Raw genomic sequence first — 57,075 nt, 5'->3', positions numbered from 1 at the left:
TGCTGCTGTCGGGCGCGCTGATCGGCGCGTTGAACGCGGCGCTGATCGTCTTCGCCCGCATCCCCGATCTGCTGGCGACCCTCGCGACGATGTTCACCGTGGTCGGGCTGAAGCTCATCATCGTCGACGGGAAGTCGATCTCGTCGCAGATGACCCTCGCCGACGGCTCCACCGCACCCGGCCGCTTCACCGCCGACTTCCTCTGGTTCGACCGCGGCTCGTTCGGCCCCGTCTCGGTGCCGGTCGTGCTCTTCCTGGTGCTGACGGCCCTCCTGTGGTTCGTGCTCGACCGCACCCGCTGGGGCCGCGCGCTCGCCGCGGTCGGATCGAACCCGGAGGCCGCTCGGCTCGCCGGCGTGCGGGTGCGCGCCTACCGCGCCGCAGCGTACATCGGCTGCGGTGTGCTCGCCTCGATCGCGGGGCTCGTGCTCGCCGCCCGCATCGGTCAGGGTGACGTCTCGGCGGGCAACTCGCTGCTGCTCGACGCGGTGGCCGTCGCGCTCGTCGGTGTCTCGGTGCTCGGCATCGGCCGGCCGAACGCCTGGGGCACGGCGCTGGGGGCCGTGCTGATCGCGGTCATGGTGACGGGCTTCTCCATGATGGGATTGCCCTACTACATCCAGGACTTCGGCAAGGGCGTCGTGCTGCTCGTGGCACTGCTGTTCAGCTTCACGTTCCGCCGCCGCAAGACCACGATCATCGCCGGGAGCACCACCGCATGAGCGACCTCGAAGCCGACCTCCTGACCGTCGACACGGTCGGTGCGTACCTCCTCGCCCGCCCGCAGCTGGCCGGCCCCGTCGATCCCGCGTCGATCGTCTCCGTGGTCGAGGTCGGCGACGGCAACCTCAATCTCGTCTTCATCGTCACCGACGCCGCCGGCCGCGGCGTCGTCGTCAAGCAGTCGCTGCCGCACGTGCGCGTCGACCCCACCTGGCCGCTCACCCGCGAGCGGGCCAAGCGCGAGGCTGTCGTGCTCGCCGCCCACGAGGCGGTGGATGCGGCGCACGTCCCCGCGTTCTACGGCTTCGACGAGGCATCCCTCGCCCTCTCGATCGAAGACCTCAGCGATCACGCCGTGTGGCGCAATGAGCTGAACGCGGGGCGCCTGCACACCTACGCCGCCGCAGAGCTCGGCACCTACGTCGGCGCGATCGGCTTCGCCACGAGCGTCTTCGGCACCCCCGGGCCCGAGCGGCGCCGACGGATCGCCGAGGCCGCGAACCCCGAACTGTCGGAGATCACCGAAGACCTCGTCTTCACCGAGCCCTACGTCGACCACGAGCACAACGGGTGGCTGCCCGCGAACGAGGACGACGTGCGCGAGCTGCGGGCCGACCGCGTGTTCGTGCGCGAGATCGGCCTGGCCAAGCAGCGGTTCCAGGAAGACCACCAGAGCCTTGTGCACGGCGATCTGCACACCGGGTCGGTGTTCGTGCGTGCCGACGGCGGCTCGGTCCGCGCGTTCGACTCGGAGTTCGGCACCTACGCGCCCACGGGCTTCGACCTGGGCGCGGTGTGGGCGAACCTCATCATCGCCGCGGCGCGGGCGTCGGTGCTCGGCCGCGAGGCCGACGCCGAGGCGCTGCTCGCGCTGCCGGTCGAGCTGATCGCCGCTTTCGAGGAAGAGTTCACCCGCCGCTGGCCCGACCGCGTCGACCCCCGGGTCTACGGCGACGACGTGCTCGCGGTGACGTTGCGCCGCATCCGCTCGGATGCCGCGATCTACGCCGCGGCGAAGGCCGTGCGCCGCATCGTCGGGTTCTCGAAGGTCGCCGATATCCAGACCCTGCCCGAGCACGAGCGCGCGATCGCGGCTCGCCGGGTGCTGCTCACGGCCCGCACGCTGGGCGTCGCGCGCCTGATCGATCCCGATCCGCGCCGCCTGACGCAGCTGACGCGCGAGCCGCTCCTGACGTAGCGCGGCGAGAGTCAGCCCGAGCGCACGGGTTGCGCTCGAGAGCACGGGGTGGGTGCGTGCGTAGCCCGTGCGCTGGGGCCGGAGCCGTGTGCCGGAGGGCGTCAGAGGGCGGATGCTGCGCGGTCAGCGCGTGGCGACGGTGAAGCGCAGGAGCCACTCGGCGATCTCGAGGTGGCGGCGGGCGGCCGCCGCATCCTCGCCCCAGGCGTACATGCCGTGGGTTGCCACGATCATGACCGGCACCTCGGGGACGTCGGCGGTCGCGGGCACGTAGGCCTCGTCGAAGCGGGCGGCCTCGACCGCCATGTCCTGGTCGTTCGCGATCACGGGGATGACGACGGTCTCGTCGTGGGCGCGGTGTCCGATGCCCTTGAGCATCTCCATGCCGCTGATCTCGACGCCGTCGGGCCAGCGGTGCGCGGCGATGACCGCGTCGAGGGCGTGCACGTGGAACACCGCGCCGGCACCGGTGCGCGCGGCGATGTGGGCGTGGAGGCCGGCCTCGGCCGACGGCGGGCGCGGATCGTCGGCGTCGAGGCCCCCACCGTCGGGTCCGACGAGCACGACATCGGCCTCGGTGAGTTCCGACTTGTCCAGACCCGAGGCGGTGACCGCCAGCACGAGCGGATCGCGGTCGATCACGAGCGAGAGGTTTCCGGAGGTGCCGCGCATCCAGCCGTAGCCGGAGAAGCGGGCGGCCTCGGCGGCGAGGATCGCGCCGGCTTCGAGCGTGCGCGCGGTCGACAGGGCGCTCACCGGGCGATCTCGATCTCGTCGAAGGTGTGCGCCACGGGGCCGTCGAACGCGGCGCCGGCCCACGGCTCGCCGGCGCGGTCGAGCGCCACGGTCTGCCAGCCGGCGGCGCGGGCGGCGGCGACTTCTTCGGGGTGGTCGGTGAGGAACAGGGCGCGGGCCGGGGCGACGCCCAGCGCCTCGGCGATCGTGGCGTACGACGACGCGTCCTTCTTGCCGCCCGCGTTGACGGTGTCGAACCAGGCCTCGACGAGGGTCGACAGATCGCCCTGCGGAGCGTGGCGGAACCACGGCTGCTGCGAGGCGACCGAGCCCGACGAGTACACGGCGATCCGCAGACCCTGGTCGGCCCACGCGCGCACGCGCGGCGGTACGTCGTCGAAGAACTGCGACGTGATCTCCCCGGCGGCGAAGCCCTCGGCCCAGATGACGCCCTGGATCGTCTTCAGCGGAGTGGACTTCACGTCGGTCGCCATCAGGGCGCGCAACGCATCGGCGATCTCGCTGTCGCTCGCTCCGGCAGGCAGTCCCGTCTCCGCGATCGCGTCGGCTCGCGCCGCCCGCAGCGATTCGCGTCCGAGAGTCTCTTCGAGTCGGGGGCGCGCGTAGTCGTACAGGTCGCCGAGGATGAAGCCGGCCTCGCTCGTGGTGCCCTCGATGTCGAGCACGACGACGTCGGCGGAGGGGGTGACGGTCATTCGGGTCCTCCGGAGGAGTCGTTCGGGAAGGGATGGAAGGCGACGGTGTCGGGCTGCGTCGAGGCGTTCACGGGCACGGGCACGGCCGGCATCCGCCGTCGCCGGAGCGGCGGGGCGCCCGGGATCCCGGCCAGCGCCTCGGGGTCGGCGGCGAAGTGGTCGGCGACACGCGCGGGCTCGAACGTGCCCCGGCTCGTGGCGATGCGGGTCACCAGGCGTGCCGGTGTGACGTCGAACGCCGGATACCACGCGTCGGTCACGAGCGGGCTGGCCGACCGGTGCCCGAGCACGTCGAGCACCTCGGCGGGGTCGCGGTCTTCGATCACCACGTCGGCGCCGGTCGGGGCGGCGCGGTCGGGCGCCTCCACCATGGCGTAATACGGAATGTCGAAGGCGGATGCTGCGGCCGCGAGGGCGAGCGTGCCCACCTTGTTCACGACCGAGCCGTCGAGCGAGACCCGGTCGGCGGCGGTGACGACGGCGTCGATCGGGCCGGTGCCCACGCCGCGGGGCGACGACAGGGCGGCGGCCCCCATGCCATCGGTGATGAGCGTGACCTGCTGGCCGAGTTCGCGCAGCGAGTGCGCGGTCAGTCGCGCGCCCTGCAGGTAGGGGCGGGTCTCCGTCGCGATCCATTCGATCTCCCGGCCGGCCTCGCCGGCGGCGGCGACCAGGCCGAACAGGTAGGCGTCGGCCCAGCAGTGCGTGAGGATGCGCGGCGCCGCGGGCAGCAGCGACAGGGTGGCGCGGCCGAGACGGAGGGCGGCTTCCCGGTAGTCGCGGTCGACCGTCCGGGCGGAGTCGAGGGTGGCGGTCACGAGCTCGGTCGTCGAGTCGGCGTCGCGCCCCGCGGCGAGGATCGTCGCGACCGCGTCACGCGGGTGCGCATTGGTGGGACGAGCGGTGGCCAGAGCGCGCCCGGCGTGCCCGAGGGCGGTGCGCGCATCGCGCAGCGCCAGCTCGCGCGCCTGCAACGCGGCGAGGGCCATGCCGGCGGTGGCGGCGTAGAGCGGCCCCGAGCTCTGGGTCACCATGTCGCGGATCGCGGCGGCGACAGCATCCGGTGTCTCGGCCGTCACCCACTCGACACGAGCCGGGAAGACCCGGCGGTCGAGGATGCGGACGACGCCCGCGTTTTCGTCCAGGATGACGGAGTTCTCCAGGGTCGCGGTCACCCGCCCATCCTTCCACGACAGATCGCGCGGACCGGTGTCCGGACGGCACGCGAAGGGGCGCCGCCTCCGAAGAGACGGCGCCCCGGGGAGCGATCAGGACTCGGAGTCGACCGCCCGCCTCCGTCGGATCGCCAGCACCAGACCCACACCCAGCGCACCTGCGGCGAGGAGTGCGAGCGAGCCGATGCCCGCGACGCCCGTAGCTGCCAGGGCGCCGGTCTGTCCGCCCGTCGTGCCCGTGCCGGCCGGGAGCGGCGTCGTGGTCGAGCCGGGTGTCGGCGTCGACGTCGGGGTCGACGTCGGGGTCGGGGTCGGAGTCGGGGTCGGAGTCGGCTCGCCCCCGCCGTCGACCGGTGCCGCGGCGATCGTCACCACGAGCGCCGCCGAACTCGACGCCGACGCCACGTCGGTGCGACCGAAGGTCGCGACGATCGCGTGGTCGCCCTCGGGCAGCCCACTCTCGATGGTCAGCGTCGCGACCCCGTCCACGACCTCGGCGGTGCCGAGCACGGTGCCCGCGGCGACATCCGCGCGAGCCGTGGGAGCGGCCCCTTCCGTGAAGGTGACGACGCCCTCGGTCTCGGCCCCCGTCACGGTGGCCACCAGCGTGAGCGGCGCACCGGCGACGAGCTCGCTGCCGGCATCGACGGCGAGCGTCGTCTCGGTGGGTGCGAGAACCGCCACCGAGGTCTCCTGCACGCGACCCGATCCTGCACCGACCGCGAACGCGTCCTGCGGCCCGAGCTCGGACTCCGCGTCGACCTCGATCGTCGCGACCGCGACCCCGTCGGCGTTCGCGACGATCGGGTCGAGGGCGAGGTCGCCGAAGCCGAACTCCACCGATTCGCCCGAACGGTACCCGGTCGCGGTGAGCGTCAGGCTGTCGCCCGGAGCCACCTCGGTGCTCGATGCGGTCAGCTCTCCGGGCTCTCCCGCGGCGGCGAGTTCGGCGCACGCGTCGCCCTGCACGCCGACCGTCGGCACCTCGGCGCCGGCGCTGATCGCCCCGACGGGGAGCGTCTCCCGGTCGGCGAGCGGGCGCAGACCGTCGTCCTCCCGGACGACGAGCCGGCCGAAGGCGTCCGACCCCATCACGGCGTTCGTGGTGTTCGTGACGCTCACCGTGATGCCCATCGCGCCGGCGGGGTAGGGGGAGGTGTCACCGTTCACCGGAACGGTGATGGCCTGGCAGATCTCGCCCGGCGCGAACGACACCTTCTGCACCGCGGAGGCGACCGTGCTCGCACCCACCACGCTGACCCAGCCCGAGACGGACGTCTCGGCGGGTGCGTCGAGGTACACCGCCACGTCGGCGGTGCTCGGGCCATTGCCCTCCTCGACACTGGTCGAGGCGACGTTCACCGTGGTCCTCTGCTGCGCGACGGCGTTCCCCGGGGTCGGGGTGTCGAACGCGAGATCGGAGAGATAGACCCCGCCCGCGCCCGTTCCGTCGGCGCCGACACCCGCCGTGAAGCGGATCTCGCGGACGTCGGTGAGGTCGATGCCGGTCATCTCCGCCGTCGGGATCGTCAGCTGCTGCAGCACGAACTTGTTGAGGGTCGTGTTGGTGCCGCCGGGCATGCGGTTGATCGCGAGAGGGTCGATGGCGGATGCTGCGCGCGAGAAGGTGTTGCCGGCGCCGTCGATCACCGAGATCGTGAAGTCGGTGCCGGTGGGAACCGTCCGATCGGGGGCCGTCTTCACCGTCAGCTGCGACCGGTTCGAGACATCGCGCTGGGCGGCGGGAACCGATACGCGCAGCTCGCCCGTGCTGGCGGCTGCGGGGTCGGTCGCCGATCCGGTCCAGGTGACCCGGGTCACCGGGGTCGCCGGCACGTTCAGCCCGAAGCGCACGGGAGTCCAGTGCGGAACCCGAGCCGTTCCGATCTCGCGGGTGGTGCAGTAGGGAACCGTCGGGGCGATCGAGGTGGCCGTCTCCGCGTTCGCGCACACCTGCGCGGAAGCGCTCCCCGCCGTACGTACGAGCGTGCTCCTCTCGGCGAAGTCGGTCACGAGGGTCGTGGCCGTCGTGGGCTGGCTGGCCATCACCCGTACGTCGGCGAACGTCGTCGCCGTGGTGGTGGGCTTCGTCGATCCGTCGAAGAGTGTCTGGAACTGCGTCTCGCCGCCCATCGTGAGGCGGAAGAAGCCCGTCATGTACGACACGCCGACCTGGTACTGCTGTGCGGGGGTGAGGCGCGACGCGTCACGGGTGGAGCAGCTCGAGGTGGTGTCGTTGCGGTTCCAGTCGTCGCTCGTCGAGTACGGGTAGAGCCCGGGCGTCCACACCGTGTTGAAGAAGTTGTGGTTGGCGCCCATGACCCACACGGCCGACCGCATCACGTCGTCGCCGAAGGCGTGGCGGGAGTCGTCGATCATGTGCTGCCCCTGCTGGTTCGACACGTCGCCGTCGCAGTAGGGGAGGAAGACGCCCAGAGACACGTCGGGAACGGTCATGCGGCCGAAGTCGACGGGTGCCAACGGCAGAACGGAGATGATGCCGTAGGGGTCTTCGAGGCCCTGGTTGAGCGTCGCCGCCGACGTCGCCCCTTCGCCGCCTCGGGAGTGGCCCATGACCCCGACGCGGTCGAGGTCGAAGCGACCCGCGAGGGACGCTGCGGTGACGCCCGCGGCCGTGGCCGGCGCGTCGGTCCGGGTGGTGGCGTAGGTCAGCGCCTGGTCGAGCGTGCGGGTGGTCTTCGTGGAAGAACCCTCGGCGTTGGGCCAGCTGATGTCGTCGAACACGACCGGCTTCCCGTCGTTCGCCTTCTCCAGCATCCCGAGCGTGTCGAGGATGAGCTGTCCGCGGGCCTGCGCGCCGTAGTCGAGTGCCAGCTGGTTGTCATTGGAGTTGACCGCGTTCGCCGCGATCGACAGCACGTTGTAGCCGTGCGAGGCGAGGGCGCGGCCGGTGCCCTCGTAGCCCTGGTACGAGCGGACGTTGACCTGATCCGGCCCGCAGGGCCACCGCAGGGGGTTGGCGGTGCCGGTCGCGCACGAACCGTGGCGCCCATGCAGGAGGATCACGGTCGGCCGTTCGCCCGGCGCATCCGTGAGGTACATCTTGCCGGTCATCTCGCCGCGGATCCCGCTGATGCCGGCGAGCGCGACGGAGCGGTCGCCGAAGTCGTACTCCGCCTCGGTGACGGCGTAGGAGCCGAGATCGCTCGGATCTTCGGTGGCTTCCGGAGCGGCCAACCGTCGCAGCTGGCTCTCCAGCGCGTCGTTGACCTCCTCGTCGGTCACCTCGGTGAGGCCTCCTTCGGCGGCCTTGTCGCCGTCACTCGACGCCCAGCCCTTCTCCACGGTGCGCGCGGAGCGCACGGCGGGGTCGGTGGTCAGAGCCGACAGCGACAGGCCGTCGGCGGACTCGATCGCGAGACCGACGGTCTTGCCGTCGACGACGAGAGTGGGGGCGTCGCTGACGATCGGCAGTGCCTCGTCGAGTTCGTACGTGACGAGGTAGCCGCCCGGGGCGGTCGTGATCGACCACTCGTCGCCGGAAGCGACGATTCCGTTCTGGGGTGCGGCGAATGCGGGGGTGGGGCTCAGGACGAGTGCGGGCAGCACGATGGCCGTTGCGACGACGATCGGACGTGCGCGCGAGGACAGGCGAGTTCTCACGGTTCTCCGGGTGCGGCAGGGCACGACGAACAACGGCCAGGTGCCCATCCTCGAGGAACGAAGACGGCGCCGTCCGTGCACGGGTGCGGGTGGGCGGGTGCCGGGAGTCGGCCCCGATCAGAGGCTATGGATCCACGACGCGCGACCGGCGCCGATTAACAGGTTGGTAACACGCTTTTAATGACCCGCGAACACGGCCCGTACGGCGCGAGGGGCGGTGCTCGCGCGCGGAGAGTGCGGGGTGCAGAATGGATGCGGCGTGCCCGGGTCTGTCTGTCCCCTTCGCTCTCGTCGAGAGCAGAGGTGGGGAGCCGCCGGGCCCCAGGACAGCGTCCGCCGCCCCTTGCTATACGCACAGTCGAGGAGCCCCATGTCCACGAACGAAACCGCCGCCCCCTCCGTTCCGGCGGAGCGCATCGCGCAGCACCGTCGCTACCTCATGTGCCGGCCCCAGCACTTCACCGTCAGCTACAGCATCAACCCGTGGATGGAGCCGAGCCGGCCCACCGACACCGACGTGGCGCTGCGCCAGTGGCAGACGCTCTACGACACCTACCTCGCGCTCGGTCACGAGGTCGAGCTCATCGACCCGCTCGAGGGCCTGCCCGACATGGTCTACACCGCCAACGGGGGCTTCCTCATCGACGGCATCGCCTACGGCGCGAAGTTCCGCTTCCCCGAGCGCGCGGCCGAGGGGCCGGCGTTCATGGAATGGTTCCGCGACAACGGCTACACCGTCGCCGAGCCCGCCGAGGTCAACGAGGGCGAGGGCGACTTCCTGCTCGTCGGCGACACGATCCTCGCCGGCACCGGGTTCCGCTCGACCGGAGACAGCCACCGCGAGGTGGGAGAGGTCTTCGGCAAGGAGGTCGTGTCGTTGACGCTGACCGACCCGCGCTTCTACCACCTCGACACGGCGATCTCGGTGCTCGACCCCGTTCAGGGCCCTTCGACAGGCTCAGGGGCCGGAGGGGTGGAGCGGGCGAACATCGCCTACCTGCCGAGCGCGTTCGATGAGGAAGGCCGCGGCATCCTCGCCGAGCGCTACCCCGACGCGATCCAGGTCGACGACGCCGACGGCGCGGTCTTCGGGCTCAACTCCGCGAGCGACGGCCGGAACGTGCTGATCTCGCCCCGGGCCAAGGGCTTCGAGGCGCAGCTGCGCGAGCGCGGCTACAACCCGGTGCTGATCGATCTGTCGGAGCTGCTGCTCGGCGGCGGCGGCATCAAGTGCTGCACCCTCGAACTGCGCGGCGGCTCGCGATGAGCACCTCGACCGACACCGGAACCCTGCGGATCATCACGGCGGAGGACGACCACCTCGCCCACAACTACCACCCCCTGCCGGTGGTCATCTCGCGCGGCGAGGGCGCCTGGGTCACCGATGTCGAGGGCAAGCGCTACCTCGACCTGCTCTCCGCCTACTCCGCGCTCAACTTCGGGCACGGACACCCCGCGATCCTCGCGGCGGCTCGCGAGCAGCTCGATCGGCTCACGTTGACCAGCCGGGCCTACCACAACGACCGACTCGGGCCGTTCGCCGCGGCGCTCGCCGAGCTGTGCGGCAAAGACCTCGTTCTGCCGATGAACACCGGGGCCGAGGCGGTCGAGACGGGCATCAAGGTCGCCCGCGCATGGGCGTATCGCGTCAAGGGCGTGGCACCGGATGCGGCGAAGATCGTCGTCGCGAACGGCAACTTCCACGGCCGTACGACGACGATCGTCGGCTTCAGCGACGACCCCGTCGCGTACGAGGGCTTCGGCCCCTACGCTCCGGGCTTCGTGCACGTGCCGTTCGGCGATGCCGCGGCGATCGAGGCTGCGATCGACGAGAGCACCGCCGCCGTGCTGATCGAGCCGATCCAGGGTGAGGCGGGCGTGGTCATTCCGCCCGAGGGGTATCTCCGGGCCGTGCGCGAGCTCTGCACGGCGCGCGGCGTGCTGTTCATCGCCGACGAGATCCAGTCGGGGCTCGGCCGGGTCGGCACGACCTTCGCCTGCGATCGCGAGGGTGTCGTGCCCGACGTCTACCTCCTGGGCAAGGCGCTGGGCGGCGGCATCCTGCCGGTGTCTGCCGTCGTCGCGAACCGTGACGTGCTGGGGGTCATCCGCCCGGGCGAGCACGGCTCGACCTTCGGCGGCAACCCGCTCGCCGCGGCCGTCGGCCTGCAGGTGGTCGAGATGCTGGCGTCGGGGGAGTTCCAGACGCGCGCGGCGGCCCTCGGTGAGCACCTCGCCGCCAGGCTCGACGCGCTCGTCGGTCACGGCGTGACCGCGGTGCGCGTGGCCGGTCTCTGGGCGGGCGTCGACATCGATCCCGCCGTCGGCACCGGGCGCGAGGTGGCCGAGCGGATGCTGGCACGCGGCGTCCTCGTCAAAGACACCCACGGGCAGACGATCCGCCTCGCCCCGCCGCTGGTCGTTCGGGGCACCGAGCTCGACTGGGCCGTCGAGCAGCTGCGCCACGTGCTCACGGTCTGACGCGCAGCATCCGCCTCGTCCCGGCCGCCGAGACCGCTCGACGAAGGCGTGCGGTTTCGCCGGTGCAGTCAGCGCACGGTGACCTCGACCGAGTGCCAGCCCGTCGCGCCATCGGGCACGACGTCGGCGCGGTCGGGGGTCTGGGTCTCGCCGTCCGCGTTCGTCGCGCGCACGGTCAGCCGGTGGGTGCCGGATGCTGCCTGCCACGGCAGGCTCCACTGCACCCAGGTGTCGTCGCTGATGGCCGAGGCCAGGGTGGCCTGCTGCCACTCGCCCTCGTCGATCTGCACCTCGACGCCGGCGACCCCCACGTGCTGCTGCCAGGCGACTCCGGCGATGACCGTCTCGCCGGCGGTGAGAGAGGTGCTGCGGCGCGGCACGTCGATGCGCGACTCGAGCTTGATCGGTCCGCGCTCCGACCAGCCGCGGTCGGTCCAGTACGACGTCGCCGCGTCGAAACGGGTGACCTCCAACTCGGTCACCCACTTCGTGGCCGAGACGTAGCCGTAGAGACCGGGCACGACCATTCGCACGGGGAAGCCGTGCTCGGTCGGCAGGGGTTCGCCGTTCATGCCCACGGCGAGGATCGCATCGCGCTCGTCGGTGAGGGCCTCGATCGGCGAGGAGGCCGTGAACCCGTCGATCGAGCGGGAGAGCACCATGTCGGCGTCGGCGCTCGGTCGGGCGCGAGCGAGCAGTTCGCGGATCGGGTAGCCCAGCCACACGGCGTTGCCGATGAGGTCGCCGCCGACCTCGTTCGACACGCAGGTGAGTGTGGTGATGCTCTCCTCCAGCGGAAGGGCGAGGAGCTCGTCCCAGGTGATGGTGACCTCCTGCTCGACCATGCCGTGGATACGCAGCGACCAGTCGGAGGTCGACACCTGGGGAACGACCAGGGCGGTGTCGATGCGGTAGAAGTCCGCGTTCGGGGTGATGACCGGCGCGAGCCCGTCGATCCCGAGCTCGGCCCCCGCGGCCACCGCGGGTGCGCGCGAGGCGGGCGTCGGCAGGCGGATCGCGTCGCGGGCCGCGGTCACGACCTGTGCGCCCGCCCGCACCGCGCTGCCGGCGATCGCGAGCACGACGCCGGTCGCCGTGACGGCTCCCGCCCAGACGAAGAATCCGCGGCGGCCGGGATCGGCGGGACCGTCGTCGGTGCGCCCGGCGGCCTCCTGCGACCGCACCGCCGAACGGGCCAGGTACCGGATCGCGATCGCGCCGATCGCGCCGGCCAGTGCCGCGGGGAACCAGGAGGCGACGGAGGCGTCGGGGCGGGTGGCAGCCACGACCGCGCCGCCGATGCCGATGGCGAGCACGAGCAAGCGGCCCCAGGGCGGGCGGCGTGCCTCCAGAACCCCGGCGCCGGCGGCCAGGACCGCGGCCACGAGGCCGATGCCGACGAGGAGCGCGATCTTGTCGCTCGTACCGAAGAGCGCGATGGCGGTGTCTTTCGCCCACGAGGGCGCGAGGTCGATCATCGCGCCGCCGACGGCGGCGAACGGGCTCGATGCGGGGGCGACGAGCCCCGCGACGAGTTCTCCCGCGCCCGCCGCGAGCGCCACCGAGCCCACGCCGGCGATGGCGGGTAGGAGCGGTGAAGGTCGGGAGGCGACGGGCATGCGCTCAGCGTACGTCCGCCCGAGGGGCGGGCGGATGCTGCGACGAGAGCCCCCGGCGGCTTCTCAGGCGGGCGCAGCGCAGCTGATCTCCGCGGCCGCGGCGCGCCCCCGCAGCATCCGCCCTCCTGGGCCGTCGAGACCGCACGGTCTGGACGAAGCCGCATCCTCCCGCGAGGAGGGGAGCGAAGAAGAGGGAGACGGATGCTGCGGGGCGAAACAATGCCGCAACACGGGCGGGGATAGGCTCAGGGGATGGGCGACCTGTTCGACGGATACGGCTCCACGCTGGCGCCGCGCAAGACGGCGTCGGGGGTACCCGCCTTCGACGAGATGTTCGGTCACCCCGCTCATCCCGGTGAGGCGGCGGAGTCGCGCACCGCGTATCGAGAGCTCTACCAGGCGCTCGCGAAGATGACGCAGGAAGAGCTGCGCGGGCGCACCGACTCGCTCGCGAGCTCGTACCTCGCGCAGGGCGTCACGTTCGACTTCGCCGGCGAAGAGCGGCCCTTCCCGCTCGACGCGGTGCCGCGCGTGATCACCTACGACGAGTGGTCGAAGGTCGAAGCCGGGGTCAAGCAGCGCGTCAAGGCGCTCGAGGCGTTCCTCGACGATGCCTACGGCCACCAGCACGCGGTGCGCGACGGTGTCATCCCCGCGCGTCTGATCTCGTCGTCGCAGTACTTCTACCGCCAGGCCGCGGGCATCCGCAGCGCCAACGGCGTACGCATCCAGGTCTCGGGCATCGACCTCATCCGAGACGAGAACGGTGAGATGCGGGTGCTCGAAGACAACGTGCGCGTGCCCTCGGGCGTGAGCTACGTGATCTCGAACCGCCGCGTGATGGCGCAGACGCTTCCCGAGCTCTTCGTCTCGATGCGCGTGCGCCCCGTCGGCGACTACCCGAACAAGCTCCTCGCCGCCCTCCGCGCCTCGGCCCCGCCGGGGATCGAAGACCCGAACGTCGTGGTGCTGACCCCCGGCGTCTACAACTCCGCGTACTTCGAGCACACCCTGCTCGCCCGCCTCATGGGCGTGGAGCTCGTCGAGGGGCGCGACCTGCTCACCGCCGGCGGCAAGGTCTTCATGCGCACCACCCGCGGTCCGCAGCGCGTCGACGTCATCTACCGTCGTGTCGACGACGAGTTCCTCGACCCGCTGCAGTTCCGCGCCGACTCGATGCTGGGCGCCCCCGGACTGATGCTGGCCGCGCGGCTGGGCAACGTCACGATCGCCAACGCGGTCGGCAACGGCGTCGCCGATGACAAGCTCGTCTACACCTACGTGCCCGACCTCATCCGGTACTACCTGGCCGAGGAGCCGATCCTCAAGAACGTCGACACCTGGCGCCTCGAAGACCCGAACGCGCTCGAGGAAGTACTCGACCGCCTCGACGAGCTCGTGGTCAAGCCCGTCGACGGGTCGGGCGGCAAGGGATTGGTCGTCGGGCCGGACGCATCGCCCTCCGAACTCGAGAAGCTGCGCACGCGCCTGCTCGCCGATCCGCGCGGCTGGATCGCGCAGCCGGTGGTCATGCTGTCGACGATCCCCACCCTCGTCGAGGACGGCATGCGTCCGCGTCACGCCGACCTGCGGCCGTTCGCGGTCAACGACGGAGAGGACGTCTGGGTGCTGCCGGGCGGGCTCACTCGCGTCGCGCTCCCCGAGGGGCAGCTCGTGGTGAACTCGAGCCAGGGCGGCGGATCGAAAGACACCTGGATCGTCGGCGGCTCGGCCCCCGGCCACGTCGAGTACGGGCAGGGCGTCGGACTCGCCGGCCTCGTCGCCGATCAGGCGGCGACGGTGACCGAGGCGATCCCGATCATCTACGACGGGCAGCCGGCGCCGGTCGTGTCGCCCCACGACCGTCCCCTCTCGCGCAGCGAGCAGCAGGAGCAGCAGCAGCAGTCCGACCCCGAGCACGGGCCGCAGGCCGAACAACAGCAGCAGCAGGCCCAGGACGGTGCCGGATGCTGAGCCGCATCGCAGACCCTTCGACACGCTCAGGGACCAGGAAGGACGGCTCATGCTGAGCCGCATCGCAGAGAGTCTGTTCTGGATCGGGCGCTACATCGAGCGCAGCGACGGAACGGCGCGCATCCTCGACGTGCACCTGCAGCTGCTTCTCGAAGACCCCTGGATCGATGAAGACACCGCCTGCCGGTCGCTGCTGAGCGTGATGGGCTCGGCCCAGCCCGAGGGCCTCGAGCACGTGCGGCGCGAGGACGTGCTGCAGCGCCTGGCGATCGACCGCATGAATCCGGCGAGCATCTCGTACGCCCTCACGGCCGCGCGCGAGAACGCCCGGCGGGCGCGCGAGATCGTCTCCACCGAGCTGTGGGAGACCCTGAACACCTCGAACTCGCGCATGCCCCGGCGCCTGCAGACCGAGAAGGTGTCGGAGTTCTTCGGCTGGGTGCGCGAACGCGCCGCCCTCGCGGTCGGCATCGTCGATTCCTCGACCAGCCGTGACGAGGCCTGGCAGTTCTTCACCCTCGGTCGCAGCATCGAGCGGGCCGACATGACGGCGCGGCTCCTGGCGACGCGATCGCTCACCGAAGCATCCGGGCCGTCGTGGACGACCATCCTGCGCTCGTGCGGGGCGTACGAGCCGTACCTGCGCACCTACCGCGGCATGCCCAGCGCCCACAACGCCGCCGAGTTCTTGCTGCTCGACCGGCTCTTCCCCCGCTCGATCATCTACTCGATCCAGCGCGCGGAGGAGTGCATGAGCCTCATCGACCCGCGCGCCGATCGTGTCGGGCATTCGAACACGGTGCTGCGGGCGCTCGGGCAGATCCGCAACGACCTCGAGTACAGCCCCATCAGCGACGTGCTCTCGGAGTTGCCGCACCACATGAAGCGAGTGCAGAAGGTGACGCGCGAAGCATCCGAGGCCATTCGCCAGCGGTTCTTCCCGACGCAGGCGGAGCCGAGCTGGATCGGAGAGATCTCGTGATGGTTCGACAGGCTCACCAACCGGGGCTGCGCCCCCGCGGGCGGGGGCAGGCATGAAGAGATTGCGCATCGAGCACTCGACCGGCTTCTCGTACCAGGGCGACGTGTCGGCCTCGTACAACGAGGCGAGGATGCTGCCGGTCTCGACCGACAGCCAGTTCGTGCTGAGTTCGTCGCTCGACATCGACCCCTCGACGTCGGTGAACCAGTACATCGACTACTTCGGCACCCGCGTCAGCGCGTTCGACGTGCTCTCGCCCCACGACGATCTGAGCATCACCGCTCGCTCGCTCGTCGAGGTGCGACCGCGGCCGATCCAGCACCTCGACGTGTCGTGGGAGTCGCTGGCGGCCGAGGCCGAACGCTCCATCGCGACGGTGGAGCAGCTCACGCAGACGGCGCGCACGCGGCCCCACCCCGAGGTCGCCGAGATCGCCCGATCCATCGCCGGTCAGCACGACCACCCGGGTGCCGCGGCGCACGCGATCGCCGAGGCCCTCGGTGACGCGGTCGAATACATGCACGGCGTGACCAGTGTGCTCTCCACGGCTCACGAGGCGTGGGTCGCGCGCAAGGGCGTGTGCCAGGACATCGCGCACATCACCCTCGGTGCCCTCCGCGAGGTGGGGATCCCCGCCCGGTACGTCTCGGGCTATCTGCACCCGCGTCCGAACGCCGAGGTGGGCGTGGCCGTCACGGGCGAGTCGCACGCGTGGGTGGAATGGTTCGCCGGTGACTGGCAGGGCTTCGACCCCACGAACAACATCGAGATCGGCGACCGTCATGTGCTCGTCGGTCGAGGGCGCGACTACAACGACGTTCCGCCGCTGCGCGGCGTGTACGCCGGTCCGTTCAAGTCGGCGCTGAACGTGAAGGTGACGATCACCCGCGAGATGTGAGCGTGCGGAGGCGGTCGCTCATTGCCCGCGTTCGGGCGCGGTGGTCTCCGGCCCGTCGGCGCGCGGGTCAGGCCTGCGCGTTCGCGGGAGGTGCCGGGCGGATGCTGCCACGGAGGAACGGCAGCCACGGAGCCCGGTACACGAGCGAGCGGTCGTCCGGCGAGAGCGTGAGCTCCGCCTGCCCGAACCGCCAGACGCGGGTGAAGAGGAAGATCGCGACGGTCGCGTCGTCGCTCGGCACCTGCCACGTGCCGAGGCCCCACTGGGTGGGCTGGCCGCGCCCGTCGAGCACGAGGGTCGGGCGCACGCCGGCGTAGAGCGCGAACCAGGGCTTACGCAGGGTCAGCTCGATGCGACGGCTCGTCGGGACGGTCATCCCGCCGACGTTACGGGCCCTACCGCGCAAGTGCCAGTGCGAGCATGCACCCCGAGGGCACGACGTCCGCCCGAGAACACGGCGTGCGTGCGTGCTCAACCCGTGCGCTCGGGTGCATGCCGTGCGCTCGGGCGAAGGGATCGGCAGGGGGGATCGGCAGGCCTGGGCGCAAGGGGTTCCCTGGAGAGGCTCATCGGGTGAGAGTGGAGCATCCAGTCGCTGCCCGCGGGCGGCGGCGAGTTCGCGACGAAGCGAGAGGTGCTCCGCATGTTCACCAGCCCTTACGAGGCCCTCGACATCCCCGATGTCGGCGTCTACGAGTACCTCTTCGCATCACTCGAAGACTCCGACCTCGACCGCATGGCGCTGATCGACCCGCAGACCGGCTCCGAGACGACCTACGGAGCACTGCGCAGCCAGATCGAGGCGTTCGCGGGTGCTCTCGCCCACCGCGGTGTCGAGGTCGGCACCGTCGTGGCGATGCTGTGCCCGAACGTGCCGGCGTTCGCGACGGTGTTCCACGGGGTGCTGCGCCTGGGAGCCGTCGCCACGACCGTCAACTCGCTCTACACGGCGCACGAGATCGAGGAGCAGCTGCGAGACTCCGCTGCCACCTGGGTCGTCACGATCTCGCCCCTCCTCGAGCACGCGGCCGAGGCGGCACGGGCGGTGGGCATCCCCGACGAGCGGATCATCGTGCTCGACGGCGCCGACGGGCATCCCCATCTGCGTGCGCTGCTGGCCGAGGGGCGGGCAGCGCCGGCCGTGTCGTTCGATCCGGCGACCCACGTCGCCGTTCTCCCGTACTCCTCGGGGACGACCGGGATGGCCAAGGGTGTCATGCTCTCGCACCGCAATCTCGTCGCGAACGTCGAGCAGTGCCGCATCGCGATCAACCTCGGGCGCGACGATCGCGTGCTGGCGGTTCTGCCCTTCTTCCACATCTACGGCATGACGGTTCTGCTGAACCTCGCGTTGCGCCAGCGGGCGAGCCTGGTGACGATGCCCCGGTTCGACCTCGTCGAGTTTCTCCGCAGCATCCAGGACCACCGCTGCACGTTCCTCTTCATCGCTCCGCCCGTGGCCGTCGCGCTCGCCAAGCTCCCGGTCGTCGACGACTTCGACACCTCGAGCGTGCACACCGTCTTCTCGGGCGCCGCCCCGCTCGACGGCGAGACGGCGCGTGCCACCGCGCGGCGCCTGAACGCCCACGTGCTGCAGGGGTACGGCATGAGCGAGCTGAGCCCCGTCTCGCACGCCACGCCGTTCGACCGCGACGACGTGCCCGAGAGCGCGGTCGGGGTGCTGCTGCCGAACGTCGAGGCGAAGCTCGTCGACGTCGACTCGGGCGCCGAGATCGACGAGCACGGCGCCGACGGACTCACCTCTCCCGGCGAGATCTGGGTGCGGGGGCCGAACGTCATGCTCGGATACCTGAACCGCCCCGACGCCACGGCCGAGACGATCGACGCCGACGGTTTCCTCCACACCGGTGACATCGGCGTGCACCACGTCGACGGCTACTTCGCGATCGTCGACCGGCTGAAGGAGCTGATCAAGTACAAGGGCTACCAGATCGCACCCGCGGAGCTCGAGGCGCTGCTGCTGTCGCATCCGAAGGTCGCGGATGCCGCGGTGATCGGTGTCTCTGACGACGACGGCCAGGAGGTGCCGAAGGCCTTCGTCGTCGCGGTCGCGGGCACCGGCCTCACCGAGGAAGACGTGGCAGGCTTCGTCGCCGAGCAGGTCGCGCCGCACAAGAAGGTGCGTCGCGTGGAGTTCATCGACGCGATCCCGAAGTCGGCCTCGGGCAAGATCCTCCGGAAAGACCTGCGCGCCCGCGAGAAGGCGGCTGCGGCCGGCTGACGACGCCCCCGATCGGCAGAAGGTCGACGGCGGGCGTGACGGCGTAGCCTCGACGGGTCGATCGAACCTCGGAGGAATCATGGATCTGGCCCTGAACGGACACGTCGCCCTCGTCGTGGGCGGCACCGGCTACATCGGCAGCGCGGTGGTCGAGCGCCTCCGCGCCGAGGGCGCGACCGTGCTGAGCGCGGGGCGCAGCTCCGGAGACGTGGTGATGGATGCTGCGGACGACGGCTCGGTCGCCTCCGCGATCGCCGGCGTGCTCGCCGAGCACGGCCGCCTCGATGCGCTGGTCGTCACGGCGGCGCCGGCAGCGCAGACCCTCGACCCGGCCCTCTCCGCCGATCCCGCCGATGTGCTGGCCGCCGTCGACGGCAAGGCGATGACGTTCCTCCGCGCGGCGAACGCCGTGCTCCCGCTCATGCGCGAGGCCGGCTACGGCCGCATCATCGGGGTCGCCGGGCAGAACGCTCTCGTCACGGGCGACGTGCGCGGATCGATCCGCAACGCGGCGCTGATCATCGCCGCCGAGAACCTCGCCGACGCGTGCGCGGGAACCGGGGTGACGGTGAACGTCGTGAACCCGGGCCGCGTGACCGACGAGCCCAGCGCAGACGTGCAGCCGGGTCGGGGCGGCGAGTCGTCGCCCGCGCAGATCGCCGACCTCATCGCCTTCCTCGCCTCGCCTCTCGCCGCCGCCGTCTCGGGCGAGTCGATCGCGGTCGGGCATCGCGTGCGCGGGGTCACCCACCTCTGACCGCGCGCCACCCTCGGTCGCGGCATCCGACCCCGGCATCGCCCGGTAGCCTCGGGCGAAGGCGCGCCCTCTTGCGCGCCGGAGATCGAGACACCCATGAGCGCGCGATTCGAAGAGCTCGACTGGCAGGACACCCGGATGGGTGAGCTGACGCTCCGGCGGCGGGTCGATCCATCGACGGGCGAGCAGATCTACGAGGTCAAGCTCAACGACGAGTACCTCATGTCGAGTCTGTTCACCGTGGCCGAGGAGGAGCTCGCCACCCTCGGTCTGGCCGCCGCGACGGGGGACGACCTGCGCGTGCTCGTCGGCGGCCTCGGCCTCGGATACACCGCCGCGACCGCGCTGGCCGACGAGCGGGTCGGCAGTCTCACCGTCATCGACGCTCTGGCCGCCGTGATCGGCTGGCACGAGCGGGAGCTGCTGCCCGTGTCGGCGCAGCTGGTGCGCGACGAGCGGGTCTCGCTGGTGAACGACGACTTCTTCGCGGTCGTGCGGCGGGCGCCGGGTGCCGGGGACGAGCTCTACGACGCGATCTTCCTCGACGTCGACCATTCGCCGCGTCACACGCTCGATCCGACCCACGCCGATCTCTACACGGCCGCGGGGCTCGCCTCACTGGCTCGCCACCTCGCCGACGGCGGCATCTTCGCCCTCTGGTCGGACGACCCGCCCGACGCCGACTTCCTGTCGACGCTGTCGTCGGTCTTCGACGACGCCACCGCGCACGTCGTGGACTTCGCCAACCGGCTCACCGGCGGCACGTCGTCGAACACCGTGTACGTCGCCGCCCGGCGGCCTGGTGCGGGCGGACATACGCTGGACGGATCGTCGAACGAAGGGGTCACCGTGTCAACAGGTGCCGAGCACGTCGAACCGCACCGCATCCCCGAGCCGGGCGAGCCGAGCGTTCCCGAGATCGAGGTCGACGAGACGGTCGCGCCCCGCCCGGAGGAAGAGATCGCCGACGTGGCTCGCGCCGAACCCGACGTCGACGACCACTCTCCGTCGGCAGGCTGAGGCCGCTAGTCGGCCTGTTCGTCCTCTTCCGGTTCGAAAGTCGAGGCCGTGCCGGTGTGTCCGGCCGCCACGCCGCCGAGCTCGTTCGGAATGGTGCCGTCCGTGCCCAGGCCGTCGGGCTTGACGTCGCCGTCGGGGTCGTTCTTCGAGTGGTCGTTGTCGCTCATGTCGAACTCCTTCGTTGGGACTGCCCAGCGTGCGCCATTCCTCGTGGCGCGTCGACCCTTCTTCCGGATCGGACGGCGCCTCGTAGAATGACGCCGCCTCGAGGTGCGGGCGGGGCTCCGATGCGGCAGATCACGGGCGTTCGGAGACCTCGGTGGGCTCGTCCTCGCGGCGGCGGGCGGGGGCGGATGCTGCGGACCCGAGCGAGATCGTCGCCAGCAGTCCGAGCGTGAGGAAGCCGGCTGCCGTGAACGCGGCGGCCCGCGTTCCGTCGGAGAAGGCCTCCTTCGCCGCATCCGCGACGGCGGCGCTCTGGCCCGACGCCTCGAGCCCGGCGATGGCGGCGCCGGCGCTGTCGACCACCGACGAGACGATCTGGTCGCTCTGGGTCTGGGGGATCCCCTGGTCGGCGAGGGAAGCGCCGAGGATCCCGGCCGTGCTGGAGTACAGCACCGTTCCGAGCACAGCGACCCCGAGCGCCGCGCCGAGCTGCCGCGAGGTCGACTGCGTGCCCGACGCCTGGCCGCCCTCGGAGGCGGGCACGTCGGCGAGAACGACGCCGGTCAACTGGGCGGTGGCGAGCCCGACGCCGAGGCCGTAGACGAAGAGGAACGGCAGCAGCGGAACCCACGACGCGTCCGGGCCGATGACGAGGGCGATCCCGGCGACGCCGACGATCTCGGCGGCGAGGCCCGCCCGCACCACCCACACGGGGGCGACGCGACCCGAGAGCGCCCCGGCGATGCCGCTCGCCACGAACGAGCCGATCGCGAGGGCGAGCAGGATGAGGCCGGTCTGGAGCGCGTCGAACCCGATGACGAACTGCAGCCACAGGGGAAGGGCGAGGATGATGCCGAACTCGCCGAGCGAGACGACCATCGCCGCGATGTTGCCGTTGCGGAACGAGGTGATGCCGAACAACCCGAAGGCGAGAAGCGTCGAACGGCCGCGGCGCCTGCGGTGAAGGCCCCAGGCGATGAACGACGCGAGCCCGAGCAGCGCGACGGCGAACGCGATCGGCACCGGGGAGAGCTCCCACGGCCAGGTCGCGTCGCCGAGGGTCGGCACGGTGTCGACGAGCCACCAGCCGTAGGTGCGCCCCTCGATGAGGCCGAACACCAGGGTGCTCATCGTGACGACCGACAGCACCGCGCCGACACCGTCGATCCGCTCGGCGCGGTCGCTGCGCGATTCCGCGACAGTGAGCAGCACGCCGACCACGATGATGATGCCGAGCGGGATGTTGATGCCGAAGGCCCACCGCCACGAGAAGGCGGTCGTCAGCCATCCGCCCAGGAGCGGGCCCACGGCGGCCATGCCGCCGATGGTCGAACCCCAGACCGCGAACGCGATACCCCTTTCGCGGCCGCGGAAGGTCGCGTTGATCAGCGACAGCGTCGTCGGGAGGATCATCGACCCGCCCACGCCCTGCACGAGGCGGGAGAGGATGAGCAGCCCGCCGGTGGAGGCCAGGGCGGCGGCCACGGAGGCGATCACGAAGATCACGACGCCGATCAGCAGCATCCGTCGTCGTCCGAAGCGGTCGGCGAGGCTGCCGAAGACGAGGAGGAGCGAAGCGAAGACGAGGGTGTAGGCCTCCTGCACCCACTGCACCTCGGTCGACGAGATGCCGAGGTCGTCGACGATCGACGGGATGGCGACGTTGACGATCGTGGAGTCCACGATGATCAGGGAGACGGCGATGCTGATGAAGACGAGCCCCACCCAGCGGAGCTTCGACGAATGCGACATGTCGCTAGATTATCTAGCTATATCGCCGGAGGCGAGTGGCGACCGCCGCGAGATCATTCTGCTCGGGGCGACCTCGGCTCCCGCGTCGCGCGGATAGGTTGTTCGCATGGACAAAGGCACGCACGACCAGGCCGAACCCGCGAAGAACTGGGCCGGCACCTACGCGTACCGCGCCGCGAACCGGGCGCGACCCCGCGACCTCGACGAACTGGTGGCGCTCGTGCGCGGTCGGGGCGACCGCATCCATGCCCTCGGCACGAGGCACTCGTTCACCGATCTGCCCGACACCGGCGGCACGCTGATCGATCTGACTTCGCTCGACGGCGGCATCGAGATCGACGGTGCCGCGCACGTGGTGCGGGTGCCCGGAGGTACGCGTTACGGCGTGCTGGCGCAGGCGCTCGAGGCCGAGGGATGGGCGCTGCGCAACCTGGGCTCGCTCCCTCACATCAGCGTCGCCGGTGCCACGGCGACCGGCACCCACGGATCGGGCAACGGCAACGCGGTTCTGTCGACCGGCGTGCGCGCGCTGCGCTACGTCGGCGCCGACGGCGAGGTCCGCGACGTGCGCCGCGGCGACCCCGACTTCGAGGCGCTGGTCGTGGGCCTCGGCGCGTACGGCATCGTGACGCAGGTCGAGCTCGACATCGTTCCGACATACCGGGTGCGCCAAGACATCTACGGCGGTGTCACGTGGGAGGCCGCGCTCGCCGACCTCGACGCGGTCACGGGCGCCGGCTACAGCGTGTCGGTCTTCACGCACTGGGACGACGACGAGATCGGTTACGTCTGGGTGAAGACGCGCCTGGTCTCCGACGACGACGATGTTCCCGCCGCTCTCCTCGACGGGGCCATCGTCCACAACGACTCGCCGCTCGGCAGCCACGACAACGTGACGGAGCTCGGCGGGGTTCCGGGGCCCTGGATGCTGCGACTGCCGCACTTCCGCCTCGACCGCGAGCCGTCGTTCGGCGCCGAGATCCAGACGGAGTACTTCGTCGACCGATCGGTCGCACCCGACGCCCTGCGCGCGGTGCGCGCCCTCGCCCCGATGATCCGCCCGCACCTCGCCGTGAGCGAGCTGCGCACCGCGGCGCGCGACGGGCTCTGGCTGAGCCCGGCGTACGAGCGCGACGTGCTCGCCATCCACTTCACGTGGCACGATCGTGCCGCCGAGGTCGCCGAGGTCATCCCGCACATCGAGGCCGCGCTCGCTCCCTTCGCCGCGCGCCCGCACTGGGGCAAGCAGCACGCCTTCGATGCCGAGCGGATTGCGGCGGTGCACCCCCGCATCGCCGACGCCCGCGCGGTCTTCGAGCGCCTCGACCCCGAGGGTCGTTTCGTCAACGCGCATCTCGAGCGGGTCGGAGCGCGCCTGCCGCGCTGATCGCGCCGAGAGTGCCCGTTCCCGCCGAGGGTGGCCGCTTTTTCGGGCACGGATGGCGAGAACGGGCACTTTCGCTGTACGGAAAGCCGCGCGCCGCCATACTGGGAGGGTGACGACGGAGCACGCGGGGCCTCAGGACGCATCGGCGCGTTCGGTCATCGACCGGGCCTTCACGATCCTCGGAACCTTCCAGGGCGGCCGGGTGCGTCAGACGCTCTCGGAGATCAGCCGCCGCACGGAGCTGCCGATCGCGACCTGCCATCGCATCGTCCAGCGCCTCACCGAGTGGGGGGCCCTGGAGCGCGAGACGGAGGGGCGCTACCGCATCGGCCTGCGCCTGTGGGAGGTCGCCTCGCTCGCGCCGCGTGCCGTGGGCCTGCAGCGCCTGGCGCGCCCGTACATGCAGGACCTGTACGAGACGACGGGCTACGCCACCCATCTCGCCATCCGCGAGGGCAGGGAGCTCATCTCGATCGAGCGCTTCCAGAGCCCGCGCCGCCCGGCACGCCGTCCGCTGGTGGGCAACCGCTACCCGATGCACGCGACGGCGATCGGGCAGGTGCTGCTCGCCCACGCGCCCGAGGAGATCAGGGCCGAGGTCGTCGAGGGCGACCTCGAGCAGTTCACGCCGCGCACCTACACCGACCGCGAGACGCTCACCCGCGTCCTCGACGACATCCGCCGCAGCGGCTACGCCGTGAGCGACCGCCAGGTGGACAACATCCACGTGAGCGTCGCCGCCCCGGTCTTCGGCGCCGACGCAACGGTGATCGCCGCGGTCTCGCTCGCGCTCACCGAGCAAGACGTCGACGGCAAGAACATGATCCACCTGGTGCGTCTGACGGCGACGTCGATCTCTCGCGCGCTCGGGGCGGCGGGCTTCGGCGAGACCCCCTGACCCGCGCCGACCCGCGCCGCACCGCTGAGAGTCCAGAACACCCGGACACTTCGCCCCCGGCGTCCGGGTGTCCTGGACTCTCAGCGGGTGAATGCGCTGAGACCCGTCACCGCCCGGCCCACGATGAGGGCGTTGATCTCGCGGGTGCCCTCGAACGTGTAGAGCGCCTCGGCGTCGGCGAACATCCGCGCCACGTCAGTGTCGACGCGAATGCCCTCCGCCCCGCACACCTCCCGCGCGAGTGCGACGGTCTCGCGCGCGCGATCCGCCGTCCACATCTTCACCAGCGCCGCGTGCTCCTCACCCAGGCGTCCCGCCTCTCGCAGGTCGGTGAGGCCCACCGCCATCGCGAGCGAGGCGGTGGCGTTTCCCAGCATCCGTGCCAGCTTCTCCTGCACGAGTTGGAAGCCGGCGATCGGCCGGCCGAACTGCTCGCGCCGGAGGGCGTAGGCGAGCGCCGCCTCGTAGGCGCCCACCTGGAGGCCGGCCGCGTTCCAGGCGACCACGTGCCGGAGCTTCGCGAGGATCGCCGACAGGTCGCCGAAGTCGTCGATGCGCTGCAGGCGGTCCGACTCCGGAACCACGACGTCTGTCAGCTCGATGTCGGCGTTGCGCACCATCCGCAGGCTGATCTTCCCCGAGATGTCGGTGAGCGAGACCCCCGGAGCGTCGCGAGGCACGAGGAAGACCTTCGCCCGCCCGTCGGACGCATCGCGGGCGACGACGAGGATGACGTCCGAGATGGCCGCGTTCCCGATCCATCGCTTGCGACCGCTGATACGCCACCCCTCGCCGTCGCGGGTCGCCGTGGTCTGCATGCCGCCGGCGACATCCGAGCCGTGCTCCGGCTCGGTCAGGGCGAAGCATCCGGTCACCGAGAACGAGGCGATCCCCGGGTCCCACCGGGCGACCTGCTCCGGCGAGCCGCCTTCGCGTACCACGGTGCGGAACATGCCCACCTGGCCGCCGTAGACCGTGCCGATCGACATGTCGCACCGGGCGAACTCGAAGTGCTTGAAACCGACGTAGAGGGGGTCGGGGGTTCCGTCGGGTCCTGCGACGGCCGGGTCGTCCTCCAGGTCGAGCGCGGCGAGCTCCCGGCGCAGATGCGCGGGGCAGTGGGCGTCTTCCCACCACTGCGCGAGGTGAGGCCGTGCCCGCTCGTCCAGGAGCGCCCGCAGCGCCGCGAGCTTGGCCCGCGCGGCGGGGGAGAGCCGGTCGGCGAAGCCGAACAGGTCGGTCGCCGGGTCACTCACCCGCGAGTCCCAGGAGTCGCACCGCGTTGTCCTTCAGGATCATCGCGCGCACGTCGTCGGGGTACTCCAGCAGCGCGAAGTCGGTCAGCCACCGCTCGGGGGTGAGCGCGGGCATGTCGGATCCGAAGAGCACCTTGTGCTTCAGGTACGTGCGCGCCGCGCGCACCAGGGCGGGTGGGAAGTACTTCGGCGACCATCCCGACAGATCGATCCACGCGTTCGCTTTGTGCGTCGCGATCGAGATCGCCTCGTCCTGCCAGGGGACGCTCGGGTGCGCCATGATCACGGGGAGGTGAGGATGCCGCGCCGCGACGTCGTCGAGCAGCATCGGGTTCGACAGGCTGAGCCGGAAGCCCCATCCGCCCGGGAGCCCCGCTCCCGCGCCGGTCTGGCCCGTGTGGACGAGGATCGGCAGCCCGAGCTCTTCGATCGCGGCGAAGAGCGGGATGTAGGCGGGGTCGGACGGGTCGAACGCCTGCACCGACGGGTGGAACTTGAACCCGCGCACGCCGAGTTCTATCGCCTGGCGTCTCGCCTCTTCGACGGCGGCTTCGCCCTGCAGCGGATCGACGCTTCCGAAGGGGATCAGCACGTCGGAGTTCCTTCGCGCACCCGCGACCAGGTCGTCGACGCTGTTCGGGCGATGATCGAGGTTGGTGGTCGCATCGACGGTGAACACGACGGCGCCGGTGTTGCGGGCGCGGTAGTACTCCGCGGTCTGATCGACGGTGCGCGGCTTCTCGCTGCTCTTGAAGTAGGCCGCCATCGCCTCGGTGAGCGCGGGCGGCGAGGCCGTGCGTCCCGACTCGTCGATCGACACGTGCACGTGCACGTCGATCATCGATACCTTCGCGGGGTCGAACCCCGGCCAGCCCGCGCTCATCGCACCGCCTCCGCCAGCTCGCGCTCCGCGTCCTGTTTGACGCGGGCGAGCTCGACCTTCCCGGTCATCGACCGTTCGAGGCTCGCCCGCACGAAGACGTGCCGGGGCTTCTTGTAGCCGGCGAGACGTTCGTCGAGGTAGGTCCGCAGCTCCTCGACGTCGATCTCGCGTCCCGGCACCGGGGAGACCATCGCGCTCACGACTTCGCCGAAGCGGCGATCGGGCAGGCCGAAGACCACGGCGTCGTCGACGGTCGGGTGCGACAGGAGGGCCTCCTCGACCTCAGCGGGGAAGACCTTCTCGCCGCCGGTGTTCACGACCGCGCTGAGGCGCCCGAGCAGCTCGACCGAGCCGTCGCCCCTCGCGCGTGCCCAGTCTCCGGGCATGATGTAGCGGTTGCCGCGGATGGTGGGGAACGTCTCGGCCGTCTTCGCGGGATCGCGGTAGTAGCCCTTCGGAAGGATGCCGCGGAAGGCCAGGATGCCGAGAGCCCCCGCATCGGCCTGGATCTCGGCGAGGTCGTCGTCGAGGAGCACCGCGCCGGGGGTGAGTACGAGCCGGGCGGGCAGTTCGTCCTCCCCGCGCGTCACTCCGAACGCGAACGGGCCGCCCTCGCTCGAGGCGAGCATGTCGACGATGGCCAGGTCGCCCAGGGCGTGCAGTCGCCGTTTCACGTCGTCGCTGAAGCGCATCCCCGAGCTCAGGATCCACCGCACTCCGGGCAGGCCCGTGCCGCGACGTTCGACGGTCTCGGCCAGGGGCAGGGCGAGGGCGTCTCCGGCCACGATGAGGCGCGAGACGTCGAACTCCGCGATGAGGTCGGCGGCTTCCTCCATGTCCATGCGCGCAGCGGCATGCAGCACCACGGTGCCGCCCAGCGCCATCGTTCCCATCGTCGTCGACTGCGCCGTGCCGTGCAGGAGCGGCGTCAGGGGGAGGGTCACGATGCGGGGAGTGGCGGGGTCGACCGCGATCTGAACCGCCTCGGCGAGACCTTCCGGAGGGGTGATTCCGAGCAGGCCCCACGTCGACTGCCGTCGCGCGACGAGCAGCGTATCGAGATCCCACACGACGGCCTTCGGCGACCCCGTCGTGCCGCCCGTGTAGAGCCGCAACTCGGCCCCCCGCGGTGCGCTCTCGGGGAGCGCCCCGCCCGTGGCGACGACATCGGCGTACTCGAGCGCGCCGGCCGTGGCGGGCGAGCCGTCGTCGACCTCGATGATCTCGACGTCGAGGCCCGTGACGGCCTCGCGGGCCAGCTCGCCCAGGCTGCGTGCGGTGAGCAGAACCCGCGCCTCCGAGTCGAGCACGAGCTCGCGCACCTCGCCGGCACGGTAGCGGTAGTTGATCGCCACGGGCGAGACCCCGACGGCGAGGCACGCCCAGGTGAAGGCGAGGTACTCGGCGCGGTTGTACAGCAGGAGCGCTGCCGCGTCTCCGACCTTCAGACCGCGATCGACCAGATGCGTCGCGAGCGCGCCCGCTTCGGCGGCGAGCTGCGACCACGTCACCGTGCCGTCGCGGCTGATGACGGCGGGTCGGTCGGGGGCGGCGCGGGCGATTCCCTGCCAGAGGTCGCTGTAGTGCGGAGCCGACGTCATGCGCCTACCGCCTTCCGCACGGGCGGGCCGGAGTGCTGCGCCCGCGAGGCGAAGGTCGACCGCCAGGCGTCGGCGATCCCCGCCGCATCCCATCCGCCGTCGGAGTAGGCGGCGTCGAGCTCGGCGGGGTGCGAGTACAGGGTGAGCTTGTCGCCGCCGATGCCGATCGCCTGACCGGTGACGTCGCCGGCGTCGGCCGAGGCCAGCCAGACGATCAGCGGAGCGACGTCCTCCGGAGTCCCGAGCGCGTTGTCGTGCCGGAACGAGGCCGGGATGGGCTCGCCCGCGAGATAGCGCTCGTAGAGCTCCGCGTACGCCGGGATGGTCGCCGTCATCGGCGAGAGCGCCGTCGGCACCACGGCGTTGGCCGTGATCCCGGCGCGAGCGAGCTCGAGCGACCAGGTGCGGGCCATCGCGACCAGTCCGGCTTTCACCGCCGCGTAGTTCGTCTGGCCGAAGCTGCCGAACTGGCCGGCGGGCGACCCGATGAGCACGAGCCGGCCGCCCTCGCCCTGCTCGCGCAGGTACGTCGCGGCGGCCCTCCCGCAGGTGAAGGTTCCGCGCAAGTGGCTCGAGACCACCGCGTCGAACTCCGCATCCGACATCTTCCACAGCACGCGGTCGCGGAGCACTCCGGCGTTGGCGACGAGCGCGTCGAGACGTCCGTAGGTGTCGACGGCCGCGCCGACGAGGGCGTCGGCGGTCTCGGCGGGTCCGACCGCTCCGATCGAGCTGACCGCGCGACCGCCCCGCTCCACGATCTGCGCGACGGTCGACTCGGCGCTCTCGGCGTCGACGTCGTTCACGACCACGGCCGATCCGGCGTCGGCGAGGGCGATCGCGTAGGCGCGGCCGAGGCTGCGTCCCGCGCCGGTGACGATGGTGACGCGCCCGTCCAGGCGGACGGCGCTCACCGGTAGTGCCTCAGGACGAGTTCGGCGACGCAGACGGGTTTCGTCTCGCCCTCCGTCTCGAAGACCAGCTCGAGGGTCACCTGGTATCCGCCCGTGATCTCCTCCACCTGCGACACGGTGCCGCCGACGCGGATGCGGGCGCCCGAGCGCACCGCGTTCGGGAAGCGGATGCGGTTGAACCCGTACACGATGCCCATGCCGGCGTCGGTGACGCGGTAGATCTCGCGGAGGTGGAGGACGACCATGCTGAGCGTCAGCATCCCGTGAGCGATCCGACCGCCGTAGGGAGAGGATGCGGCGCGCACCTCGTCGACGTGGATCGGGTTGTCGTCTCCGGTCAGCACCGCATAGGTGTCGATGTCGGCCTGCGGCACCTCCCGCCACGATGACGGGCCGAGCTCTGCTCCGGCCAGCGCGGGCAACTCCGCCATCGTCGTGGGGGTCGCCGTGCGTGTCTCTGTCATGCCAGCTCCTTCGCTGCGTGTCGCGCGCCGTCGCGGCGGCTCGTCCCTGGCGATCCTCTCGGTAGTCCGCGTGCGGACGACAGCGGTTTTTCACCTGGTGGAAGTGCCCCGCGGGGTCGATCAGGCGCCGTGTCATAGTCGGGTCGCCGACGACCGATGACGACGAAGGGCGAGCCGCGATGGCGAACATGGAACTTCTGCTGGACCCCACGGGAACGGCCGAGAACACGCAGGACGACACCCTGTCGCCCAGACCGGTGAGCCTCAAAGGCCTGACGATCGGCCTGCTCGACAACACCAAGCCGAACTCCACCATGCTGCTGGAGAACATCGTCGCCGAGCTCCGCGAGCACTACGGTGCGGGGGAATCCCGGCTGTACACGAAGGACTACTTCGGCACCCCCGTGAAGAAGGAGCTCCTCGACCGGATCGTGGCCGAGTGCGACGTCGTGATCACCGCTGTGGGCGACTGCGGTTCGTGCAGCGCCGCGACCGTCGCCGACGGCATCCTCTTCGAGCGGGCCGGCATCCCCACCGTGGCGATCACCTCCGACTCGTTCCTGATGTCGGGGCGGGCGATGGCCTCCGTCCAGGGGTTCCCCGGGTTCGACTTCCACGCGGTGCAGCATCCGATGGCCAGCCTGTCGGCGCCGGAGGTGCGCGAGCGCGCTCTCGTCGCCGTGCCCGAGGTCGTCCGCATCCTCGGTCTGGAGGGGTGAGATGACCGCGCAGATCCTCGGGAACATCCCCGACGTCGACATCGACCGCATCCACGAGATCCTCGACTACTACTGGGACCAGGAGTGGACCGACGGGCTGCCGGTGGTTCCGGTGACCGAGTCGTCGTTGGCTCCCTTCCTCGCGGCGGTCGACCGCGATCCCGCCGAGGTGATCTTCACGATCACCCACCTGAACCGGCACCTCACCATCAAGCTGGCCGCCATCAACGCCGCGCTCGCCGGGTGCAAGCCCGAGTACTTCCCGGTCGTCGTCGCCGCGTGGGAGGCGATCGCGAAGGAGCCGCACCCGGCGCGCGGAATCTGGCAGTCGACGACGGGTACCGCCCCCTTCCTCGTGGTCAACGGACCGATCCGTCACGAGATCGGGTTGAACAGCGAGGGGAACATCTTCGGATCGGGAACCCGCTCGAACGCCACGATCGGTCGTGCGATCCGGCTCGGCTGCATCAACGTCTTCGGGTTGCACCCGCACAAGCTCGACCAGGCCACGCAGGGCAACCCGTCGAAGTACTCCTCGTGCATCGGTGAGAACGAGGAGCAGAGCCCCTGGCCCCCGCTGCACACCGAGTACGGTTTCGACGCGTCCGACAGCGTCGTCACGGCCTACGTGATCCGCTCGGTCGTGCACATCGAGGCGCGGCACACGATGGTTCCCGAGCAGCTCGCCCTGGACTACGTCGACACCATCCGGCGCACGGGTGCGCTCATCCACGAGTACACCAGCGCCCTTCTCGTGCTCACTCCCGAGCACGCCGAGGTGTTCGCCTCGGCCGGCTGGAGCAAGGACGACCTGCGCGACTTCATCTTCGACAACGCGCACCGCACCCGCGACGAGCTCGTCGCGGTGGGCAAGGACGCCCTGTCGCACAAGACCCGGTGGCGCCTCGCATCCGATCATCCCGACTCGATGCCCGACTCGGCCAGCTCCACCGACGAGCCCGATGTCGTGCCCTCGCTCAGCCATCGCACCTCGGTGCAGATCATGGTCGCCGGCGCGAACAACGCGGGCGTCTCGGCGATCGTCGAGGTGTTCACGCTCAACCCGCCCCGGGAGTTCCCGTACTCGTACAGCAGGATCGGAGAGTGACATGACAGACCCGACCGAAGCGGCATCGGTGGATGCTGCGCTGAAGCAGTTCACCGACATGATGGCGACCGACGGCTACGTGCTGTCGTGGACGCCGGCCGACGACGAGAAGATCGTCGTCCGCATCGACGCCACGGAGGGCGCGTGCGCCGACTGCCTCGTGCCGCAGCCGGTGATGGAGGCGATCATGGCCGCGGCCCTCGAGCCGACGCCCTACAGCCTCGACCACGTCGTGCTGCCCGCCGACGCCCACTGAGGTCGCGCGAACAGTGACCCTCGGCCAGACGGCCGGGGGTCATCGTTCGTGGAGGGCTTTCACAGCCAGCAACTATCCTTTCGCTGAGTGAAAACTCGGGTTGGAGTCGGCGAGAGCGGTCGGCAGACTCGGGCAGGCCGACCGCAACGCTGCGGGCGGATCGTTCCGACACAGGAGTCAGACATGATCACCGCACAGACCTCGACGGCCCCCTCGCGCGCACGGCGCGGCATCCGTGCCACGGCGGCCCTGATCGCTGCCGGAGCCCTCGCCCTCGCCGGTTGCTCGGGCGGAGGAGGGCAGAGCCCCTCCGGTTCCGACGGCGAGCTCAAAGAGATGACGGTCGTCACCTTCCTGCCGCTGGAGTCGTTCAGCTTCACGCCCGAGATGTTCGCCTCCTCGGGCGGCTACTTCGAGAAGAACGGGCTCGACGTCGACCTTCAGCCCGTGCAGGGCACGGCCGCCGCGATCCAGTCGCTCGTGGGCGGGGCGACGACCATCACCCGCGCCAGCACGGTCGACGTCTTCCCCGCCATGGAGAGCGGGCAGCCGATCACCGCGGTGGGCACGATGGCCTATCGGTCGAATCTGCGGGTCGTCTCGACGACGGAGGACCCGATCGTCGATCCCGCAGACATGTCGGGGAAGACCATCGGTATGGGCTCGATCGGCGGGACGAGCGAGAAGATGCTGAACCTCGCCCTCGACGAGGCGGGCGTGGACCAGGACTCGGTCACCCGCCAGGCCGTCCCCGTCACGGCCGCCACCCTCGAGGTCGTGCGCCAGAAGCAGCTCGCGGGCTACATCGTCAGCCTCGACACCTCGCTCGCGATCGAGCAGCAGAACGACGACGCGGTCATCGAGCAGGTCGGACTCGTCGACCAGCCCGACATCCAGACGTGGATCACCACGCAGTCCAACCTCGACAACCCGGAACGGGTCGAGGAGATCGAGCTGTTCCTCACCGCGATCAAGGAAGCCACCCAGTTCGTCATCGACGACGCGGAGAACAACTTCGACAACGTGCTGCAGATCATGCGCGACAGCGGCGACTGGAACTTCCCCGCGCTTCAGGACGACACCGTCGCGCGGGCGGCGCTCGCCGAGTACGTGACCGGCACCTGGGTCGACCCCGACGGAAGCGTCTCGCTGCTCGAGAACGACATGGACGCCTGGTCGGACACCTACGAGGTCTACACGAAGGCCGGTTTCGTCGAGGGCGGGCAGGACCCGCTCCAGTGGATCACGAACGACTACCTCCCCGCCGGCTGATCCGCCCGCAGTCCACGCCGACCCCCGCGGCACTCGACGAATGAGAGGCATGCCGATGAGAAACGACACGCTCGACACCACCACGGCCGCCACCGGCGGAGCCACCGCCGTCCCCAGCCTGCACATCCAGGGCGTCGGACGCGACTTCCACACCAAGAACGGCACGACCCACGCCGTGTCGGGGGTCGACCTGTCGATCCAGAGAGGGGAGTTCGTCGCCCTCATCGGGCGTTCCGGATGCGGCAAGACCACGCTGCTGCGAATGATCGGGGGGCTCCTGCCGCCGACGGCGGGCACCATCGCCGTCGACGGGAAGGAGCTGTGGCGCGACGGTCGCGTCGACAGCTCCGCGGTGACGAAGCTGGGTTTCGTCTTCCAGGAGAGCAACCTCTTCCCGTGGTTCTCGGTGCTCGACAACATCGCGCTGCCGCTGAAGATCCGCGGCGTCGGCAAGACGGAGCGGCGGCGCCGCGCGAGCGAGCTGGCCGAGCTGGTCGGTCTCGCCGGGTTCGAGAAGTCGTACCCGCGCGAGCTCTCCGGAGGCATGCGCCAGCGCGCGGCCATCGCGCGAGCGTTGAGCACGAAGCCCGACCTGCTGTTGATGGACGAGCCGTTCGGGGCACTCGACGCGCTGACGCGCGAGCGCATGAACCTCGAGCTGCAGCGCATCGTCTTGGAGACGAACTCGACGGTGGTGTTCGTCACCCACGACATCCCGGAGGCGGTCTTCCTCGCCGACCGGGTCGTGCACATGACGCCGCGCCCCGGACGCATCCGTCAGATCCTTCCCGCGGACTTCCCCAAGCCCCGTTCGGTGGATCTGCAGACCATGCCCGAGTTCAACGACATCGTGCGGGCCCTCCGCCACGACCTCGACGAGGAGCACTGACATGCCCAAGCCCCGGATCATGAAGCTGCTGCCGTGGATCGTCACGCCCGCCCTCATCATCGTCATCATCGCCGTCTGGCAGATCCTCGTGACCTCGCTCGAGGTGAATCCGCTGGTCTTCCCGCCGCCGCTCGCCGTCGGCGAGGCCCTCGTCGTGCTCCTCGGTGACGGCGGCACCTGGGAAGAGGTCGGGGTGACCGTCCTCGAGATCATCGTCGGGTTCGCGATCGCCGTCGTCAGCGGGATCGTCGTCGGTGTGGTGCTGGGCAAGCTCCCGTGGCTCGAGGTCAGCATCCGTCCCCTGATCGTCGCGGCCCAGGTCGCACCGAAGGTCGCCTTCATCCCGCTCTTCGTGATCTGGTTCGGCTTCGGCATCACGTCGAAGGTGCTGCTCGCCGCGCTCCTGGCCTTCTTCCCCGTCATGCTCAACGTGTTGCTCGGCGTCCGCTCGGTGGAGCAGGGGCAGCGCGAGGTGATGCGCAGCATCAGCGCGAGCCGCGCGCAGACCTTCCTCCAGCTCGAGATGCGGAGCCTTCAGCCCTACCTCTTCGCCGGGATGGAGGTCGCGATCGTGCTCGCGACGATCGGCGCGATCGTCGGAGAGTACCTCGGCGGCAGCGTGGGGCTCGGGGCGATGGTGGTGAGGGCGATGAGTTCTCTGGATGCCGCGAGGACGTTCGCACTCATCATCCTGCTCTCGCTCATCGGGCTCGTGCTCTACCTGATCGTCAACGAGGCCAAGCGCTTCGTGATCCCCTGGCACGAGTCGGTCTACGGCCTGCGCGAAGCGACGGCCTGACGCCCGTGTTGCTCACCGACGAGGAGAAGGGCATGCGCGACGGCGCCGAGGGCGGAGCGGTGGCCGCCGCGATGGATCTGCTGATCCGCTACGGCGAGGCCCTCGGTGCGGAGCGGCTGTGCGAGACGCGCAACGTCGCGGGCACCATGACCCAGCCCTCGCCGGCCAAGGCGAAACTCGTCGAGGAGGGCGGCTGGGCGAAGTCGTTCGCGGTCATCAACCTCGACTGCGACGACGACATCGAGATTCCTCGCATGAAGGTGCCGACGTGCCAACTGCAGCACGGCTTCGGCAAGGACGCGTCGGGACTCACGTCCTATCCCGAGCAGTCGATCGTGCTGCAGGGCGATGCCGAGTCGTATTTCAGCGAACGCGGCGTGAACATCCTCGCCACCTGCACCCCCTACCAGGTGGGCAACATCCCGGTGCGGGGCGAGCACTGCGCGTGGATGGAGTCGTCGGCGGTCGTCTACTGCAACTCCGTGCTCGGGGCGCGGACGAACTGCGAAGGGGGCGCCTCCACCGGGGCCGCCGGGCTGACCGGCCGCATCCCCTACTGGGGAAACCACCTCCCCGAGAACCGCTTCGGCACCCACCATCTCGTCGCGGGCGTACCCGTCGACGACTTCCAGGAGTGGGGGATGCTGGGGTACTTCGTGGGCGACGCCGTCCAGGAGGGGCGGCCCGTGATCACGGGCGAGCTCGTGAACCCCGATCTGGCCGACCTCAAGCACTTCGGTGCCGCGACAGCCACCGCCGGCGGCGTCGAGATCTACCACATCCCGGGCGTGACGCCCGAGGCGGCGTCGCTCGAGGCCGCGTTCGGCGGTGCCGCCGTCCCGGAGCCGCTCGTGTACGGCGAGGCCGAACGCCGCCTCGTCTACGAGACCCTCAACGACCAGGGCGAGTCGACGGACGTCGACTTCATCCTCCTCGGTTGTCCGCACGCCTCGCTCGACCAGCTCGAGCGCGTCGCCCGACGCCTCGAGGGACGCCGCATCCATTCCGACACCGAGCTCTGGGTGATGACGCCGGCGGCGATCCGCACCATGGCCGATCGCAGCGGCTACACCCGCGCGATCGAACGGGCCGGCGGGCGCGTTCTGACCGACTCGTGTCCCGCGATGTCGAAGGCCGCCCCCGACGGGACCCGCGTGATGGCGACCGACTCGGCCAAGCAGGTGCACTACCTGCCGGCCATCCTGGGCATCGAGGGCTGGTTCGGCACTCTCGAGGAGTGCGTGGATGCTGCGGTCACGGGCACCTGGCGCGGCGAGCTCTCGCGATGACCACCGTCGTGGAGACGTTCACCGGTCGACCGATCGTCGCCGGCGTCGTCGAGGGTGAGGCCCTCGTCTCGACGGAGACGATCTCGGGGTTCGGGGGTATCGACCCGTCGAAGGGCACGGTGATCGAGCCGCGACACGAGCTGTTCGGCGTGTGCTTCACCGACAAGATCCTCGTCTTCCCCGGCGCGAAGGGTTCGTCGGGCTGGTCGGGCTTCTTCCAGAGCACTCGCCTCATGGGCACGGCCCCGCGCGCGATGGTGTTCAACGTCATGACGACGAAGGCCGTGCTCGGAGCCATCGTCACCCGCGTTCCCAGCGTGGTCGAGTGCAGCCCTGACCCCGTGGCCGCGATCCGCACCGGCGACTGGGTGCGCGTGGACGGCGACCACGGCGTGGTGACGATCCTGCGTCGAGCCGCGTAGACCCGCGCGGCCGTCCTGCGCGCAGGACGCACGGAGGAGTTCTCACGAGCGGAGGACGCCCCGGGTGTTCAGGGTCCTCCCTTCGTGAGATCTCCTCCCGTCATCACGGGGGAGGGAGCTTGATGCTGCGGCGCGCCCCTTGACCCCGCTCTTTCTCGCGTGGCGACGGGCGGAGATCTCACGAGCGGACGGCGCTCCGCGCCTGCCGGGTCCTCCCGCCGTGAGATCTCCTCCCGCCATGACGGGCTCAACGCGAGGTCCGGGCGCAGACAGCACGCGTGGCGCGCGGATCTCGAGGCGTGTGACGCACTCGGTCTCCGGATGCTGCGTGCTCTCGCTAGTGGGTGCGCCGCGGTGGTTCTCGTGCGCGCGAGTGAGGGTCCAGCGGACGCGCGGCCTACACGGGGACGGTGAGGTCGGTGCCGAGGTAGGCGCCGTCTGTCGCGAGCTGCGCTTGCAGCGCGGAGACGTCGATGTCCGCAGCATCCGTGCCGCCCGAGAGCGCGAGCGCGGCGGCCGTGCCGGCGGCCTGACCCATCGCGAAGCAGGGGCCCGTCACCCGGCCCGACGACTGACCTCCCTGCGTCATCGATGCCGATCGGCCGACGACGAGGAGGTTGCCGACCTGCTGGGGAACGATCATGCGGTACGGCAGCTGGTGGAAGCCGCGGCTGCCCTCGGGGGCGAAGCGGAACTCGACGTCACCGGCGACATGCGCCTCGACGGGCCACCCGTTGACCCCGATCGTGTCGTCGAAGTCGGCGTTGCCGAGCACGTCGTCCTGGGTCAGCTGGTAGCCGCCGACGATGCGACGCGTCTCGCGGATGCCGATCTGGGGCGCGATGTCGACGACGTACGAGTCCTGGAAGCCGGGGGTGCGCTCGCGGATGAAGGCGAACGTCTCCTTGACCTGCTGGCGCCCCTGGATCTCACCGTGGGTGAGCTGGCGCACGTCGGTGCCGTCGACGGCGCTGCCGTCGTCGTTGTGGAGCTGGGTGAGGTTCGACCTCCACTCGAGCGGGTTGCGCTGCGGACGCACGATCGGCTTCTTGCGGGGGAACGAGTGCGTGCCCGCGGCCTCGGCGTCTTCCATGAGGCGCCGGATGGTCTTCCACGCCTCGCCGGCCTCCTCGGGGTGCACGCCGTTGATGCGGAACATCAGCGACGGGAAGAGCAGCTCGGGGGAGCGCTCGAAGGGTGCCCCCGACCAGGCGGCGATGTCGGCGTCGCCCGATCCGTCGATGAAGAACCGGGCGCGGACGGCGCTGCGCCCCGACTTCGACTCCAGCACGACGGCGTCGATCGTCTTCTCGTCGGACATCACCACATCGACCGCCGTCGCGTGGAAGAGCAGCTCGGCGCCGGCGGCGAGAACGAGCTCGTCGGCCGCGATCTTGTACGCCGAGATGTCGAACGACACCGCCATGATGCGGTTCTCGATCGTCAGGTGAGGGGTGTTCAAGCCATCCAGCGCGGTGAGGCGGTCGAGGAGCTCGTCGGCGAACCCGTGGATGACGAGCTTGTCTTCGCCGAAGACCCTGGCGTGCAGACCGCAGAACGTGCTGAGCCCACCCATCGTGCCCGCGCCGCCGAGGAATCCGTACCGCTCGACGAGCAGTGTCGACATGCCCGCTCTGGCAGCGGCGGTCGCCGCGAGGAGCCCCGCGGGCCCGCCCCCGATCACGACCACGTCGTACTCGCCGATCACCGGGACCGCGCGCGCGGGAAGGTGGATGGTGGAAGAGGTCATACCGTTTCCTTCGTTCGCTGTTCGGGGGTCTTCTCGCAGGTGCTGCGCCCCGGGCGGGCGCACAGGACGGCGCCGCACGAGAGGGGCTGCACCAGCTGCTCGTACTGGTCGAGCATCCCGCCGCCGGAGTCGCGGTCGACGGGGGGCGAGTACGGCGGGCGCGCCGCCAGCTCGGCGGGATCGACGAGCAGGTCGACCCGGCCCTCGGCGAGATCGATGTCGATCACGTCGTCGTCTCTGACCAGACCGAGCGGAGCGCCGGGGGCCGCGGCCTCGGGGGAGACCTCGCCGACGGAGACGCCCTGGTTCACCAGGCCGCTGAACTGGCCGTCGGTGACGAGCGCGACGCTGTCGGCGAGACCGCGTGCGTGCAGCGCGAAGATGAAGGCGGAGGTGAGTCCCATCCCGGGCGCTCCGGAGACGCCGATGCCCCGAATGACGGCGACGTCGCCCTCGCGCAGACGCCCGCTGGATATCCCGTCGATCGCCTCCTCGCGGTTGGCGAAGACGCGAGCGGGACCGGTGAAGCGGTGGGGGCCGGGGTCGGGGACCGGACGCTTGGCGACCGCGCCGCCGGGGGCGAGCGTGCCGCGCAGCACCGAGATCGCCGGGTCGGTGCCGAAGGGGTGGTCGAGGGAGCGGATGACGGTGCCGTCCGCGGGGGCCGCGGACTCCAGCGCCTCGCCCATCGTCTGTCCGGTCACGGTGAGTCGATCGAGGTCGAGCAGGGGGCGGAGCTCGCGGAGCATCGTCGCCGCGCCGCCGGCGTCTTCGTAGTCCTCCACGAGCGCGGGGCCGTTGGGGCGCACCGAGGCGAGGAGGGGGGTCTGGCGTCCGAGCACCCGGAACGCCTCCCACACGTCGACGTCGATCCCCGACTCCACCGCGATCGCCTGGAGGTGCTTGATCGTGTTCATCGAGCCTCCGACGGCGAGCATGGCCCGCACGGCGTTCTGGATCGACCCGGCCGTGATGATGTCGCGCGGGCGCACATCGCGCTCGACCAGGTCGGCCAGCGCCGCGGCCGAGCGACGCACGGCATCCCACATGCGTTCGCTGTTCGCGCGCACGGGCGTCGACCCCGGTACGGCCATGCCGAGGGCCTCGGCCACGACGTGCATCGAGTTGGCGGTGGCCATCCCGGCGCAGACCCCGGGGCCGAGGATCGCGTCGTCGGCGAGTTCTTCGAGGCCGTCGACGGGTTCGCCGGTGACGGCAGACTTCGCCGCGAGGAGGAAGACCTCCTCGACGTCGGCCTCGCGCCCCTCGGCGCGGCCCGAGTGCTGGTAGCCGCACGCCACGACGACGGTCGGGATGTTCAGGCGCCCGGCGGCCATCAGGTGCGCGGGCGTGGTCTTGTCGCACGAGCTGAGGCAGATCATCGCGTCGAGCTTCGCGCCCTCGACGGCCGCCTCGATGTCGTTGACGATGAGGTCGCGGCTGGGCAGGATGTAGCGCCCGGCCCGACCGGCGCTGGTGACGAAGTCGCTCGGAGCGGTCGTGCGGATCTCGAACGGCAGCATCCCCTGCGCGCGGAGCTCCTCCTTGAGCACCGGGACGATCTCGTCGAGGTGGGCGTAGCAGGCGGCGAGCTCCGACGAGGTGTTGACGATCGCGACCTTCGGCTTGCGCAGGTCGGACACGGGGATCCCGAGCGAGACCCAATGGGCGCGCCGGGCGATTCCCAGAGCGGAGGTGGGAGGCAGGTTGCTGCGCAGTTCGGGCATCGTCGTCCTCGATCTCAGCCGTGCCGACCGCACCGCGTCGGCGCGGTCGTTGTCAGCGATCGCGGGGAGTGCCGATCGCCGCACCCAACGTACGTCGGAGGGGCCGCAGCATCCGCCCCTCCTTTCCACTCAGCGGAAGGCGTTCCCGCGGCGCCGGAAAGCGGCGAGAGTGCCCGTTTTCGCCGAACGTGCGCGTTTGCTCGGCCTCTTTCGGCGAAAACGGGCACTTTCGGCGATGTGTCAGCGGTGGGGGGCGGACTCGTTCGGACGCGGAAGGGGGATGGCGGTGGTGCCCGCGACCTCGTCGCTGAACTCCTCCGGAACCGGTTCGGGCACGACATCGATCGGACGCGTCTCGTCGAGCGTGAGGGCGAAGCGCCGGCTCTCGTGGCGATGCACGCGGCCCGAGAGGAGGGTCCATGTGACGCCGACCGCGCAGGCGACGAGCGCCGCGATCGCGGCGACGAGGATGGCCGCGCGCGGGCCCCACTCCGAGGCGATCCAGCCGACCACGGGAGCGCCGACGGGCGTGCCTCCGAGAAGGATCGCCATGTAGAGGGCCAGTACCCGACCGCGCAGGGCGGGGTCGGTCGTGGTCTGCACGTAGCCGTTCGCCGTGGTGAGCATCGTGACGACCGAGAAACCGACGAAGACGAGGGTCACGGCGTACAGGAGGTAGCTCGGGGCGATCGAGGAGGCGAGCATGGCGATTCCGAAACCGCCCGCGGCGACCACCACCAGCCGCAGTCGCGCGCGTTCCCGACGGGCGGCGAGGAGCGCGCCGGTGAGCGAGCCGATCGCCAGGATCGAGCTGAGGAGACCGAATCCGTCGGCCCCCTGTCCGAACTCGAGAGCCATGGTCGACGCGAAGATCGGGAAGTTCATGCCGAAGGCCCCGAGGAGGAACACCATCACGAAGATGACCGCCAGGTCGCCGCGCTTTCCGACGTAGCGGAATCCGTCGGCCAGGCGTGAGCTGCCCCGCATCTTCGGGCGCGGCACGAGCTCGTGCGGGCGCATGATGGCGAGGGCTGCGAGCATGGCGACGAAGGTGAAGGCGTTGACGAGGAACACCCAACCGCTGCCGATCAGCACGATGAGCACGCCGGCGACGGCGGGTCCGATGAGGCGTGCGGTGTTGAACGACGCCGCGTTGAGCGCCACGGCGTTCGACGCGTTCTCTCGCGCGACGAGGTCGGAGACGAACGCCTGGCGAGCCGGGTTGTCGAACGCCGTGACCACGCCGAGGGCGAGGGCGAAGCCGTACATGAGCGGCAGGGTCATGACGCCGGTGAGCACGAGCACACCGAGGGCGACGGCCAGCAGCAGCATGACCGTCTGCGTCACCATGATCAGCCGCCGGCGGTCGAAGCGGTCGGCCACCCACCCGGTCACTCCCACCAGCAGCAGGGGTGGCGCGAACTGGAGCGCCATCGTCACGCCCATCGCGCCGGCGTCGCCGTCGGTGAGTTGGGTGAGCACGACCCAGCTCTGGGCCGTCGACTGCATCCACGCCCCGACGTTCGACACGACAGCGCCGACGAACCACACGCGGTAGTTGAACACCGCGAACGATCGGAACATCGATGGGCCCACGCGGCCAGAGGCTCCGCGCGACGCGCGAGCGGCGCGGGGAGGGGTCGTGGGGCTCATCGGTCTGCCAGCCTCTGCATGATCTGCGCGGCGCGGGCGAGAGTGGCGCGGTCGTCGTCGGTGATCTCGGCCAGCGCCCCCTCGAGCCATGCGTCGCGGCGGCGGGCCGTCTCGACCACGACGGAGCGTCCTTCGTCGGTCAGATCGAGCGTGATCTTGCGGCGGTCGTCGAGCGAGGGCGTGCGGCTGAGCAGCCCCGACTCCTCGAGGCTGTTGACGGTGCGGTTCATCGACGGCGCGGTCACCCGCTCGCGGGTGGCGAGCTCGGCGAGCGTGTGCGGTCCGAAGACCTTGAGGGCGGCGAGCACGGCGAACTGGCCGTCGCTCATCGTGTCGACCGCGCGCTGGGCGCGGAGGCGGCGGGCGAGTCGGAAGGTCGCCATCCGAAAATCGGATGCTGCGGTGCCGAGGTCGCTCGGTGGTTCTGGGGGCGTCGTCGAGTCGTTCATGCAGTGTTTAGCATAACTCATTAGTCGAGCTAATGGCAGGGTGGAAGAGGGTGCACGCCAGCGCCCCACTAGGCTCGGCGACATGCCCGAGTTCGCCGATGCGCACGGTGTCGCGATCGTCTACGACGTCCATCCCGCCGATCGGCCCCGCGCCGTGGTGCAGCTGCTGCACGGCGTGGGTGAACACGCCGGTCGCTACGGCGCGCTCGTCGACTCGCTCGTCGCCGAGGGCTACACCGTCTATGCCGACGACCACCGCGGCCACGGGCGCACCGGCATGCGCCAGCACGGCGGCGATCCCGCGAAGCTCGGACGGCTGGGGCGCGGCGGACACCGCGCGGCGGTGGACGCGGTGCGGGAGCTGACCGAGCGCATCCGCGACGAGAACCCCGGTCTGCCTCTCGTGCTGGTCGGCCACTCGTGGGGGTCGTTCCTCGCGCAGATCCTGGTGAACCAGCATCCTGACCTCTACGACGCCCTCGTCCTGAGCGGATCAGCGTTGCGCTGGCCCGGCTCACTCAACGCCGGCAACCTCAACGCGGCGTGGAAGACCGAGGGCGCCACCGGAACCGAGTGGCTCTCGTCCGACCCCGACGTCGGACAAGCCTTCCTCGATGATCCGCTGACGACCTCGGTGCCGCTGCTGAAGCTCTTCGGCCCGCTCGACGCCGTACGGCTGTTCGGGCGCCCCGCCCGCGACCTGCGGAACATCCCGGCGCTGCTGATGGTCGGGCGCGAGGACTCGGTCGGCGGCCCCCGCAGCGTGCACAAGCTCGCCGATGCCTACCGCGCGCGTTCCGGTCTCACCGACGTCACGACGCTCGTCTACCCCGAAGCCCGGCACGAGATCTTCAACGAGCTCAACCAGGCCGAGGTGCGCGCCGATCTGCTCGCGTGGCTCGCCCCACGCTTCCCCTCCCGCACCTGACGCGGGTCTGCGCAGCATCCGATCAACGCATCCGTGTTCGAGTCCACACTTCCGCGCAGCGGCGGAGTGTTGATTCGCGCAGCGGAAGGTGGATTGGATGCTGCGCGGGGGAGCCGGCCGGCACAGAGCAAGGGCCCGACCCCCGGGCTGGGGAGTCGGGCCCTTGTCGTCGAGGCTACTTCGTGCTGAAGGCCGAGTCGAAGGCCGCGGCCGACGGTTCGTAGCTCGAGAGGCGACGGACGAAGCCGAGCGCCTCGGGGGCGCCGACGAGGCGGTCCATGCCGGCGTCCTCCCACTCCACCGACAGCGGCCCCTGGTAGCCGATGGCGTTCAGCATGCGGAAGGCGTCTTCCCACGGCACGTCGCCGTGGCCGGTCGAGATGAAGTCCCAGCCGCGGCGCGGGTCGGCCCACGGCAGGTGCGACCCGAGGCGACCGCTGCGACCGTCGACGAGGCGCTTCTTCGTGTCCTTGCAGTGCACGTGGTAGATGCGGTCCTGGAAGTCCCACAGGAAGCCGACCGGGTCGATGTCCTGCCACACCATGTGCGACGGGTCCCAGTTGAGTCCGAACGCCTCGCGGTGACCGATCGCCTCGAGGGCGGCCTTCGTGGTCCAGTAGTCGTACGCGATCTCCGACGGGTGCACCTCGTGGGCGAACCGCACGCCGACCTCGTCGAAGACGTCGAGGATCGGGTTCCAGCGGTCGGCGAAGTCCTGGTAGCCGGCGGCGACCATCTCGGCGCTGGCGGGCGGGAACATCGCGACGTACTTCCAGATCGACGAGCCGGTGAAGCCGGTGACGGTCTTCACGCCGAGCTTCGCGGCCAGGCGCGCGGTGTTCTTGAGCTCTTCGGCGGCGCGCTGGCGCACGCCCTCCGGGTCGCCGTCGCCCCACACGCGATCCGAGACGATATCGCGGTGACGCTGGTCGATCGGGTCGTCGCAGACGACCTGGCCCTTGAGGTGGTTCGAGATCGTCCACACCTTCAGGCCGTTGCGCTCGAGCACGTCGAGCTTGCCCTGCACGTAGGCGTCGTCGTCCCAGCGCCACGGGTCGAGGTGGTCGCCCCAGCAGGCGATCTCCAGGCCGTCGTAGCCCCATTCGCCCGCGAGGCGGGCGACTTCCTCGAAGGGCAGGTCTGCCCACTGGCCGGTGAAAAGCGTGATCGGTCGCGCCATCGCGGTGTCCTTTCGTCGGTACTCGGAATCGCCTGAGGAGGCGGGGGAGGAGAGGTCGGTCAGTCGACGGCCGTCCAGGCGCTGTCGTCGTTCGAGCTGCGCTCCACGGCGTCGAGGACGCGCTGCACGTGCAGGCCGTCCGCGAAGGACGGCGTGGGGGCGGAGCCCTCGGCGATCGCTTCGACGAAGTCCTTCGCCTGGTGGGAGAAGCCGTGCTCGTAACCGAGCATGTGGCCGGCGGGCCACCAGTTGCCGACGTACGGGTGGCCGGGCTCGGTGACGAGGATGCGGCGGAAGCCCTGCTCCTCTGCCGGAGCCGTGGCGTCGTAGTACTCGAGCTCGTTGAGGCGTTCGAGGTCGAACGCGAGCGCGCCGGTGGAGCCGGCGATCTCGATGCGCAGGGCGTTCTTGCGCCCGGTGCGGAAGCGGGTGGCCTCGAAGGAGGCGAGAGCGCCCGAGGACAGGCGCCCCGTGAAGAGGGCGAGGTCATCGACCGTGACCGCGCCGCGCTCGGTGGTCGCGGTGCCCGACAGCCCCGACGACTCTCCGAGGAGAGGGCGCTCGGCGACGATCGTCTCGAGGATGCCCGAGACGCGCGAGAGGGTCTGGCCGGTGATGAACTCGGTGAGGTCAACGGCGTGGGCGCCGATGTCGCCCAGAGCTCCCGACCCGGCGCGGTCCTTCTGCAGGCGCCAGGTGAGCGGCGCCTCGGCGTCGCTGAGCCAGTCCTGCAGGTACTCGGCGCGCACCTGGCGGATGTCGCCGATGCGGCCGGCGGCGACGAGGTCGCGGGCGAAGGTGGCCGCGGGGACGCGGCGGTAGGTGAAGCCGACCATGGAGCGCACCCCGCGCGCGGCGGCGCGTTCGGCAGCATCCGTCATGGCCTCGGCCTCGGCGACGGTGTTGGCCAGCGGCTTCTCGCAGAGCACGTGCTTGCCGGCGTCGAGCGCGGCGATGGCGATCTCCGCGTGGGTGTCACCGGGGGTGACGATGTCGACCACGTCGATGTCGGGGCGGGCGATGACCTCGCGCCAGTCGGTGGCAGCCTCCGACCAGCCCCAGCATTCGGCGGACGTCCGCGTGCGTTCGAGATCGCGGCCGACGAGCACCGACATCTCGGGTTGCAGGGGGAGTTCGAAGAAGCGAGGAGCGACGCGCCATCCCTGGGAATGAGCGACACCCATGAAACCGGCGCCGATCATTGCGACGCGGAGGGGCTTGGTCAAGGCAAAGGTCTTTCTCTAGACAGTGGGTGAAAGGTGGGGGCACCCGGATGACGGGTGCCCCCACACGATCAGATCAGGACTCGAACGCGAGGTCGATGAACTGCGCGACGTTGTCCTTCGTCACGACGGGTGCGTCGAGGACGATGCGGTTCGGAACGCTCGGGGTGATCAGGTCGCCCGCGGTCTTGCCCTGTGCGATGAGGCGAGCGAGGGCGATGCCGTCCGCGGCCTGGGTCGACGGGTAGATGACGGTGGCCTTCAGCACGCCGGTGTCGGACTCGATCTCTTCCATGGCGTTGCGGCTACCGGCGCCGCCGACCATGAAGAACTCGTCGCGACCGGCAGCCGAGATCGCCGCGAGGACGCCGATGCCCTGGTCGTCGTCGTGGTTCCAGATGGCGTCGATCTGCGGGTTGGCCGAGAGCATCTGCGAGGTGGCCGATTCGCCGCCCTGCACCGTGAAGTCCGCGGCGACGCGGGGTCCGACCTCGAGGCCGCAGTCCGACAGCGCGTCGGCGAAGCCCGCGGAGCGGTCCTGGGTCAGCGGCAGCGAGTCGATGCCGGCGATCTCGCCGACGATCGCGTCGGGGTTGTCCCCGAGCTGCTCGCAGATGTAGGTACCGGCGCTGACGCCCATGCCGTAGTTGTCACCGAGAACGGTGGAGCGCGCGGCGAACGGGCTCGAGAACTCGCGGTCGACGTTGATGACCGGGATGCCGGCCTCCATCGCCTTGATCGCGACCTCGGTCAGGGCCGCGCCGTCGCTGGGGAGCAGCACGATGGCGTCGACGCCGTCGTTGATGAACGTCTCGACGGCCGCGATCTGCGCGGTGACGTCGTTGGTTCCCTCGGCCTGGCGGAGTTCGACGTCGGAGAAGCTCTCGGCGGCCGCGAGGGCGCCGGAGTTGATGGCGCCGAGCCAACCGTGGTCGGCCGCGGGGCCGGAGAAGCCGATGACGACCGTGTCGCCGGCTTCGGCGTTCTCTTCGGTCGTGGTGCCCTGGTCGACGACGTTCTCACCCTCGGTGGCACCGCCGGTGCAACCCGCGAGAAGTCCGACGCTGGCGAGAAGCGCAACGCCGGTGAGAACCAGGCGAGAGCGCGACTTCAGGATTGTGCGCATGTTCTTTCCTCCTTGAATGTGATGCAGCTTGGGCCGGCGTGCTCTCGGGAGTTCCATACGAAGGAGAGGTCCACGCTGACGAGCATCACCGTAACAGAAGTGATGGTCGATTGGGCAACTTTTGTTATCCGACGGTTATAAGTTCGGGTGACCTGTCCACGGGCGCGCAAACGCCCGCTCGCGCGTGCGCGGGTGGTGTCTGCGCGCTCACCGCATCGGCTCGCGGGAAAGGGTCGCGCGCTGGTGCGGTGTCGTGTTATGTTCGCCCGGTGATCAAAGTTGACCATCAGTCGTCATTACTCCAGGTGCGGGGTGTAACGAAGTCCTTCGCCGGCGTCCGGGCCTTGCGCGGCGTCGATCTCGATATAGCGCCGGGCGAGGTCCACTGTGTGCTGGGGCAGAACGGTGCGGGCAAATCCACCCTCATCAAGACCCTGGCCGGTGTTCACCGTCCCGACGGAGGTGAGATCCGCTGGCGCGGCGAGGTCGTCGAGATCCCGTCGCCCGAGTCCGCCATCGAGCTGGGCATCGCCACGATGTACCAGGAACTCGACGTCGTCGACGGCCTCACCATCGCGGAGAACATCTTCCTGGGCCATGAACTCGCACGCGGGGGCTTCACCAAGAGGTCGGAGGCCGCAAAGCAGACCACAGCGATCCTGAAGCGCCTCGGGCACGCGAACCTTTCGCCCCATACCGAGGTGGGGTCGCTGAGCGCGGCGAACAAGCAGATCGTGAGTATGGCGCGTGCCCTCTCGCACGACATCAAGCTCATCATCATGGATGAGCCCTCCGCCGTGCTCGACACCGAAGAGGTCAAGAACCTCTTCCACGTGGTGCACGAGCTGACGTCCGAGGGCATTGCGGTGGTCTACATCACCCACCGCCTCGAGGAAATCCGTCAGATCGGCGATCGCATCACCGTCCTGAAGGACGGCCGCACGACCGCCGTGGGCCTCTCGGCGGCCGACACTCCGACTCCCGAACTCATCCGCCTCATGACGGGCCGCGAGGTGGCCAACGTCTTCCCCGAGCGCACGCCGATCGCTGCAGACGCGGCCACCGTGCTCGATGTGAAGGACCTCGCGCTCGACGGCGTCTTCGACGACGTCTCGTTCACGGTGCGGGCGGGTGAGGTCGTCGGACTCGCCGGCCTCGTCGGCTCCGGCCGGTCGGAGATCCTCGAGACGGTCTACGGGGCCCGCAAGGCGACACGCGGCTCGGTCAAGGTCGGAGACAAGACCCTGAAGAAGGGGTCGGTCGTCTCCGCGGTCAACGCAGGCATCGGGCTGTCGCCCGAAGAGCGGAAGAGTCAGGGCCTCGTGCTCGACGAGCCGATCTTCGTGAACATCACGCTGGCATCGATGAAGAAGTTCACCAAGGCCGGGTTCACCGACGACCGCTCCGCTCGGAAGACGGCACTCGAGCAGATCGAAGCGTTCGAGCTGCGTCCGGCCGACCCCGACCGGGCTGCGCGCACGCTGTCGGGCGGCAACCAGCAGAAGATTTTGCTCGCCCGGTGGCTGGTGCACGGAACCCGTGTGCTGCTCCTGGACGAACCCACCCGCGGCGTCGACGTCGGCGCCCGTGCCGAGATCTATACCCTCATCCGTGATCTCGCCGCCGCCGGCAACGCCGTCGTCGTCGTCTCCAGTGAGATCGAGGAGGTGCTCGGACTCGCCGACGTCGTTCTCGTCGTCGCCGACGGTCGCATCCTCCGCACCCTCCCGTCCGACCAGATCGACGAGCACGGTGTGCTCGACCTCGTCATGAAAGGATCCGCCGCGTGAGCGAGCTGATTACACCCTCCGACTTGCAGGGTCCTCCTCCACAGACCAACGCAACGCCCGTGGACTCCCCTCAGCCCGCATGGCGTCGCGCCCTCTCCGGACCCGTCGGCCGCAACCTCGGCCTCGTCGTCGCGCTCCTGGTCATCGTGATCGTCGGAGCGGTGACGGCGGGCAGCAACTTCGTCGGCGTCGACAACATCCTCGTCATCCTCCGCCAGGCGTCGATCATCGGTGTGATCAGCGTCGGCATGACGCTCGTCATCATCGCCGGCGGCATCGACCTGTCGGTCGGATCGGTGATGGGCCTCGCGTCGGTCGTCGCGGCCCTGGCTGTGGTGCAGGATCTCGCCGACAGCCTCCACTGGGTGGTGATCGTCGTCATCGCGCTGCTGGTCGGCGTCGGCGCAGGCCTCATCAACGGCATCGTGATCGCGTATGGAAACGTCGTGGCGTTCATGGCGACGCTCGCCATGCTCGTTGCTGCGCGCGGTCTCGCGGAGATTCTCGCCGATCGTCGCACGCTCGTCGTCGGCGACCGCGGCTTCCTCGACTTCTTCAACGCCGACATCCTCGGCGTCGACATGCTGATCTGGATCTTTGCTCTGGTCGCAGTGCTCGGGTGGATCCTCCTCAACCGCACCACCTTCGGCCGCCGCACGGTCGCCATCGGCGGCAACCGCGAGGCGGCGCGCCTCGCCGGTATCAACGTCCGGCGGCACACGATGTGGCTCTACGCGATCGCCGGTCTCTGCGCGGGCATCGCCGGCGTCATGATTCTCGCTCGCACCACCGCGGGAAGCTCGACGAACGGCACCCTGTACGAGCTCGACGCGATCGCCGCGGTGGTCGTCGGCGGAACTCTGCTGATCGGTGGCCGAGGAACGATCACCGGCACGGTCTTCGGCGTGCTCATCTTCGCGACGCTGACGAACGTGTTCGTGCAGAACAACCTCACCTCGTCGGTGCAGGCCGTGGCGAAGGGCATCATCATCGTGGTCGCGGTGCTCCTGCAGCAGCGCTTCGCACGGCCGTCCGGAAAGTCGAGCTGAGGCGAACATGTAGCGACGGCGGCCACACTTCTGCGTGGCCGCCGTCGACTTAACGGCTGAGCGATAGCATCTAGTGATCTACTGAGGGCGTGGCAAGAATGACGACGGACTCCACACAGTCTGTGACAGGCGTGAGCCAGCTGTTCCAGCTGCTCCGCGACGGGGTTCCCCGCACGCGCGCAGAACTCGCGAAATCGACCGGGCTCGCCCGCTCCACGGTCGCGGTGCGGGTGGACGAGCTCATGCGCATGGGTCTGATCACTCCCGTCGCCGACGGTGTCTCCACCGGCGGACGCCCGCCGTCGCAGTTCGCCATCAACCCCGCGGCCAAGGTCGTCGTCGCCGCCGACATCGGCGCGTCGCACGCCACCGTCGCCATCACCGACCTCACCGGTCACGTGCTCGACGAGCATTCCGAGGCGCTCGACGTCGCGCTCGGCCCCGAGCCCGTTCTCACCTGGCTCATCCAGAGCGCCACCGCGCTCCTCTCCGCATCCGGCCGTACCGTCGGCGACGTCGCCGCGATCGGCATCGGTGTGCCCGGCCCCGTCGAGCACTCGACCGGCCAGCCGGTGAACCCCCCGATCATGCCCGGCTGGGACCGCTTCGACATCCCCGGCTGGATCCAACAGCACCTGCCGATGCCCGTGCCCGTGCTCGTCGACAACGACGTGAACATCATGGCTCTGGGCGAACGCGCCGTCGCCTGGCCCGGGGTCGACCACATCATGTTCGTCAAGGTCTCGACGGGCATCGGCACCGGCATCATCTCGGGCGGCGAGCTGCAGCGCGGCGCGCAGGGCATCGCCGGCGACATCGGACACGTGCAGGTCGCCCGCGGCGCGAACGTGCCCTGCCAGTGCGGCAACCGCGGCTGCCTCGAGGCGCTGGCCTCCGGTCCCGCGATCGCGCGCGCGCTGCGCGAGCAGGGCATCGACGCCCACACCGGCAGCGACGTCGTCGACCTGGTCAAGCGCGGCAATATCGACGCCATCCAGGCGGTGCGCCAGGCCGGGCGCGACATCGGCGAGGTGCTCACGACCTGCGTCAGCCTGATGAACCCCTCGATCATCGCGATCGGCGGATCCATGGCGCGGGTGGGCGAGCACCTCATCGCCGGCGTGCGGGAAGTCGTCTACACGCGTTCCACCCCGCTGGCCACCGAATACCTCTCGATCGTTCAGTCGATCGCCGCCGAGCGGGCCGCCGTGCTCGGCGCCAGCATGCTCGCGGTGGAGCACGCGCTCTCGCCCGAGGCCCTCAGCAGCGGTTTCATCTCGTCCTGAGGCGGCAGCGCCGCATCCGTCGGTCTTCGTCATCGGAGGAGATCGCGGTTTCTGAGGGGCGCGCTCGCGGTCCTCTCTAACGGTCAGCGCAGCACCGTCGTCTGCTGGGGGTGAGACGACCGGCGACCCTCGTCCTCACAAGCGGATATCTCCTCCGAAGCGGCGAGCTGAGGAGCGGGCGCGCGCCGGGTGACCCGCCGTAGACATGGTGCACCTGCGGCGCGGAGTGTCCCTCCCCGCGCCGCAGGTGTGTCTGGGGGACTCGCTCAGGGCGAGCCGGGCGTCGCGCCGCTGCCGGCGGGCACGGGGGCCGTGCCGTCGGTCGACTCGGCCGTGGCGAGCTCGGCCTTCGCGGCGGCGACGGCCTCGTCGATCGCGCGCTGGTGCTGCGCCTTGGCGCTCTTGTGCGCGCGGATCCGCCAGTAGACGAGCGCGGCGACGACCAGGAGGATCGCCAGCATCGTCCAGGGGACCGCGGCGGTGGCGGCCGATCCGTTCGAGACGAGGGGCTCCGGGAGGACCGCGTCGGTCGTGATGCCGGGGGAGACGACCGTCGACGTCGCGGTGACCTCCGCGGTGAGCAGCGCCAGCGGCGGCACGGAGGCGAGTTCGACGGTGCGCTCGATGGAGCTGCGGGGGAGCAGGTCGGGGACCTCTTCGGCGGCGGTGACAGGGGCCCACCCGAACGGGCCGGCGACAGATACGTTCACGTCGGGCGAGAGGCGGGTGTTGCCGTCGTTGACGAGCGTGTAGGTGACCGTGGCTGCTCCGCCGGCGATCGGGTTCGCAGTGCCGTGGTAATCGACCGAGACGTTCGTCACGGACAGTGCGGGCGCGAGGTCGCCCAGGACGCGGAGGTGGATGCGGGAGCCGAGGCGCCGCTCGGTGATCGTGCCGTCGTCGCCCGTCACGAGCATGGAGGCGACGACCCCGGCGGCGTAGTCGCCCGGTGAGGCGTCGGCGGGAACGGCGACGGTGAAGGGGATCTCGACCGTCTGGCCGCTGGCGAGCGCCAGCTGGGGGACGTCGATGTCGACCCAGCTGCCGAGCTCTGTGGAGGGCTCGCCGCCGGCGAGGATGTCGAGGGTTCCGTCGGCGGTGAGGAATCCGTCGGCCGCGTAGACGCCGAGGTCGATCGGATCGACGCTGCGATTCGTGACGATGAGGGCGTCGCCGACGGTGCCGCCGGGGGTGAGTTCGTAGGCGAAGTTGGGGCGGCCGGTGCCCTGTGCGGTATCGGCCGGGCGGACGCTCCACGACACGGTCGTCTCGTACGACGGGTCGGCGGTGGTCTGCGCGAAGGCGGCGGCGCCGGGGGCGGTCAGGGCCAGGAGGAGGCCGAAGACGACCGCGAGGAAGCCGCGGTGCCGTCGAGGGAGGGGGGAGGGGGACAGGGTCGCCTGGGACATGGCGGGGGCTCGCTTTCGAAAAAGGGATCCCGCCCCGGCCGACGACTCGACGTCGCCGACCGGGGCGGGAGGGGGTGATCAGCCGAGGACAGTCAGCGTGACCGTTGCGGTGTAGGTGCCGCGGGGGGTGTCGAGCGGAAGCTTGAGCTCGAGGTCGGCGCCGACGAGCGACGAGCCGCGGGTGTGACCTGCGTCCGCCTGTGCCAGCGTGCGTGCCGCGGACAGTCCGTCGCCGCTGTCGAAGCCCGAGGGGACAGCGGGGCCGGCAACGGCTCCACCCTCGGATTCGAAGACCTCGGGCATCCAGCCGAGGTACTTGCTCGAGACGGCCGCGCCGCCCGCGGTGAAGTCCGAGACCTGCGCGGTGATCGACCACGCCGGGTTGTCGCGACGCGTGTCCTGGATGCGGATCGGCACGATCTCGCCGTCGGCGAAGTAGTGGTCGAGACGTTCCTCGGCCACACCGAGGTCGACCAGGTTGGACGTGCCCTCGAGCGACCAGGTCAGCTCGCCGTCGCCCTGCTCGGGAACGGTGACCGCGATCGACTGGTCGCCGTCGGCCTGCCCGGGCGCCTCGCCCGTGTAGTCGCCCGTGACCGAACCGGCGAGGACGCCGGTGCCGAAGGCCGCTGCGGGGGTGTTGCCGTCGAGGGCGATGCCGCCGTACACCGTCGTCGAGGCGACCCGGAGGTTCGCCGTGTTGCCGGTGAGCGAGAGGCCGCCTCCGATGGTGTTGCCGAACGAGTCGGCCACGCCGTCGGCGTCGGCACCGATGAGCACGTCGCGCGAGCTGCCGCTCACCGAGACACCGCCCTTGACGATGGCGCCGAAGACCGAGACGCCGAAGTCGGAGCCGTCGATCGAGACGTCGCCGTCCACCGAGGTGCGGAGGAGGTCGACGTACGTGGCCGCCAGGGTGTTCAGCGAACCGGTGACGGTGCTGTCGGTGACCTCGACGTCGATGCCGCCGGCTTCGACCGACCCGCCGACCGCGAGGTCGTTGAGGTAGAGGAAGCCGCCGCGGGTGTCGGCCGAATAGGCGACGATGTCGCCGGCGACGCTGGTGCCGTCGATCGACACGCCGTAGGCGTCGGTGGCGATGACGTCACCGGTCACGGTGACCGACGTGGCGTCGAGCCAGCCGTCCTCCTCGACGATGATGTCGCCCTCGACCGTGCCGCCGCCGATGACGCAGTCGACGCCGGCCGGGACGGTCAGGGTGCCCGTGACGGTCTGGCTGCCCAGGTCGCCGGAGCAGGTCAGGTCGGCCGCGTAGGCGGGGACGGCGACGAGGCTGCCCCCGACGACGACGAGCGCGACCGTGGACGCTTTGATCAGGTTTCTCATGTGATGTCCTTGGTCTCTCAGCCGCGCAGCGCGGCGATCTTGTCGTAGCTGCGGTCGGCGTTGGCGAGCGAGTTGCCTCCCGGGTTCAGCGGGACGGTGGAGGCGTTGTCCTGCTCGAACACGCCGTAGCGCTGACCGCGGTCGCGGAGCACCGACAGGAACGCCGTGTAGTCGATGTTCCCGGCGCCGAACTCGACGATGTCGTAGCCGTTGGTGCTGGCCGTGTTGGTCTTGCCGTCCTTGAGGTGGAGGATCGGGAAGCGCCGCGGGTCGCGCTTGATGTAGTCGATCGGCTCGACGCCGGGGTAGAGGTACTTGCCCACGTGCGCCCAGTAGACGTCCATCTCGAAGAACACCAGGTCGGGGTCGAAGCCGTCCCAGAGCAGGTCGTAGACGCGCTCATTCGTGTCGGTCGTGAAGTTCCACTCTTGGGCGTGGTTGTGGGCGTAGAGCTTGATACCGGCGGCCTTCGCCTTGGCGCCCATCGCGTTCCATGCTGCGATCGCGGTGGTCCACTGCTCCTTCGGGAGCGGCCCGCCGTATCCTCCGGCGATGGGCCCGCCCTGGCCGAGGTGCGGCATGCCGATCACGTTCGCGATCTCCAGCTGCGCGTCGATGTTGCCCGCGTTCAGGTTGACATGGGCGCCGACGGCGCGCAGGCCGTTGTCGTCGAGCAGCTGACGGATCTGAGCCGGCGTGATGGCGCCGTTCTGGCCCTGGGTGTACCCGGCGAACTCGACTTCCGAGTAGCCGATGTTGGCGAGCTCCTCGAACACGGCACGGAAGCCCAGCGAGCTGACCTTGTCGCGGATCGTGTAGAGCTGGATGCCGATGCGGTTGACGGGCACGAGGCGCTTGCCGGCGGTGACGGTCGGGAGGGCGGCCTTCGTGCCGAAGGCGGATGCTGCGGAGGCGGCCGGTGCGGCCGCGGCACCGATGCCGACGGCGACCGACGATGCGGCCAGTGCCTTCAGCAGGGTCCGACGGCTCATCGGCTGGGCCGACACCGTCGGGTGCGCGTGATCGTGGTGGTGACTCATGACTCTCCTTCGAGGTGGGTCCGCCCGGTGGGCCCGGGGGCGGCCGGGGTGGTGAGGGGTCGCACCGGGAGTGCGACCCCTCACCGAGTTGTTACTTCTTGACGGTCAGGCTGGCTGTCGCCGTGCTCTTGGCGATGCCGGTCGAGCCGTCGTACGCCGCCTGCACCTGGTAGGTGCCGACCGTGCTGAGCTTCGGCAGCGTCACGGCGACGTCACCTTCCGCGTTCAGCGTGCCGTTGACCGTCGCGACGACCGCGCCGTTTCGACGCACCGTGACCGTGGCGGTTCCCGACGGGACGATGCCCGTCGACGACTCCACCGAGATGGTCGCGGTGGCTGCCACGGCGGGCTTCACCGGGTTCGGCGCGACGACGACCTCGGTCGTCGAGCGTGCCTGCGACACGATGAGGCGGCCCGTCCCCGCGGAGGTCTTGAAGACCTCGTCGGCTCCGTAGGTGGCACGCAGGGTGTGCGTACCGACCGGGAGATCCTGCGGGAGCGTGATGGTCGCCTTGCCCTCGGCATCGAGCGTTCCGCGTCCGACCTCGGTCGTGCCCACGGAGAGCACGACCTCACCGGTGGGAACGCCGCCTTCGCCGGTGACCGCCACGACCACGTCGCCCGGGGCGCCGTAGGTGGCGCGCGGCGAGCCGAGCGTCACGAGCGTCCGGGAGTCGACCGTCGGCTCGTTCGGAGCGTCGAGATCGATCGTGAACGACACCGAGCCCACCTGCGACACGTTGCCGCCGGCGTCGGTCGCCCGGTAGCGGAGGTCGTAGACACCGTTCGCCGAGAACGTCGCACCGTACTGCTGGTTCGCGCTGAGGGTGGTCCACGTCGCACCGTTGTCGCGCGAGTACTGCACGCTCTGGAGGGCGCCGTTGTCGACCGGCCGGAGCGAGAAACGCACCGGCACGTTGTACACGCCGCCGACACCGGCAGGTGCTGCCGGGGCGAGGGTGTGCGTCACCGTGGGAGGCGTCACGTCGGCAGCGCCGGCGCCGACCATCTTCACCGAGTCGACCGCGAGCTCGTCCGTCGAGGTGACGAACAGGGCGCCCGATCCTTCGGGAGCGTCGAACGTGATCGAGACGTCCTGCCAGCCGGAGCCGCCGGGGATCGTCGCGGTCGCGAACGGTGCCGCGTCGGCAGCGCCCCAGCGCAGCTGGACCTCGCCGCCGCCGTTGGCGCGCACGACTGCTCCGTCGATGCCCGAGAAGTTCACGGGATCGTACTTGAGGAAGTCGCCCGAACCCAGGCCGCGGATGGCGTTGCCGCCCGAGGCCCCCGAGTCGGCGTAGGTGACGACGCCCTGGCGCTGGATGGCGTGCTCGGCCTGCTGCGTCTTCGGGTTGAGGCGGATCGATGCCTCGCCCGTCGCCGGCGGGAGGCCGTTCGCGCCCTTGTCGGTGTACGTCACCACGACGGCGCCGTACAGCAGCGCGCCGGGCCCGTGCTCTGGCGAGTTCGGGTCGGTGCGGAACGATCCCGTGCATCCCGTGCCCGAGGACTCGGGGTGGGCGTGCTCGTCGTGTCCGAGACCGTACGTCCACGCGACCTTGGTGCAGTCGGTCGCGGTGCCGTCCTCAGCATCCGCCGTCGTGATCTTGAACGGAACCGCCTGGCCCCAGTCGAAGAACGCGCCGTTGCCGGGGAACTCGATGGTGACCTCGGGTGCCTGGTTGCCGACGGAGATCGTCTGCGACGTGAGGCTGAACTTGCCCTGCGGGTCGGAGACGCGCAGACGTGCGGTGTAGTTCGCGATGGTCGTGTAGGTGTACGACGTGGTCACGCCGGTGGCGTCGAACGTGCCGTCGCCGTCGAAGTCCCACTCGTAGGTGAGTGCTTCACCCTCGGGGTCGGTGGATCCCGATGCGTCGAACTGCACCGTGAGCGGAGCGGACGACGACGAACGCGGGGTCGCCGTGTAGCGCGCCTGGGGCGACTTGTTGCCCGCGACGTAGTCGATCCGGTACAGGCCGGCATCCGGGTTCGCCCGGAAGTAGCCGTCTCCGTACTCGAGCACGTACATCGATCCGTCGGGACCGATCTCCATGTCGGTGGGGTTGTCGTGGATCGGCTGACCGTTGGAGCTCAGGGCGGCATTGGGGAGGAAGTCCTCGATGGCCCCGACCGTGAAGTCGTCCCAGTTCACGGAGAACGCCGCGATGTAATCCTGAGACCACTCGCCCATGAACGCCTTGCCGTCCCAGTGCTGCGGCAGCTTGGTGGTCGAGGGGTTCGACTCGTCGTAGTGGTAGACGGGTCCGCCCATCGGCGCCTGGCCCGAGCCGGTGCCGAAGTTCACGAGCTCGTCGCGCGGCTGGTCACCCGGGTTGTCGCCGTAGTAGAGCGTTGCCGCCCGTGCGGCGGGGAGCTCGGTGAGACCGGTGTTCCATCGGGAGTCGTTGACCAGGTTCTCGGGGTCGAAGAACGCCCCGGGGGTCGCGGTGGCGAAGTCCCAGTCGTTGTAGGCGAAGTTGTCGGCGTGGACGTAGGGCCACCCGGCGTTGTGCGGCTCGTCGAGACCGACGACGTTCCACTCGACGTAACCCATGGGGCCGCGGCCCGCGCCGGCCGCGACGGCCTTGGAGGCGTCGGGGCCGTAGTCGCCCCAGCTGAGGGAGTTCGTCTCGGGGTCGACCTCGATGCGGAACGGGTTGCGCACACCCATCACGAAGATCTCGGGACGGGTCAGCTCGGTTCCCGGGGCGAACAGGTTGCCCTCGGGGATCGTGTACGTGCCGTCGGGCTCCACGTGGATGCGGAGGATCTTGCCGCGCAGGTCGTTGGTGTTGCCGGCGCCGCGACGGGAGTCGAACCCGGGGTTCATTCCGGGCGCGTCGTTGTTCGGCGCGAAGCCGTTCGAACCCGGGGTGCTCGCCGGGGTGTTGTCACCC

The 57,075-nt window shown here is 70.3% G+C and carries 48 protein-coding genes (2 of these 48 running past the window's edge); 24 read left to right on the top strand and 24 right to left on the bottom strand.

The features are described from left to right. A protein-coding gene (locus ABTU82_RS07075) for an ABC transporter permease (RefSeq protein ID WP_116648053.1) crosses the window boundary here: on the top strand, positions 1–722 show its 3' portion. 319 nt of this gene lie to the left of the window's left edge; only the last 722 of its 1,041 coding nucleotides appear in the window; its start codon lies off the left edge, out of view; its stop codon occupies positions 720–722. Next, complete coding sequence (gene mtnK, locus ABTU82_RS07070; RefSeq protein WP_407172584.1) at positions 719–1,921, top strand: S-methyl-5-thioribose kinase; 1,203 nt, start codon at positions 719–721, stop codon at positions 1,919–1,921. Before ABTU82_RS07075 ends, mtnK begins: the two co-directional genes overlap by 4 nt. 123 nt (positions 1,922–2,044) lie before the next feature. On the opposite strand, the gene mtnB is transcribed toward mtnK, so the two are convergent. From mtnB to ABTU82_RS07050, 4 genes are all read right to left on the bottom strand, one after another. Then, a complete protein-coding gene (gene mtnB, locus ABTU82_RS07065) occupies positions 2,045–2,677 on the bottom strand; it encodes a methylthioribulose 1-phosphate dehydratase (RefSeq protein WP_116648051.1) in 633 nt (210 codons plus the stop codon). Next, positions 2,674–3,372 carry an acireductone synthase gene (gene mtnC, locus ABTU82_RS07060; protein ID WP_407172582.1) on the bottom strand — a complete coding sequence of 233 codons (699 nt, stop codon included), beginning with the start codon at positions 3,370–3,372 and terminating at the stop codon, positions 2,674–2,676. The genes mtnB and mtnC overlap by 4 nt, the downstream gene beginning before the upstream one ends. Beyond that, a complete protein-coding gene (locus ABTU82_RS07055; RefSeq protein ID WP_407172581.1) occupies positions 3,369–4,547 on the bottom strand; it encodes a translation initiation factor eIF-2B alpha/beta/delta subunit family protein in 1,179 nt (392 codons plus the stop codon). Before ABTU82_RS07055 ends, mtnC begins: the two co-directional genes overlap by 4 nt. Before the next feature lie 93 nt (positions 4,548–4,640). Next, positions 4,641–8,171 carry an Ig-like domain repeat protein gene (locus tag ABTU82_RS07050; RefSeq protein WP_407172579.1) on the bottom strand — a complete coding sequence of 1,177 codons (3,531 nt, stop codon included), beginning with the start codon at positions 8,169–8,171 and terminating at the stop codon, positions 4,641–4,643. A 370-nt stretch (positions 8,172–8,541) separates the two neighbouring features. Here ABTU82_RS07050 and ddaH point away from each other — a divergent pair, with 370 nt between their 5' ends. Together ddaH and rocD are read left to right on the top strand one after the other, a co-directional pair. Then, on the top strand, positions 8,542–9,438 hold the full coding sequence (gene ddaH / locus ABTU82_RS07045) for a dimethylargininase (protein WP_407172577.1): 897 nt from the start codon (positions 8,542–8,544) through the stop codon (positions 9,436–9,438). Beyond that, positions 9,435–10,652 carry an ornithine--oxo-acid transaminase gene (rocD, locus tag ABTU82_RS07040; protein ID WP_116648041.1) on the top strand — a complete coding sequence of 406 codons (1,218 nt, stop codon included), beginning with the start codon at positions 9,435–9,437 and terminating at the stop codon, positions 10,650–10,652. Before ddaH ends, rocD begins: the two co-directional genes overlap by 4 nt. A 68-nt stretch (positions 10,653–10,720) precedes the next feature. Here rocD and ABTU82_RS07035 read toward each other — a convergent pair whose 3' ends face one another. Continuing rightward, complete coding sequence (locus tag ABTU82_RS07035) at positions 10,721–12,271, bottom strand: molybdopterin-dependent oxidoreductase (RefSeq protein ID WP_407172576.1); 1,551 nt, start codon at positions 12,269–12,271, stop codon at positions 10,721–10,723. Between the two features lie 252 nt (positions 12,272–12,523). On the opposite strand from ABTU82_RS07035, the gene ABTU82_RS07030 reads away from it, so the two are divergent. Genes ABTU82_RS07030 through ABTU82_RS07020 form a run of 3 tightly spaced genes read left to right on the top strand, consistent with a single transcriptional unit; the run spans position 12,524 to position 16,125 of the window. Then, positions 12,524–14,245 carry a circularly permuted type 2 ATP-grasp protein gene (locus tag ABTU82_RS07030; RefSeq protein ID WP_116648039.1) on the top strand — a complete coding sequence of 574 codons (1,722 nt, stop codon included), beginning with the start codon at positions 12,524–12,526 and terminating at the stop codon, positions 14,243–14,245. A 49-nt stretch (positions 14,246–14,294) separates the two neighbouring features. Beyond that, a complete protein-coding gene (locus tag ABTU82_RS07025) occupies positions 14,295–15,227 on the top strand; it encodes an alpha-E domain-containing protein (RefSeq protein ID WP_116648038.1) in 933 nt (310 codons plus the stop codon). Positions 15,228–15,279: 52 nt separating this feature from the next. Continuing rightward, positions 15,280–16,125, top strand: a complete 846-nt coding sequence (locus ABTU82_RS07020) for a transglutaminase family protein (protein ID WP_116648037.1) — start codon at positions 15,280–15,282, stop codon at positions 16,123–16,125. 67 nt (positions 16,126–16,192) lie between these two features. Here ABTU82_RS07020 and ABTU82_RS07015 read toward each other — a convergent pair whose 3' ends face one another. Beyond that, complete coding sequence (locus ABTU82_RS07015; RefSeq protein ID WP_407172574.1) at positions 16,193–16,501, bottom strand: hypothetical protein; 309 nt, start codon at positions 16,499–16,501, stop codon at positions 16,193–16,195. A gap of 267 nt (positions 16,502–16,768) precedes the next feature. Between ABTU82_RS07015 and ABTU82_RS07010 the strand changes: the two genes are divergently transcribed. The 3 genes from ABTU82_RS07010 (at position 16,769) to ABTU82_RS07000 (ending at position 20,144) form a co-directional block, all read left to right on the top strand. After that, positions 16,769–18,367, top strand: coding sequence for an AMP-binding protein (locus ABTU82_RS07010; protein ID WP_407172572.1), 1,599 nt, complete (start codon positions 16,769–16,771; stop codon positions 18,365–18,367). 79 nt (positions 18,368–18,446) lie between these two features. Next, positions 18,447–19,124 (top strand): SDR family NAD(P)-dependent oxidoreductase, encoded by a 678-nt coding sequence (locus ABTU82_RS07005; RefSeq protein ID WP_407172570.1) that lies wholly within the window; start codon positions 18,447–18,449, stop codon positions 19,122–19,124. A 96-nt stretch (positions 19,125–19,220) separates the two neighbouring features. Next, positions 19,221–20,144: a spermidine synthase gene (locus ABTU82_RS07000; RefSeq protein ID WP_407172568.1), complete on the top strand. Its 924-nt coding sequence runs from the start codon at positions 19,221–19,223 to the stop codon at positions 20,142–20,144. Positions 20,145–20,149: 5 nt separating this feature from the next. Here the strand turns inward: ABTU82_RS07000 and ABTU82_RS06995 are convergent, their stop codons facing one another. Then, positions 20,150–20,311 carry a hypothetical protein gene (locus tag ABTU82_RS06995; RefSeq protein ID WP_165817980.1) on the bottom strand — a complete coding sequence of 54 codons (162 nt, stop codon included), beginning with the start codon at positions 20,309–20,311 and terminating at the stop codon, positions 20,150–20,152. 130 nt (positions 20,312–20,441) lie between these two features. Then, on the bottom strand, positions 20,442–22,061 hold the full coding sequence (locus tag ABTU82_RS06990; RefSeq protein WP_407172566.1) for a DHA2 family efflux MFS transporter permease subunit: 1,620 nt from the start codon (positions 22,059–22,061) through the stop codon (positions 20,442–20,444). Positions 22,062–22,167: 106 nt separating this feature from the next. Here ABTU82_RS06990 and ABTU82_RS06985 point away from each other — a divergent pair, with 106 nt between their 5' ends. Then, a complete protein-coding gene (locus ABTU82_RS06985) occupies positions 22,168–23,448 on the top strand; it encodes an FAD-binding protein (RefSeq protein WP_407172564.1) in 1,281 nt (426 codons plus the stop codon). 109 nt (positions 23,449–23,557) lie between these two features. Continuing rightward, positions 23,558–24,346 (top strand): IclR family transcriptional regulator, encoded by a 789-nt coding sequence (locus tag ABTU82_RS06980; protein WP_205781264.1) that lies wholly within the window; start codon positions 23,558–23,560, stop codon positions 24,344–24,346. An 80-nt stretch (positions 24,347–24,426) separates the two neighbouring features. Here ABTU82_RS06980 and ABTU82_RS06975 read toward each other — a convergent pair whose 3' ends face one another. Genes ABTU82_RS06975 through ABTU82_RS06955 form a run of 5 tightly spaced genes read right to left on the bottom strand, consistent with a single transcriptional unit; the run spans position 24,427 to position 29,464 of the window. Then, the gene (locus ABTU82_RS06975; RefSeq protein ID WP_407172562.1) at positions 24,427–25,602 is read right to left on the bottom strand and encodes an acyl-CoA dehydrogenase family protein; all 1,176 of its coding nucleotides are present in this window, start codon (positions 25,600–25,602) and stop codon (positions 24,427–24,429) included. Continuing rightward, a complete protein-coding gene (locus tag ABTU82_RS06970; RefSeq protein WP_116648030.1) occupies positions 25,595–26,485 on the bottom strand; it encodes an amidohydrolase family protein in 891 nt (296 codons plus the stop codon). The genes ABTU82_RS06975 and ABTU82_RS06970 overlap by 8 nt, the downstream gene beginning before the upstream one ends. After that, a complete protein-coding gene (locus tag ABTU82_RS06965) occupies positions 26,482–28,086 on the bottom strand; it encodes an AMP-binding protein (RefSeq protein ID WP_407172560.1) in 1,605 nt (534 codons plus the stop codon). Before ABTU82_RS06965 ends, ABTU82_RS06970 begins: the two co-directional genes overlap by 4 nt. Then, positions 28,083–29,000: an SDR family NAD(P)-dependent oxidoreductase gene (locus ABTU82_RS06960; RefSeq protein WP_407172559.1), complete on the bottom strand. Its 918-nt coding sequence runs from the start codon at positions 28,998–29,000 to the stop codon at positions 28,083–28,085. The genes ABTU82_RS06965 and ABTU82_RS06960 overlap by 4 nt, the downstream gene beginning before the upstream one ends. Continuing rightward, positions 28,997–29,464, bottom strand: a complete 468-nt coding sequence (locus ABTU82_RS06955; RefSeq protein ID WP_205781262.1) for a MaoC family dehydratase — start codon at positions 29,462–29,464, stop codon at positions 28,997–28,999. The genes ABTU82_RS06960 and ABTU82_RS06955 overlap by 4 nt, the downstream gene beginning before the upstream one ends. Before the next feature lie 188 nt (positions 29,465–29,652). Here ABTU82_RS06955 and ABTU82_RS06950 point away from each other — a divergent pair, with 188 nt between their 5' ends. The 8 genes from ABTU82_RS06950 to ABTU82_RS06915 all read left to right on the top strand — a co-directional run bounded on the left by ABTU82_RS06950 (position 29,653) and on the right by ABTU82_RS06915 (position 36,218). Then, positions 29,653–30,183, top strand: coding sequence for a UGSC family (seleno)protein (locus ABTU82_RS06950; protein ID WP_407172557.1), 531 nt, complete (start codon positions 29,653–29,655; stop codon positions 30,181–30,183). 1 nt (position 30,184) lies between these two features. Continuing rightward, positions 30,185–31,291 carry a hypothetical protein gene (locus ABTU82_RS06945; protein WP_116648027.1) on the top strand — a complete coding sequence of 369 codons (1,107 nt, stop codon included), beginning with the start codon at positions 30,185–30,187 and terminating at the stop codon, positions 31,289–31,291. Position 31,292: 1 nt separating this feature from the next. Next, positions 31,293–31,547, top strand: a complete 255-nt coding sequence (locus ABTU82_RS06940) for a hypothetical protein (RefSeq protein WP_116648026.1) — start codon at positions 31,293–31,295, stop codon at positions 31,545–31,547. 183 nt (positions 31,548–31,730) lie between these two features. Beyond that, positions 31,731–32,819: an ABC transporter substrate-binding protein gene (locus ABTU82_RS06935; protein ID WP_116648025.1), complete on the top strand. Its 1,089-nt coding sequence runs from the start codon at positions 31,731–31,733 to the stop codon at positions 32,817–32,819. A 55-nt stretch (positions 32,820–32,874) separates the two neighbouring features. Continuing rightward, positions 32,875–33,708, top strand: a complete 834-nt coding sequence (locus ABTU82_RS06930) for an ABC transporter ATP-binding protein (protein ID WP_407172555.1) — start codon at positions 32,875–32,877, stop codon at positions 33,706–33,708. 1 nt (position 33,709) lies between these two features. Beyond that, a complete protein-coding gene (locus ABTU82_RS06925) occupies positions 33,710–34,507 on the top strand; it encodes an ABC transporter permease (RefSeq protein ID WP_116648024.1) in 798 nt (265 codons plus the stop codon). Between the two features lie 5 nt (positions 34,508–34,512). Beyond that, positions 34,513–35,796 carry an aconitase X gene (locus tag ABTU82_RS06920; RefSeq protein ID WP_407172552.1) on the top strand — a complete coding sequence of 428 codons (1,284 nt, stop codon included), beginning with the start codon at positions 34,513–34,515 and terminating at the stop codon, positions 35,794–35,796. Further along, positions 35,793–36,218 carry an aconitase X swivel domain-containing protein gene (locus ABTU82_RS06915; RefSeq protein WP_116648022.1) on the top strand — a complete coding sequence of 142 codons (426 nt, stop codon included), beginning with the start codon at positions 35,793–35,795 and terminating at the stop codon, positions 36,216–36,218. Before ABTU82_RS06920 ends, ABTU82_RS06915 begins: the two co-directional genes overlap by 4 nt. Positions 36,219–36,615: 397 nt before the next feature. Here ABTU82_RS06915 and ABTU82_RS06910 read toward each other — a convergent pair whose 3' ends face one another. The 4 genes from ABTU82_RS06910 to ABTU82_RS06895 form a co-directional block, all read right to left on the bottom strand. After that, positions 36,616–37,968 (bottom strand): FAD-dependent oxidoreductase, encoded by a 1,353-nt coding sequence (locus ABTU82_RS06910; RefSeq protein WP_407172550.1) that lies wholly within the window; start codon positions 37,966–37,968, stop codon positions 36,616–36,618. After that, positions 37,965–39,695, bottom strand: coding sequence for a dihydroxy-acid dehydratase domain-containing protein (locus tag ABTU82_RS06905; RefSeq protein WP_407172548.1), 1,731 nt, complete (start codon positions 39,693–39,695; stop codon positions 37,965–37,967). The genes ABTU82_RS06910 and ABTU82_RS06905 overlap by 4 nt, the downstream gene beginning before the upstream one ends. A gap of 240 nt (positions 39,696–39,935) precedes the next feature. After that, positions 39,936–41,279 (bottom strand): MFS transporter, encoded by a 1,344-nt coding sequence (locus tag ABTU82_RS06900; RefSeq protein ID WP_116648019.1) that lies wholly within the window; start codon positions 41,277–41,279, stop codon positions 39,936–39,938. Positions 41,280–41,344: 65 nt separating this feature from the next. Next, the gene (locus tag ABTU82_RS06895; protein WP_240606916.1) at positions 41,345–41,797 is read right to left on the bottom strand and encodes a MarR family winged helix-turn-helix transcriptional regulator; all 453 of its coding nucleotides are present in this window, start codon (positions 41,795–41,797) and stop codon (positions 41,345–41,347) included. An 82-nt stretch (positions 41,798–41,879) separates the two neighbouring features. On the opposite strand from ABTU82_RS06895, the gene ABTU82_RS06890 reads away from it, so the two are divergent. Further along, positions 41,880–42,725, top strand: a complete 846-nt coding sequence (locus ABTU82_RS06890; RefSeq protein WP_407172547.1) for an alpha/beta fold hydrolase — start codon at positions 41,880–41,882, stop codon at positions 42,723–42,725. Positions 42,726–42,900: 175 nt separating this feature from the next. Here the strand turns inward: ABTU82_RS06890 and ABTU82_RS06885 are convergent, their stop codons facing one another. The 3 genes from ABTU82_RS06885 to ABTU82_RS06875 form a co-directional block, all read right to left on the bottom strand. After that, complete coding sequence (locus ABTU82_RS06885) at positions 42,901–43,905, bottom strand: sugar phosphate isomerase/epimerase family protein (RefSeq protein ID WP_116648016.1); 1,005 nt, start codon at positions 43,903–43,905, stop codon at positions 42,901–42,903. Positions 43,906–43,964: 59 nt separating this feature from the next. Continuing rightward, complete coding sequence (locus ABTU82_RS06880; protein ID WP_407173300.1) at positions 43,965–45,107, bottom strand: Gfo/Idh/MocA family protein; 1,143 nt, start codon at positions 45,105–45,107, stop codon at positions 43,965–43,967. A gap of 97 nt (positions 45,108–45,204) precedes the next feature. After that, positions 45,205–46,254 carry a substrate-binding domain-containing protein gene (locus ABTU82_RS06875; protein WP_116648014.1) on the bottom strand — a complete coding sequence of 350 codons (1,050 nt, stop codon included), beginning with the start codon at positions 46,252–46,254 and terminating at the stop codon, positions 45,205–45,207. 269 nt (positions 46,255–46,523) lie between these two features. On the opposite strand from ABTU82_RS06875, the gene ABTU82_RS06870 reads away from it, so the two are divergent. The 3 genes from ABTU82_RS06870 (at position 46,524) to ABTU82_RS06860 (ending at position 50,379) form a co-directional block, all read left to right on the top strand. Next, complete coding sequence (locus ABTU82_RS06870) at positions 46,524–48,044, top strand: sugar ABC transporter ATP-binding protein (RefSeq protein WP_407172546.1); 1,521 nt, start codon at positions 46,524–46,526, stop codon at positions 48,042–48,044. A gap of 59 nt (positions 48,045–48,103) precedes the next feature. After that, a complete protein-coding gene (locus tag ABTU82_RS06865) occupies positions 48,104–49,093 on the top strand; it encodes an ABC transporter permease (RefSeq protein ID WP_407172545.1) in 990 nt (329 codons plus the stop codon). A 98-nt stretch (positions 49,094–49,191) separates the two neighbouring features. Then, the gene (locus ABTU82_RS06860; protein WP_116648012.1) at positions 49,192–50,379 is read left to right on the top strand and encodes an ROK family transcriptional regulator; all 1,188 of its coding nucleotides are present in this window, start codon (positions 49,192–49,194) and stop codon (positions 50,377–50,379) included. A 266-nt stretch (positions 50,380–50,645) separates the two neighbouring features. Here the strand turns inward: ABTU82_RS06860 and ABTU82_RS06855 are convergent, their stop codons facing one another. The 4 genes from ABTU82_RS06855 to ABTU82_RS06840 form a co-directional block, all read right to left on the bottom strand. Next, positions 50,646–51,788, bottom strand: coding sequence for a COG1361 family protein (locus ABTU82_RS06855; protein ID WP_407172543.1), 1,143 nt, complete (start codon positions 51,786–51,788; stop codon positions 50,646–50,648). Between the two features lie 78 nt (positions 51,789–51,866). Next, the gene (locus ABTU82_RS06850; RefSeq protein WP_407172542.1) at positions 51,867–53,135 is read right to left on the bottom strand and encodes an autotransporter outer membrane beta-barrel domain-containing protein; all 1,269 of its coding nucleotides are present in this window, start codon (positions 53,133–53,135) and stop codon (positions 51,867–51,869) included. A 17-nt stretch (positions 53,136–53,152) separates the two neighbouring features. Next, entirely contained in the window at positions 53,153–54,175 is a 1,023-nt protein-coding gene (locus ABTU82_RS06845; RefSeq protein WP_240606915.1) for a sugar phosphate isomerase/epimerase family protein, read from the bottom strand. Between the two features lie 91 nt (positions 54,176–54,266). After that, positions 54,267–57,075, bottom strand: the 3' portion of a protein-coding gene (locus ABTU82_RS06840) for a PQQ-dependent sugar dehydrogenase (protein WP_407172541.1). 704 nt of this gene lie beyond the right edge of the window; 2,809 of the gene's 3,513 nt are visible here — the last part of the coding sequence; its start codon lies beyond the right edge, outside the window; its stop codon occupies positions 54,267–54,269.

Origin of the sequence: Microbacterium deferens (assembly GCF_045517775.1) — a bacterium.
Lineage (GTDB): Bacteria > Actinomycetota > Actinomycetes > Actinomycetales > Microbacteriaceae > Microbacterium.
Note: the sequence above shows the minus strand (reverse complement) of the source record. Positions and strands in the feature narration are given on the sequence as shown.

Excerpts from the sequence above, each read along its gene's own strand:
- ABTU82_RS06940 (WP_116648026.1), top strand. The coding sequence starts at position 31,293 with ATGACAGACCCGACCGAAGCGGCATCGGTGGATGCTGCGCTGAAGCAG.
- ABTU82_RS06910 (WP_407172550.1), bottom strand. The coding sequence starts at position 37,968 with ATGACCTCTTCCACCATCCACCTTCCCGCGCGCGCGGTCCCGGTGATC.
- ABTU82_RS06970 (WP_116648030.1), bottom strand. The coding sequence starts at position 26,485 with ATGAGCGCGGGCTGGCCGGGGTTCGACCCCGCGAAGGTATCGATGATC.
- mtnK (WP_407172584.1), top strand. The coding sequence starts at position 719 with ATGAGCGACCTCGAAGCCGACCTCCTGACCGTCGACACGGTCGGTGCG.
- ABTU82_RS06890 (WP_407172547.1), top strand. The coding sequence starts at position 41,880 with ATGCCCGAGTTCGCCGATGCGCACGGTGTCGCGATCGTCTACGACGTC.
- ddaH (WP_407172577.1), top strand. The coding sequence starts at position 8,542 with ATGTCCACGAACGAAACCGCCGCCCCCTCCGTTCCGGCGGAGCGCATC.
- ABTU82_RS06900 (WP_116648019.1), bottom strand. The coding sequence starts at position 41,279 with ATGTTCCGATCGTTCGCGGTGTTCAACTACCGCGTGTGGTTCGTCGGC.
- ABTU82_RS06885 (WP_116648016.1), bottom strand. The coding sequence starts at position 43,905 with ATGGCGCGACCGATCACGCTTTTCACCGGCCAGTGGGCAGACCTGCCC.
- ABTU82_RS07000 (WP_407172568.1), top strand. The coding sequence starts at position 19,221 with ATGAGCGCGCGATTCGAAGAGCTCGACTGGCAGGACACCCGGATGGGT.
- ABTU82_RS07025 (WP_116648038.1), top strand. The coding sequence starts at position 14,295 with ATGCTGAGCCGCATCGCAGAGAGTCTGTTCTGGATCGGGCGCTACATC.
- ABTU82_RS06905 (WP_407172548.1), bottom strand. The coding sequence starts at position 39,695 with ATGCCCGAACTGCGCAGCAACCTGCCTCCCACCTCCGCTCTGGGAATC.
- ABTU82_RS06990 (WP_407172566.1), bottom strand. The coding sequence starts at position 22,061 with ATGTCGCATTCGTCGAAGCTCCGCTGGGTGGGGCTCGTCTTCATCAGC.
- ABTU82_RS07010 (WP_407172572.1), top strand. The coding sequence starts at position 16,769 with ATGTTCACCAGCCCTTACGAGGCCCTCGACATCCCCGATGTCGGCGTC.
- ABTU82_RS07035 (WP_407172576.1), bottom strand. The coding sequence starts at position 12,271 with ATGCCCGTCGCCTCCCGACCTTCACCGCTCCTACCCGCCATCGCCGGC.
- rocD (WP_116648041.1), top strand. The coding sequence starts at position 9,435 with ATGAGCACCTCGACCGACACCGGAACCCTGCGGATCATCACGGCGGAG.
- ABTU82_RS06850 (WP_407172542.1), bottom strand. The coding sequence starts at position 53,135 with ATGAGAAACCTGATCAAAGCGTCCACGGTCGCGCTCGTCGTCGTCGGG.
- ABTU82_RS06895 (WP_240606916.1), bottom strand. The coding sequence starts at position 41,797 with ATGAACGACTCGACGACGCCCCCAGAACCACCGAGCGACCTCGGCACC.
- ABTU82_RS06930 (WP_407172555.1), top strand. The coding sequence starts at position 32,875 with ATGAGAAACGACACGCTCGACACCACCACGGCCGCCACCGGCGGAGCC.
- ABTU82_RS07015 (WP_407172574.1), bottom strand. The coding sequence starts at position 16,501 with ATGACCGTCCCGACGAGCCGTCGCATCGAGCTGACCCTGCGTAAGCCC.
- ABTU82_RS07030 (WP_116648039.1), top strand. The coding sequence starts at position 12,524 with ATGGGCGACCTGTTCGACGGATACGGCTCCACGCTGGCGCCGCGCAAG.
- ABTU82_RS06845 (WP_240606915.1), bottom strand. The coding sequence starts at position 54,175 with ATGAGTCACCACCACGATCACGCGCACCCGACGGTGTCGGCCCAGCCG.
- ABTU82_RS06925 (WP_116648024.1), top strand. The coding sequence starts at position 33,710 with ATGCCCAAGCCCCGGATCATGAAGCTGCTGCCGTGGATCGTCACGCCC.
- ABTU82_RS06985 (WP_407172564.1), top strand. The coding sequence starts at position 22,168 with ATGGACAAAGGCACGCACGACCAGGCCGAACCCGCGAAGAACTGGGCC.
- ABTU82_RS07005 (WP_407172570.1), top strand. The coding sequence starts at position 18,447 with ATGGATCTGGCCCTGAACGGACACGTCGCCCTCGTCGTGGGCGGCACC.
- ABTU82_RS06945 (WP_116648027.1), top strand. The coding sequence starts at position 30,185 with ATGACCGCGCAGATCCTCGGGAACATCCCCGACGTCGACATCGACCGC.
- ABTU82_RS06875 (WP_116648014.1), bottom strand. The coding sequence starts at position 46,254 with ATGCGCACAATCCTGAAGTCGCGCTCTCGCCTGGTTCTCACCGGCGTT.
- mtnC (WP_407172582.1), bottom strand. The coding sequence starts at position 3,372 with ATGACCGTCACCCCCTCCGCCGACGTCGTCGTGCTCGACATCGAGGGC.
- ABTU82_RS07020 (WP_116648037.1), top strand. The coding sequence starts at position 15,280 with ATGAAGAGATTGCGCATCGAGCACTCGACCGGCTTCTCGTACCAGGGC.
- ABTU82_RS06935 (WP_116648025.1), top strand. The coding sequence starts at position 31,731 with ATGATCACCGCACAGACCTCGACGGCCCCCTCGCGCGCACGGCGCGGC.
- ABTU82_RS06880 (WP_407173300.1), bottom strand. The coding sequence starts at position 45,107 with ATGATCGGCGCCGGTTTCATGGGTGTCGCTCATTCCCAGGGATGGCGC.
- ABTU82_RS06855 (WP_407172543.1), bottom strand. The coding sequence starts at position 51,788 with ATGTCCCAGGCGACCCTGTCCCCCTCCCCCCTCCCTCGACGGCACCGC.
- ABTU82_RS06915 (WP_116648022.1), top strand. The coding sequence starts at position 35,793 with ATGACCACCGTCGTGGAGACGTTCACCGGTCGACCGATCGTCGCCGGC.
- ABTU82_RS06955 (WP_205781262.1), bottom strand. The coding sequence starts at position 29,464 with ATGACAGAGACACGCACGGCGACCCCCACGACGATGGCGGAGTTGCCC.
- ABTU82_RS06965 (WP_407172560.1), bottom strand. The coding sequence starts at position 28,086 with ATGACGTCGGCTCCGCACTACAGCGACCTCTGGCAGGGAATCGCCCGC.
- ABTU82_RS06950 (WP_407172557.1), top strand. The coding sequence starts at position 29,653 with ATGGAACTTCTGCTGGACCCCACGGGAACGGCCGAGAACACGCAGGAC.
- ABTU82_RS06860 (WP_116648012.1), top strand. The coding sequence starts at position 49,192 with ATGACGACGGACTCCACACAGTCTGTGACAGGCGTGAGCCAGCTGTTC.
- ABTU82_RS06995 (WP_165817980.1), bottom strand. The coding sequence starts at position 20,311 with ATGAGCGACAACGACCACTCGAAGAACGACCCCGACGGCGACGTCAAG.